General features: G+C 71.0%; 58 protein-coding genes (1 of these 58 running past the window's edge). 34 read left to right on the forward strand and 24 right to left on the reverse strand.

All coding sequences use genetic code 11. The features are described 5' to 3' along the window. The first annotated feature begins 356 nt into the window (after positions 1–356). Positions 357–1,649, forward strand: coding sequence for a thymidine phosphorylase (locus R4I43_RS11765; RefSeq protein ID WP_324265627.1), 1,293 nt, complete (start codon positions 357–359; stop codon positions 1,647–1,649). 4 nt (positions 1,650–1,653) lie between these two features. On the opposite strand, the gene R4I43_RS11770 is transcribed toward R4I43_RS11765, so the two are convergent. Then, positions 1,654–2,895, reverse strand: a complete 1,242-nt coding sequence (locus R4I43_RS11770) for a coiled-coil domain-containing protein (protein ID WP_324265628.1) — start codon at positions 2,893–2,895, stop codon at positions 1,654–1,656. Between the two features lie 345 nt (positions 2,896–3,240). On the opposite strand from R4I43_RS11770, the gene R4I43_RS11775 reads away from it, so the two are divergent. The 3 genes from R4I43_RS11775 to R4I43_RS11785 all read left to right on the forward strand — a co-directional run bounded on the left by R4I43_RS11775 (position 3,241) and on the right by R4I43_RS11785 (position 5,886). After that, complete coding sequence (locus tag R4I43_RS11775; RefSeq protein ID WP_324265629.1) at positions 3,241–4,329, forward strand: adenosine deaminase; 1,089 nt, start codon at positions 3,241–3,243, stop codon at positions 4,327–4,329. A gap of 127 nt (positions 4,330–4,456) precedes the next feature. After that, a complete protein-coding gene (locus tag R4I43_RS11780; protein WP_324265630.1) occupies positions 4,457–5,221 on the forward strand; it encodes an IclR family transcriptional regulator in 765 nt (254 codons plus the stop codon). A gap of 122 nt (positions 5,222–5,343) precedes the next feature. Continuing rightward, positions 5,344–5,886, forward strand: coding sequence for an RNA polymerase sigma factor (locus R4I43_RS11785; protein ID WP_324265631.1), 543 nt, complete (start codon positions 5,344–5,346; stop codon positions 5,884–5,886). Here the strand turns inward: R4I43_RS11785 and R4I43_RS11790 are convergent, their stop codons facing one another. Next, the gene (locus R4I43_RS11790) at positions 5,887–7,113 is read right to left on the reverse strand and encodes a primosomal protein (RefSeq protein ID WP_324265632.1); all 1,227 of its coding nucleotides are present in this window, start codon (positions 7,111–7,113) and stop codon (positions 5,887–5,889) included. A 258-nt stretch (positions 7,114–7,371) separates the two neighbouring features. On the opposite strand from R4I43_RS11790, the gene R4I43_RS11795 reads away from it, so the two are divergent. From R4I43_RS11795 to R4I43_RS11805, 3 genes are all read left to right on the forward strand, one after another. Then, positions 7,372–7,953 carry an SMI1/KNR4 family protein gene (locus R4I43_RS11795; RefSeq protein WP_324265633.1) on the forward strand — a complete coding sequence of 194 codons (582 nt, stop codon included), beginning with the start codon at positions 7,372–7,374 and terminating at the stop codon, positions 7,951–7,953. An 83-nt stretch (positions 7,954–8,036) separates the two neighbouring features. Then, complete coding sequence (locus R4I43_RS11800; protein WP_324265634.1) at positions 8,037–8,390, forward strand: PadR family transcriptional regulator; 354 nt, start codon at positions 8,037–8,039, stop codon at positions 8,388–8,390. Beyond that, positions 8,387–9,007 (forward strand): HAAS signaling domain-containing protein, encoded by a 621-nt coding sequence (locus tag R4I43_RS11805; RefSeq protein WP_324265635.1) that lies wholly within the window; start codon positions 8,387–8,389, stop codon positions 9,005–9,007. The genes R4I43_RS11800 and R4I43_RS11805 overlap by 4 nt, the downstream gene beginning before the upstream one ends. A 15-nt stretch (positions 9,008–9,022) precedes the next feature. Here the strand turns inward: R4I43_RS11805 and R4I43_RS11810 are convergent, their stop codons facing one another. The 4 genes from R4I43_RS11810 to R4I43_RS11825 all read right to left on the reverse strand — a co-directional run bounded on the left by R4I43_RS11810 (position 9,023) and on the right by R4I43_RS11825 (position 12,760). Next, a complete protein-coding gene (locus R4I43_RS11810; protein ID WP_324265636.1) occupies positions 9,023–9,895 on the reverse strand; it encodes an aldehyde dehydrogenase family protein in 873 nt (290 codons plus the stop codon). Then, entirely contained in the window at positions 9,888–11,324 is a 1,437-nt protein-coding gene (locus tag R4I43_RS11815; protein WP_324265637.1) for an aldehyde dehydrogenase family protein, read from the reverse strand. The genes R4I43_RS11810 and R4I43_RS11815 overlap by 8 nt, the downstream gene beginning before the upstream one ends. Beyond that, a complete protein-coding gene (deoC, locus tag R4I43_RS11820) occupies positions 11,321–12,271 on the reverse strand; it encodes a deoxyribose-phosphate aldolase (protein WP_324265638.1) in 951 nt (316 codons plus the stop codon). The genes R4I43_RS11815 and deoC overlap by 4 nt, the downstream gene beginning before the upstream one ends. A gap of 285 nt (positions 12,272–12,556) precedes the next feature. After that, positions 12,557–12,760, reverse strand: a complete 204-nt coding sequence (locus R4I43_RS11825) for a DUF397 domain-containing protein (RefSeq protein WP_324265639.1) — start codon at positions 12,758–12,760, stop codon at positions 12,557–12,559. A 404-nt stretch (positions 12,761–13,164) separates the two neighbouring features. Between R4I43_RS11825 and upp the strand changes: the two genes are divergently transcribed. Both upp and R4I43_RS11835 read left to right on the forward strand, forming a co-directional pair. Beyond that, positions 13,165–13,788 (forward strand): uracil phosphoribosyltransferase, encoded by a 624-nt coding sequence (gene upp / locus R4I43_RS11830; RefSeq protein WP_324265640.1) that lies wholly within the window; start codon positions 13,165–13,167, stop codon positions 13,786–13,788. Between the two features lie 114 nt (positions 13,789–13,902). After that, positions 13,903–15,072 (forward strand): glycosyltransferase, encoded by a 1,170-nt coding sequence (locus R4I43_RS11835; RefSeq protein ID WP_324265641.1) that lies wholly within the window; start codon positions 13,903–13,905, stop codon positions 15,070–15,072. Between the two features lie 278 nt (positions 15,073–15,350). On the opposite strand, the gene R4I43_RS11840 is transcribed toward R4I43_RS11835, so the two are convergent. From R4I43_RS11840 to R4I43_RS11860, 5 genes are all read right to left on the reverse strand, one after another. Beyond that, positions 15,351–15,686: a hypothetical protein gene (locus tag R4I43_RS11840; protein WP_324265642.1), complete on the reverse strand. Its 336-nt coding sequence runs from the start codon at positions 15,684–15,686 to the stop codon at positions 15,351–15,353. 249 nt (positions 15,687–15,935) lie between these two features. Continuing rightward, positions 15,936–16,388: a flavodoxin family protein gene (locus tag R4I43_RS11845; RefSeq protein ID WP_324265643.1), complete on the reverse strand. Its 453-nt coding sequence runs from the start codon at positions 16,386–16,388 to the stop codon at positions 15,936–15,938. Further along, positions 16,389–18,011, reverse strand: coding sequence for a phospho-sugar mutase (locus R4I43_RS11850; RefSeq protein ID WP_324265644.1), 1,623 nt, complete (start codon positions 18,009–18,011; stop codon positions 16,389–16,391). It lies immediately after the preceding gene. After that, positions 18,008–18,817 carry a purine-nucleoside phosphorylase gene (locus R4I43_RS11855; RefSeq protein WP_324265645.1) on the reverse strand — a complete coding sequence of 270 codons (810 nt, stop codon included), beginning with the start codon at positions 18,815–18,817 and terminating at the stop codon, positions 18,008–18,010. The genes R4I43_RS11850 and R4I43_RS11855 overlap by 4 nt, the downstream gene beginning before the upstream one ends. 169 nt (positions 18,818–18,986) lie before the next feature. Beyond that, the gene (locus tag R4I43_RS11860) at positions 18,987–20,678 is read right to left on the reverse strand and encodes a serine/threonine-protein kinase (protein WP_324265646.1); all 1,692 of its coding nucleotides are present in this window, start codon (positions 20,676–20,678) and stop codon (positions 18,987–18,989) included. 375 nt (positions 20,679–21,053) lie between these two features. Here R4I43_RS11860 and mbhE point away from each other — a divergent pair, with 375 nt between their 5' ends. From mbhE to R4I43_RS11925, 13 genes are all read left to right on the forward strand, one after another. Continuing rightward, the gene (gene mbhE / locus R4I43_RS11865; RefSeq protein ID WP_324265647.1) at positions 21,054–23,381 is read left to right on the forward strand and encodes a hydrogen gas-evolving membrane-bound hydrogenase subunit E; all 2,328 of its coding nucleotides are present in this window, start codon (positions 21,054–21,056) and stop codon (positions 23,379–23,381) included. After that, positions 23,378–23,917 (forward strand): MnhB domain-containing protein, encoded by a 540-nt coding sequence (locus R4I43_RS11870; protein WP_324265648.1) that lies wholly within the window; start codon positions 23,378–23,380, stop codon positions 23,915–23,917. The genes mbhE and R4I43_RS11870 overlap by 4 nt, the downstream gene beginning before the upstream one ends. Beyond that, positions 23,914–24,342: a Na(+)/H(+) antiporter subunit C gene (locus R4I43_RS11875; protein ID WP_324265649.1), complete on the forward strand. Its 429-nt coding sequence runs from the start codon at positions 23,914–23,916 to the stop codon at positions 24,340–24,342. The genes R4I43_RS11870 and R4I43_RS11875 overlap by 4 nt, the downstream gene beginning before the upstream one ends. After that, complete coding sequence (locus R4I43_RS11880) at positions 24,339–25,874, forward strand: Na+/H+ antiporter subunit D (RefSeq protein WP_324265650.1); 1,536 nt, start codon at positions 24,339–24,341, stop codon at positions 25,872–25,874. The genes R4I43_RS11875 and R4I43_RS11880 overlap by 4 nt, the downstream gene beginning before the upstream one ends. Continuing rightward, complete coding sequence (locus R4I43_RS11885) at positions 25,867–26,415, forward strand: Na+/H+ antiporter subunit E (RefSeq protein WP_324265651.1); 549 nt, start codon at positions 25,867–25,869, stop codon at positions 26,413–26,415. The genes R4I43_RS11880 and R4I43_RS11885 overlap by 8 nt, the downstream gene beginning before the upstream one ends. After that, positions 26,412–26,678 carry a monovalent cation/H+ antiporter complex subunit F gene (locus tag R4I43_RS11890; protein ID WP_281458444.1) on the forward strand — a complete coding sequence of 89 codons (267 nt, stop codon included), beginning with the start codon at positions 26,412–26,414 and terminating at the stop codon, positions 26,676–26,678. The genes R4I43_RS11885 and R4I43_RS11890 overlap by 4 nt, the downstream gene beginning before the upstream one ends. Then, a complete protein-coding gene (gene mnhG, locus R4I43_RS11895; RefSeq protein WP_324265652.1) occupies positions 26,675–27,022 on the forward strand; it encodes a monovalent cation/H(+) antiporter subunit G in 348 nt (115 codons plus the stop codon). Before R4I43_RS11890 ends, mnhG begins: the two co-directional genes overlap by 4 nt. A gap of 185 nt (positions 27,023–27,207) precedes the next feature. Continuing rightward, positions 27,208–27,480, forward strand: coding sequence for a hypothetical protein (locus tag R4I43_RS11900; protein WP_324265653.1), 273 nt, complete (start codon positions 27,208–27,210; stop codon positions 27,478–27,480). A gap of 396 nt (positions 27,481–27,876) precedes the next feature. Then, positions 27,877–29,136, forward strand: coding sequence for a M20 family metallopeptidase (locus tag R4I43_RS11905; protein WP_324265654.1), 1,260 nt, complete (start codon positions 27,877–27,879; stop codon positions 29,134–29,136). A 134-nt stretch (positions 29,137–29,270) separates the two neighbouring features. Beyond that, a complete protein-coding gene (locus R4I43_RS11910; protein WP_324265878.1) occupies positions 29,271–30,509 on the forward strand; it encodes a M20 family metallopeptidase in 1,239 nt (412 codons plus the stop codon). Between the two features lie 69 nt (positions 30,510–30,578). Continuing rightward, positions 30,579–31,220 carry a hypothetical protein gene (locus tag R4I43_RS11915; RefSeq protein ID WP_324265655.1) on the forward strand — a complete coding sequence of 214 codons (642 nt, stop codon included), beginning with the start codon at positions 30,579–30,581 and terminating at the stop codon, positions 31,218–31,220. A 112-nt stretch (positions 31,221–31,332) separates the two neighbouring features. Then, positions 31,333–32,013: an HAD family hydrolase gene (locus R4I43_RS11920; protein ID WP_324265656.1), complete on the forward strand. Its 681-nt coding sequence runs from the start codon at positions 31,333–31,335 to the stop codon at positions 32,011–32,013. Further along, the gene (locus R4I43_RS11925) at positions 32,010–33,341 is read left to right on the forward strand and encodes an FGGY-family carbohydrate kinase (protein WP_324265657.1); all 1,332 of its coding nucleotides are present in this window, start codon (positions 32,010–32,012) and stop codon (positions 33,339–33,341) included. The genes R4I43_RS11920 and R4I43_RS11925 overlap by 4 nt, the downstream gene beginning before the upstream one ends. On the opposite strand, the gene R4I43_RS11930 is transcribed toward R4I43_RS11925, so the two are convergent. Beyond that, positions 33,338–33,808 carry a gamma-glutamylcyclotransferase gene (locus R4I43_RS11930; RefSeq protein ID WP_324265658.1) on the reverse strand — a complete coding sequence of 157 codons (471 nt, stop codon included), beginning with the start codon at positions 33,806–33,808 and terminating at the stop codon, positions 33,338–33,340. The two genes, R4I43_RS11925 and R4I43_RS11930, sit on opposite strands and share 4 nt — an antisense overlap. A gap of 311 nt (positions 33,809–34,119) precedes the next feature. Between R4I43_RS11930 and R4I43_RS11935 the strand changes: the two genes are divergently transcribed. Further along, on the forward strand, positions 34,120–35,523 hold the full coding sequence (locus R4I43_RS11935; protein ID WP_324265659.1) for an NAD(P)H-quinone dehydrogenase: 1,404 nt from the start codon (positions 34,120–34,122) through the stop codon (positions 35,521–35,523). A gap of 31 nt (positions 35,524–35,554) precedes the next feature. Further along, positions 35,555–35,944, forward strand: coding sequence for a thiol-disulfide oxidoreductase DCC family protein (locus R4I43_RS11940; protein ID WP_324265660.1), 390 nt, complete (start codon positions 35,555–35,557; stop codon positions 35,942–35,944). A 94-nt stretch (positions 35,945–36,038) separates the two neighbouring features. On the opposite strand, the gene glpK is transcribed toward R4I43_RS11940, so the two are convergent. Both glpK and R4I43_RS11950 read right to left on the reverse strand, forming a co-directional pair. Beyond that, positions 36,039–37,541, reverse strand: coding sequence for a glycerol kinase GlpK (glpK, locus tag R4I43_RS11945; protein ID WP_324265661.1), 1,503 nt, complete (start codon positions 37,539–37,541; stop codon positions 36,039–36,041). A gap of 17 nt (positions 37,542–37,558) precedes the next feature. Beyond that, a complete protein-coding gene (locus R4I43_RS11950; protein ID WP_324265662.1) occupies positions 37,559–38,311 on the reverse strand; it encodes an MIP/aquaporin family protein in 753 nt (250 codons plus the stop codon). A 393-nt stretch (positions 38,312–38,704) separates the two neighbouring features. Between R4I43_RS11950 and R4I43_RS11955 the strand changes: the two genes are divergently transcribed. Both R4I43_RS11955 and glpD read left to right on the forward strand, forming a co-directional pair. After that, positions 38,705–39,532, forward strand: a complete 828-nt coding sequence (locus R4I43_RS11955) for a DeoR/GlpR family DNA-binding transcription regulator (RefSeq protein ID WP_324265663.1) — start codon at positions 38,705–38,707, stop codon at positions 39,530–39,532. 93 nt (positions 39,533–39,625) lie between these two features. Further along, positions 39,626–41,368: a glycerol-3-phosphate dehydrogenase gene (gene glpD / locus R4I43_RS11960; RefSeq protein WP_324265664.1), complete on the forward strand. Its 1,743-nt coding sequence runs from the start codon at positions 39,626–39,628 to the stop codon at positions 41,366–41,368. Positions 41,369–41,652: 284 nt separating this feature from the next. Here glpD and R4I43_RS11965 read toward each other — a convergent pair whose 3' ends face one another. The 8 genes from R4I43_RS11965 to R4I43_RS11995 form a co-directional block, all read right to left on the reverse strand. After that, complete coding sequence (locus tag R4I43_RS11965) at positions 41,653–42,447, reverse strand: ESX secretion-associated protein EspG (RefSeq protein ID WP_324265665.1); 795 nt, start codon at positions 42,445–42,447, stop codon at positions 41,653–41,655. Beyond that, entirely contained in the window at positions 42,444–43,292 is an 849-nt protein-coding gene (locus tag R4I43_RS11970; protein ID WP_324265666.1) for a PPE domain-containing protein, read from the reverse strand. The genes R4I43_RS11965 and R4I43_RS11970 overlap by 4 nt, the downstream gene beginning before the upstream one ends. Positions 43,293–43,295: 3 nt before the next feature. Next, on the reverse strand, positions 43,296–43,646 hold the full coding sequence (locus R4I43_RS11975) for a hypothetical protein (RefSeq protein ID WP_324265667.1): 351 nt from the start codon (positions 43,644–43,646) through the stop codon (positions 43,296–43,298). Positions 43,647–43,769: 123 nt separating this feature from the next. Further along, positions 43,770–44,441: a DUF3558 domain-containing protein gene (locus tag R4I43_RS11980; protein ID WP_324265668.1), complete on the reverse strand. Its 672-nt coding sequence runs from the start codon at positions 44,439–44,441 to the stop codon at positions 43,770–43,772. 44 nt (positions 44,442–44,485) lie between these two features. Further along, the gene (locus R4I43_RS11985; RefSeq protein ID WP_324265669.1) at positions 44,486–44,857 is read right to left on the reverse strand and encodes a DUF1707 SHOCT-like domain-containing protein; all 372 of its coding nucleotides are present in this window, start codon (positions 44,855–44,857) and stop codon (positions 44,486–44,488) included. Between the two features lie 77 nt (positions 44,858–44,934). After that, positions 44,935–46,263 (reverse strand): dicarboxylate/amino acid:cation symporter, encoded by a 1,329-nt coding sequence (locus R4I43_RS11990; protein ID WP_407691231.1) that lies wholly within the window; start codon positions 46,261–46,263, stop codon positions 44,935–44,937. 98 nt (positions 46,264–46,361) lie between these two features. Next, complete coding sequence (locus tag R4I43_RS34300; protein WP_407691237.1) at positions 46,362–46,442, reverse strand: putative leader peptide; 81 nt, start codon at positions 46,440–46,442, stop codon at positions 46,362–46,364. Positions 46,443–46,589: 147 nt separating this feature from the next. Continuing rightward, entirely contained in the window at positions 46,590–47,216 is a 627-nt protein-coding gene (locus R4I43_RS11995) for a Maf family protein (protein ID WP_324265670.1), read from the reverse strand. Positions 47,217–47,266: 50 nt separating this feature from the next. Between R4I43_RS11995 and R4I43_RS12000 the strand changes: the two genes are divergently transcribed. The 3 genes from R4I43_RS12000 to R4I43_RS12010 all read left to right on the forward strand — a co-directional run bounded on the left by R4I43_RS12000 (position 47,267) and on the right by R4I43_RS12010 (position 49,621). Further along, positions 47,267–48,094 (forward strand): biotin--[acetyl-CoA-carboxylase] ligase, encoded by an 828-nt coding sequence (locus tag R4I43_RS12000; protein ID WP_324265671.1) that lies wholly within the window; start codon positions 47,267–47,269, stop codon positions 48,092–48,094. Positions 48,095–48,166: 72 nt separating this feature from the next. Next, the gene (locus R4I43_RS12005; RefSeq protein WP_324265672.1) at positions 48,167–48,673 is read left to right on the forward strand and encodes a PH domain-containing protein; all 507 of its coding nucleotides are present in this window, start codon (positions 48,167–48,169) and stop codon (positions 48,671–48,673) included. Then, a complete protein-coding gene (locus R4I43_RS12010; protein ID WP_324265673.1) occupies positions 48,674–49,621 on the forward strand; it encodes a hydroxymethylglutaryl-CoA lyase in 948 nt (315 codons plus the stop codon). Here R4I43_RS12010 and R4I43_RS12015 read toward each other — a convergent pair. Then, on the reverse strand, positions 49,618–50,067 hold the full coding sequence (locus R4I43_RS12015) for a MaoC family dehydratase (RefSeq protein WP_324265674.1): 450 nt from the start codon (positions 50,065–50,067) through the stop codon (positions 49,618–49,620). The two genes, R4I43_RS12010 and R4I43_RS12015, sit on opposite strands and share 4 nt — an antisense overlap. A gap of 193 nt (positions 50,068–50,260) precedes the next feature. On the opposite strand from R4I43_RS12015, the gene R4I43_RS12020 reads away from it, so the two are divergent. From R4I43_RS12020 to R4I43_RS12040, 5 genes are all read left to right on the forward strand, one after another. Continuing rightward, a complete protein-coding gene (locus tag R4I43_RS12020; RefSeq protein WP_324265675.1) occupies positions 50,261–50,698 on the forward strand; it encodes a YbaB/EbfC family nucleoid-associated protein in 438 nt (145 codons plus the stop codon). A gap of 2 nt (positions 50,699–50,700) precedes the next feature. Beyond that, positions 50,701–51,021, forward strand: a complete 321-nt coding sequence (locus R4I43_RS12025; protein ID WP_324265676.1) for a hypothetical protein — start codon at positions 50,701–50,703, stop codon at positions 51,019–51,021. A 4-nt stretch (positions 51,022–51,025) separates the two neighbouring features. Beyond that, positions 51,026–53,047 carry a glycohydrolase toxin TNT-related protein gene (locus tag R4I43_RS12030; RefSeq protein WP_324265677.1) on the forward strand — a complete coding sequence of 674 codons (2,022 nt, stop codon included), beginning with the start codon at positions 51,026–51,028 and terminating at the stop codon, positions 53,045–53,047. Beyond that, entirely contained in the window at positions 53,044–53,346 is a 303-nt protein-coding gene (locus tag R4I43_RS12035) for a hypothetical protein (protein WP_324265678.1), read from the forward strand. The genes R4I43_RS12030 and R4I43_RS12035 overlap by 4 nt, the downstream gene beginning before the upstream one ends. 129 nt (positions 53,347–53,475) lie before the next feature. Beyond that, positions 53,476–55,263 carry a DUF2339 domain-containing protein gene (locus tag R4I43_RS12040; RefSeq protein WP_324265679.1) on the forward strand — a complete coding sequence of 596 codons (1,788 nt, stop codon included), beginning with the start codon at positions 53,476–53,478 and terminating at the stop codon, positions 55,261–55,263. Positions 55,264–55,341: 78 nt separating this feature from the next. On the opposite strand, the gene hisN is transcribed toward R4I43_RS12040, so the two are convergent. Beyond that, a protein-coding gene (gene hisN / locus R4I43_RS12045; RefSeq protein ID WP_324265680.1) for a histidinol-phosphatase crosses the window boundary here: on the reverse strand, positions 55,342–55,967 show its 3' portion. The gene runs 151 nt beyond the window's last position; only the last 626 of its 777 coding nucleotides appear in the window; its start codon lies beyond the right edge, outside the window; it ends in the stop codon at positions 55,342–55,344.

The raw sequence follows: 55,967 nt of genomic DNA on the forward strand, positions 1-55,967 counted from the left end.
GAGATACAGGGCGAGATCACGAGGAACATCGAGGATGGCACGATAGGTGATCACGTGGGGGCCTTACCTGGTGAAGATCATCTTTGGTCGGAGTTCTTCTACCAGGAGCCCCCACGTCCCACTCCATCAGGCAGGCCCTCTGCCACCTCCACAGATCACGCCACGGCGACACCCACCACGCCTTACTGAGATCACCTCATTGAAATCGCGTCACCCCCAGCGCGGCCAGGTGGGAGGGCCGAGACCAAGACCACCCGATCGAGGGGTATTCGGCCGAATGTGCATTTCTGCGGGTGGGTTGCGCCTCTGTAGTGGTGGGGGGGAGAAGCGAGCAGACGAGTGCTGGAGGTGGCGTCATGTTCTCCGCGGTGGACGTGATTCGGGCGAAGCGCGACGGGCATCGGCTCAGCGACGAGCAGATCGACTGGGTCATCGACGCCTACACCAGGGGCGCGGTGGCGGACGAGCAGATGTCGGCGCTGGCGATGGCCGTGCTGCTGCGAGGCATGACGCCGGAGGAGACCGCTCGCTGGATGGCGGCGATGGTCGCCTCCGGGGACACCCTCGCGCTCAGCGGCCTGTCCAGGCCGACGGTGGACAAGCACTCGACGGGCGGGGTGGGCGACAAGATCACCTTGCCGCTGACACCGCTCGTGGCCGCGTGCGGCGCGGCGGTCCCGCAGCTCTCCGGCCGGGGTTTGGGCCACACCGGCGGCACCCTGGACAAGCTCGAATCGATCCCGGGCTGGCGGGCGAGCCTGAGCGCCGAGGAGATCCGCGACCGGCTGCGCGACGTCGGCGCCGTGATCTGCGCGGCGACCGAGGGCCTGGCCCCGGCGGACCGCAAGCTCTACGCGCTGCGCGACGTCACCGGCACGGTCGAATCCGTGCCCCTGATCGCGAGCTCGATCATGAGCAAGAAGATCGCCGAGGGCGTCCAGTCGCTGGTCCTCGACGTCAAGTGCGGTTCGGGCGCCTTCATGAAAACCCCGGACCAGGCGCGTGAACTCGCCGCGGCGCTGGTGGACATCGGTGCGGCCAACGGGTTGCGGGTCAGCGCGCTGATCACCGACATGTCGGTGCCGCTGGGTCGCGCGGTCGGCAACGCCCTGGAGGTGGCCGAGAGCGTCGAGGTGCTGCGCGGCGGTGGGCCGCCGGACGTCGTGGAGCTGACCGTCGAGCTGGCCCGCGAGATGCTGCACCACGCAGGGGTGCCCGATGTGGACCCGGCCGAGGTGCTGGCCGACGGCCGGGCCCACGAGGTCTGGTGCCGGATGATCGCAGCCCAGGGCGGAGATCCCGAAGCCGAACTCCCGCAGGCGCAGCACGTCGACACCGTCACCGCGCCCGCCTCCGGCACGCTCACCCGCCTCGACGCCTACGCCGTCGGCCTGGCCGCCTGGCGGCTCGGCGCGGGGAGGGCGCGCAAGGAGGACGCCGTCGACCACGCCGCGGGCGTGCTCTGCCTCGCCAAACCGGGCGAGCAGGTCACCGAGGGCCAACCACTGCTGGAGCTGCGCACCGATCGGCCGGAGACCCTGCCCGCGGTGCGCGGAGAACTCGCCGCCGCATGCGAAATCAGCGGTGCCGACGCGAAGTCGACACCGCTGATCCTCGACAAGGTCACCGCGGACCGGTCATCCGGCTGAGGCCTCAGGCGCTCTCGGCCGTGAAGTCCTCGTCGCCGCCTTCCAGGGCCTTGTTGTTCTCGGAGCTTTCGCGCTTGGCGCTCTTCGAGCGGCCTCGGCGCTGCTGGCGGGGCAGCGTCGTGGGCGGCGGCGGGGTCGACTGGGCGTTGCCGCCGAGGATGAGCTCGGCGAAGGTGGCCATCGCCTCGTCCAGCTGACCGGCGTGCCGCTGCTCGCTCTCCTCGTTGGCCTCGCGGACCAGGGCGCCGAGCTTGTCGGCGTCGGGGCGCTGGGACAACGTGCCGGACAGCTGCGAGAGGTTCTGCGACAGCGTGCCGCCCAGTTCGCCGAGACCCGTCTTGACGCCTTCCTCGACGTTGGCCAGCCGGGCGCTGACGCCCTGCTCGACGTTGTCGATGCGGGTGTTGACGCCCTCCTCGACCTGGGTGAGGCGGCCGGAGACCTGGTCCAGCCGGTCGGTCAGCGCCTCGAGGCGCTGCGCCAGGTCGTTGAGCTTGTCGGTCGGGTCCACGGCCGGGCGCTCGGCGAGGTGGTCGAGCTTGGCGTCCAGCTGGTCGCGGGAGCCGGAAACGGCCTCCGCGAGCTCCTTCTGGGACGCGGCCAGTTCCTTCTGGGCCTCGCTGAGGCCCTTCTGGGTGTTGCCTGCGGAGTCGGTGACCGCGCGCTGCAGGGCTTCGCGGGTTCCGTCCAGGTGCTCGTGCACGCCTTCGTCGATCTCGGCGAACCGGCCGCGGAGGCTGGTCTCCAGCGAGTCGATGCGGTCGCGCACCGGGTCGTTGACCGACGCCGGGAGGGCTTCGAGGCGGCTGTCCTGCTTGTCCAGGTGCGCGCCGAGCTCGTCCATGCGCTTGTGGATGTGGCCGAGCTTGTCCTCCAGGCCGTCCATGCGGCCGGAGACGCCGTCCATCCGGCCCGCGACGCCGTCGAGGCGGCCGTCGAGCTGGGCGAAGGGCTTGGCGAGCTTGTCCACCACGGCTTCGACCGCGCCCTTGAGGTCCAGCAGCGCACCGTCGTGCGCTTCCAGCTTCGCCAGTGCCTCGTCGAGTCGTTCGGCGAGCACGCTGACCTCGGTGCGGTCGGGCAGCTCGGACAGGCGCTTGCGCACGGAGCCCAGGGACTCCAGCGGGGAGAGCCGGGCGTGGATTTCGTCGAGTGCGTCGAAAATCTGCTGCTGTTCGCTTTCGCGGATCTCAGCCGCACGCGTGAGCATGTTGCGCATGCGGTCGAACGACATGTTCTCGGTCACGGCTAGGGGCGTCCTTCGTCGAGGGGGGTGAGGACTAGAGAAGCCTAGCCACTCCATTCTCGCGCCCATAGCCGCCCCCCGTTACATTCCGCGACATTGATCCGCCAATTGGGTCTGATCGGCCCCGTTTCGATAGGCCGTTCGCATCAGTGATCGTGAACCGAATGCCCCGAGAAAGGTGTTTGCCTCCATACGGGTGAGTTTTTTCGCGGGCACCGCTGGGCCAATTGGTTGTGAACACCGATCGGAGCAGTGGTGGATGGCGGCTGAACAGTGCTGAAGCCGTTGGGTGATCGGGTGGTGGCACTCTGTGAGGCGCCGGAACGGGGCGGGTAACGTAGGCGCATGTCGACACCGGTGAACCTGGAAAACATCCGGCAGGCGCCGAAGGTGCTACTGCACGACCACCTCGACGGCGGGCTGCGTCCGCAGACCGTCCTCGACCTCGCCCGCGAGGGCGGGTATTCCGCGCTGCCCCACGACAACGCCGATGACCTCGCGCGTTGGTTCGTGACGGCGGCCGACTCGGGATCTCTGGAGCGCTACTTGGAGACCTTCGCGCACACCGTGGGGGTCATGCAGACCAGCGAGGCCCTGTTCCGCGTCGCGGCCGAGGCTGCCGAGGACCTGGCCGACGACGGCGTGGTCTACGCGGAGGTCCGCTACGCGCCCGAGCTGTTCCAGGAGCGCGGCCTGACCCTGGACGAGATCGTGCAGGCGGTGCAGGACGGTTTCCGCGAGGGTGAACGCCGCGCGGAGGCCGCCGGGAAACGAATCCGAATCGGCACGCTGCTGTGCGCGATGCGGCAGAACGCGCGATCCACCGAAATCGCCAACCTCGCCATTCGCTATCGGGATGCGCAGGTCGTCGGCTTCGACATCGCGGGCCCGGAAGCGGGATTCCCGCCCACCCGCAACCTCGACGCCTTCGAATACCTGCGGCAGCAGAACGCGCATTTCACCATTCACGCAGGTGAGGCTTTCGGATTGCCGTCGATTTGGGAGGCGATCCAGCACTGCGGCGCCGAACGGCTCGGGCACGGCGTGCGGATCGTCGACGACATCAAGGTCGACGACGACGGCACGGTCCACCTGGGCAGGCTGGCGTCCTACGTGCGGGACCGGCGGATCCCGCTGGAGATGTGCCCGTCGTCGAACCTGCAGACGGGTGCGGTGTCCGCGCTTGCCGACCACCCGATCGGGCTGCTGGCGAAGCTGCGCTTCCGCGTCACCGTCAACACCGACAACCGGTTGATGAGCCACTGCTCGATGTCCAGCGAGTTCGCCGCGCTGCACGAGACGTTCGGGTACGGCTGGGAGGAGTTCCAGTGGTTCACGGTGAACGCGATGAAGTCGTCGTTCATCGGGTTCGACGAGCGGCTGGAGATCATCAACGAGCGGATCAAGCCGAAATATTCGGAAATGCTGAACTGAACCGGGTGAGGCTGAGGCAGTAGGCTCCGTGGTCTCCGGCGGCGCGGCGAGGTGCCGCCAGCGGACCTCGGGCGCGGAGCCGCTGCGCAGTCCTGGAGGCGCAGGTGAGAAGGGCCTGGAGGCGCAGGTGAACAGGAGCGGCGAACCCACGTTGATCGCATCGGTCCAGCGGGCGCTTCGCCTGCTGGAGGTGGTCGGGCAGCACCCCGGCGGGATCACGGCGAAGTGCCTGGCCCGCAACACGGGTCTGGCGCTGCCGACGACGTACCACCTGTTGCGGACCCTCGTGCACGAGGGATATCTGGCCAAGCTCGACGACGGCGCGTTCATCGTCGGCGACCAGGTGGCCGGTCTGCACGACGCCGCGCAGGCGCAGCAGCTGCGCAGCCGCATCCGCGGTGTGATGACCGAACTCCGCGAAGACCTCAACGCGGCGATCTACCTGGCGCGCTACCACGAGGGCGAGGTCGTGGTCGACGCGATCGTCGACAGCCCGCGCACGCCCCGGGTGGACGCGTGGGTCGACTTCCGGGAGGCCGCGCACGCCACCGCCGTCGGCAAGTGCCTGCTGTCCGGGCTGAGCAAGGACGAGCGCACCGACCACTTCCGCCGCTACCCGCCGGAGGACCTCACCCCGCGCACCATCACCGGTCTGCGCGAGCTGGTGGAACGCCCGACGCCCGCGCTGGTCACCGACACCGAGGAGTACTCGCTGGGCACGGCGTGCTTGGCGGCCCCGGTCGAGGGCTCGGACTCGCCGGCCACGCTCGCCCTCTCGTTCCCGGCCCGCAAGCTCGCCGCGACCGGCGACTACGTCCGCCCGCTGCGCGCCGCCGCCGACGAGATCTCCCGCGTCCTGGCGGTGGCGGGCGAGTACCCGAACTGGAACTGAGCGGTTCCGGGATCACCATCTGAAAAGCCGTGCCTTGTACACCCCTCCGGCGCGGCGGGAGACTTTTCGACAGTCAGTCCAGTGAGGGGTATCCGATGCCAGCGGGCGAGGATCGGACATTGTTGCGCAACGTCCGAGCCGGGTCGATGGTCGCGTTCGCAGAGCTCTACGCCCGGCACCAGGCCGCAGCGCGCTGCTTGGCGATGCAGGTCGCGACTGTCCCGGCCGACGCCGACGACCTGGTTTCCGAGGCGTTCGCCAAGATCCTCGACGTGCTGCGGAGGGGCGGCGGTCCGGATCGGGCGTTCCGCGCCTACCTGCTCACCACGGTCCGCAACCTCGCCGCGGGGGCGAGCGCCAAGGCCCGCCGCACGGTCCTCTCGGCCGACCTGGACGACTTCTGCGAACCGCAGGAGCAGGTTCGGTTCCACGACCCCGGTGCCGAGGAGCTGGAGCTGGCCCGCGTCCGCGAGGCCTTCGCCCGGTTGCCCAAGCGGTGGCGCCAGGTCCTGTGGTCGGTGGAGGTGGAGGACCAGACGCCGTCGGACCTGAGCCGCCGCTACAACATCAGCCGCAACAGCGCGGCGGCCCTGGTCTACCGGGCGCGGAAGGGCCTTCGCCAGGCCTACGTCCAGCGCCTGCCGGCCTTGACCGAGGTCGCTTGATCAGTGGGTGCGGAAGCGGGTTTCCAGGTCCGCGACGAGCTTGCGCCAGGTCTCGACCTCGTCGTCGAACGGCGCGCTCGGCGGCATCCGGTTGGGGGTCGGCCGCAGGATGAACGACACCAGCCAGCCGAGCCGCTCCGAGGACTGCAGCGCCTTCTCCGCGCTGTCGTCGCCCGCCCAGGCCGCCGCGTCCAGCAGCAGTTCCTCGGCGAGGTCCAGCTGCGTGGGGTCCACTTCGGACGGACCTTCGAGCAGGTCGGTGTCCAGGCCGTTGAGCACGTAGGTGTTGTCCGACTCGACCTCGACCTCCAGCTCGCCGCCGGTGGCCGCGTCGCGCAGCTGCTGCCAGGTGGCGACCCGGGCCATGTCGGTGTCCTCCACGGCCTCGTCGTCGGCGAGGAACCGGGCGAGGGCGCGCGGTGAGCTGAACACGTCGATCTTGCCGCCGCTGCCGAGGAAGACCGGGTCGTCGCCGAGGTAGCAGCGCAGCGTGTAGTGCTCCGCGTCGCTGGTGATGATGTGGATCGGGTCGATGCCGATCTCGCCCCAGAAGCCGAGCTCGACCTCTTCGATCTCGTCCACATCGGAGGTCGTGGCGGCGGCGCTCTCGTCGTCGCTGTCGGCCTCCAGCGCCTCGGCCAGTTCGGCCTCGGCGGTGGCCACGACTTCCGCGGGCACCTCGGGGGTGCTCACGACGGAGTCGATGGCGTCGAGCACCTCGTCCCAGCGCTCCACGACGACCTGGCAGAGCTCGTTCCAGCGCTTCTGCCCGTCGCGGCCGTTGAACGCCAGCATGCCCTGGTTGAGCAGCGAGAAGCCGTCCGCGGCGTCGAGGACCTCGTTGACCGGGTCGAGTTCGCACACCTCGGCCAGCGACCGGGCGATCTCGACGATGTCGGCGAGCTCGGCGACGGTCCAGGTGTCCAGCGGCTCGGCCACCAGCTCCGGGACGCCGACCAGGTCGAACTGGTGGTCCTCGTCGGGGCTGAGCTCGACGGCCGACAGCGCGGGCACCACGTGCCACGCCGGGTGGTCGTCGAGGTCGTGTTCCCGTGCGGTGCGCACGAACGCGGCGAGCCGCGCGGGATCGGGGAACCCGTAGAGGTCATCCCCGTACCCGAGGAACGCTTCCCATTCCTCGCCATCTTCGCGCCAGTGCGGTGCCCACAGGGTGACGACGTCTCCCTGCGGCAGCCCGAGCTCGATGGGGACGATGTCCTGTGCCATCTCTCTACCCTCCGGTCACCAGAACCAGACCCCGCGGAAGCCTACGGGTTGGCCGTGGACGGCTTGTGCCCTGGTCCGGTGTCACCGTAGCTGGTTCGATCATTGCAACGGACGACGGAACAGTTCGTAACGATCACCTGTCGCTTCGCGGGCTTCGGGGCAACCGGGTCGGCTGTTCGGCGCAGTGCCTTCACCGCTCGTCGCCGAGGTCCCCTTTGGCGGTACCGCCCAGGTGTGCGACACGCGACCATGATCAGAATGGATGTCACGGAGCTGTGGAGTCAGATCGCGCACTGGCTCACAAGACATGCGCCGGTCACCGCAGCCGCCCTGCGTCCGCCCGTCCGGGAGCTGGATTTCGCCGAGCTGGAGGCCGAGTTCTCCGTCGAACTGCCGGACGAGTTGCGCGCGTTGTGGATCTGCTGCGGCGGCACCGAGGGCGACGTGCTGGCCGACGTCCTGCCGCCGTTCTACACACCGTACGGGGCGGATCGGGCGTTGTCCGCGTGGCGGGACCACCGCAAGAACTGGACGGCGCAGTGGGAGCGGCCGGCGTGCGACTACTACGCGGGTTCGCCGGGGTCGAGCTTCCACCCGTCGTGGATCCCGATCGCGGGTGACGGGTTCGCCGACGAGCTGGTGGTGGACCTGAGGCCGGGGCCGCTGCACGGGTGCGTGCTGGAGTGGGAGCAGGAGCACGCGCAGGTGCTGCGGCCGGAGTGGCAGGGCATCGCGGCGATGCTCGCCGATGTCCACCGAGCCCTGACCAACGGCGTCCCGGCCGGGCACAGCTATCCGACGGTGACCGAGGACGGCCGCCTGGACTGGCAAATCCGCTGATCACGTCCCCATCGGAAATCCGGTGGGGATCTTTTCCGACCTACTAGTTTGTCTCACACACTAGTCGGTGTTACATTCTAGTCATGGCGGAACGGACGACGACGGCCAGGCAGACGCAGTGGCTCCGGGGGGTTCTCGACCTCGCAGTGCTGGCGCTGCTGGCCGAAGGCGGGGAGGGCTACGGCTACACGCTGCTGCAGCGGCTGGCCGAGGCCGGACTGCCGGACATGAAGGCCGGAACGCTCTACCCGCTGCTCAACCGGCTGGCCGCCGACGGCCTGCTGGCGGCGGAGTGGCGCGCGGGTGAAGGCGGGCCGGGTCGGAAGTTCTTCACGCTGACCGACCAGGGGCGCGCCGCGCTGGCCGAGATGGGACCGAAGTGGGTCGAGTTCGCCCGGAACTCGATCGCCGTTGTCGAACGAGGGGTGCAGGCATGATGACGCTGGACAAGAAGTACCACGATGATCTGTACAAGGCGCTGCGGATGCACGAGATATCCGGCGAGCGCGCCGGCGAGGTGCTCGCCGAGGTCGAGGCGCACGTGATCGAAACCGGCGAAAATCCGGTGGAGGCGTTCGGCAAGCCGCGCGAGTACGCCCGGCAGGTCGCCGCGCAGCTCGACCCGGCCACCGGCAAGCCCTCGACCGCGAAGACGGTGGTCACCGGTGTGGTGATCGCGGCGCTGGCCATGTTCGGCCCGAACTTCATCGGCGATGGCCTGTACTACGGAGCGGAAGGTGTGCCGTTCACGGTGCGCGACGTCGTGGCCCAGCCGCTGCTGCTGATCTTCGTCGTGACCGGTGTCCTGCTGGCCTTCCGCGCCTACACGGCCTCCGCGCACAACAAGCTCTTCGCCGGTGGCGCGGTGGCTGCGGCGGTCGCGTTCCTCGCCTCGCAGATCCTCTGCAACAAGTACCTCGACGACGAGACCCCGGTGTTCTCGGCTCCGAGCTGGCTCATCCTGGCCCTCGGCGTCGTCTTCTTCGTCGGTGTCATGACGATGCTCGTCCAGGCCATCCGCCGAGGCCGACTCCGCTACCCCGAGAAGAAGTGACGTTCCGGCCGGAACTCAGGTCCCCACGGGGTGCCAGACGGTCTTGATCTCGGTGAAGGCGCGCAGCCGCTGCAGGTCGGGCTCGCCGGTCCAGTCGGGTTCGCGGCGGACCGGCAGCACCCGCTTGACGGTGTCGGCCGCCGAGCGCGCGAGTTCCCCGCGCAGCTCCGCCGGAGCCCCCGTCGGGTCCAGCGCGTTGACGTCGGCGTGGGAGGCCAGCCACGGGCCGAGCTCAGCGGCCCGGCCGGTCAGCACGTTGACCACCCCGCCGGGAACGTCGGAGGTGGCCAGCGCTTCGGCGAGCGTGATCGCGGGCAGCGGCCGGTCGCCGGAGGCGACGACCACGCAGGTGTTGCCGGCGGCGATCACCGGAGCGATCACGCTGACCAGCCCCAGCAGCGAGGACTCCTGCGGCGCCAGCACGCCCACGACTCCGGTCGGTTCGGGCGTGCTGAACGAGAAGTACGGGCCCGCCACCGGGTTCGACGCGCCGAGCACCATCGCGATCTTGTCGGTCCAGCCCGCGTACCAGACCAGGCGATCCACCGTCATGTCCACAGTGGACAGCGCTGCGTCCCGCGAAACGCCTTCGGCGGCGGAGACCTCGGCGGCGAACTGCTCGCGCCGCCCCTCCATCACCTCGGCGATGCGGAACAGCACCTGCCCCCGGTTGTAGGCGGTGGCACCGGACCAGCCGCCGAACGACTTGCGGGCCGCGGCGACCGCGTCGCGCACGTCCTTGCGGGAGGCGTGCGCGACGTTGGCCTGGAACTCCCCGTCCGCAGCGGTCACGGCGAACACCCGTCCCGATTCGGAGCGCGGGAACGCGCCACCGATGTAGAGCTTGCAGGTCTTGGCGACGGCCAGCCGGCCGGGAACGTCAGACATCGAGGTACGCCTCCAAACCAGCCCGGCCGCCCTCGCGGCCGAACCCGGACTCCTGGTAGCCGCCGAACGGCGCCGTCGGGTCGAACCGGTTGAACGTGTTCGCCCACACCACGCCCGCGCGCAGCTTCTGCGCCGCCCACAGGATCCGCGAGCCCTTCTCCGTCCAGATTCCCGCCGAGAGCCCGTAGGGCGTGTTGTTGGCCTTGGCGATCGCCTCGTCGGGCGTGCGGAAGGTCAGCACCGACAGGACGGGGCCGAAGATCTCCTCGCGCGCGATCCGCATCGACTGCTGCACGTCCGAGAACACCGTCGGAGCGAAGAAGAACCCGCGTTCGGGCAGCTCGCAAGGGCTGCTCCAGCGCTGCGCGCCCTCGGTCTCGCCGCTGGCGGACAGCTCGGTGATCCTGCCGAGCTGCTCGGCCGAGTTGATGGCGCCCACGTCGGTGTTCTTGTCCAGCGGGTCCCCGACGCGCAGCGAGCTCACCCGCGCGCGCAGCTTCTCCAGCAGTTCCCCGGCCACCGTCTCCTGCACCAGCAGGCGGGAACCCGCGCAGCACACGTGGCCCTGGTTGAAGAAGATGCCGTTGACGATGCCCTCGACGGTCTGGTCCAGGGGCGCGTCGTCGAAGACGACGTTCGCGGCCTTGCCGCCCAGCTCCAGCGTCAGCTTCTTGCCGGTGCCGGCCACGGTCCGCTGGATCTGCTTGCCGACCTCGGTCGATCCGGTGAAGGCGACCTTGTCCACGTCGGAGTGCGCCACGAGCGCGGCCCCGACGTCTCCGGCACCCGGCACGATGTTGACCACCCCGGGCGGCAGCCCGGCCTGGCGGCAGATGTCGGCGAACACCAGCGCGCTCAGCGGAGTCGTCTCGGCGGGCTTGAGCACCACGGTGTTCCCGCAGGCCAGCGCGGGTGCGATCTTCCAGGCCAGCATGAGCAGCGGGAAGTTCCACGGGATGACCTGCCCGGCCACGCCCAGCGGTTTCGGGTCGGGCCCGTACCCGGCGTAGCCGAGCTTGTCGGCCCAGCCGGCGTGGTGGAAGAAGTGCGCGGCGGCGGTGGGGATGTCGACGTCGCGGGATTCCTTGATCGGCTTGCCGTTGTCCAGGGTCTCCAGCACGGCCAGTTCGCGACCGCGTTCCTGGATGAGCCGCGCGATCCGGAACAGGTACTTCGCCCGCTCCTTGCCGGGCAGCTTCGACCAAACCCCGTCGTAGGCGCGGCGAGCTGCCGCCACGGCGCGGTCTACGTCACCGGTGTCGGCGGAGGCCACCTCGGCGAGGGTTTCCTCGGTGGCCGGGTTGATGGTCTTGATCGGCTGGCCGCCGCCGTCGACGAACTCGCCGTCGACGAACATCCGGTAGTTCGGCTTGAGGTCGGCGAGCTCGCGCGACTCCGGCGCGGGCGCGTACTCCCAAGGGCTGGTCATCCGTCCACCGCCACGTAATCGGGGCCGCTGTAGTGGCCTTCGAGCTGGGTTCGCCGCTGCATCAGCAGGTCGTTGAGCAGGCTGGACGCGCCGAACCGGAAGAGGTCGGGGGTGAGCCACTCGGGCCCGGCGACTTCGCGCACCGCCACCAGGTAGCGGATCGCGTCCTTGGTGTTGCGGATGCCGCCCGCTGGTTTGACGCCGCGCAGCTCACCGGTGGTGTCCCGCCAGTCCCGCACGGCCTGCAGCATCAGGTGGGTGACCGGCAGCGTCGCGGCGGGGGAGATCTTGCCGGTGGAGGTCTTGATGAAGTCGCCCCCGGCCAGCAGCGCCAGCCACGACGCCCGGCGCACGTTGTCGTAGGTCGCCAGCTCGCCGGTTTCGAGGATGACCTTCAGGTGCGCGTCGCCGCAGGCGGCCTTGACGGCCTTGATCTCGTCGAAGACCTGCCCGTAGCGCCCGGCCAAGAACGCGCCCCGGTCGATGACCATGTCGATCTCGTCGGCCCCGGCGGCCACGGCGTGCTCGACGTCGGCGAGCTTGACCGCCTGCGCGGCTCGCCCGGAGGGGAACGAAGTGGCCACCGAGGCCACGTGGATCCCCGATCCGTCGAGCTCGGCGACGGCGGTGGCGGCCAGGTCGGAGTACACGCACACGGCTGCGACCTGCGGAATCCCGTCCTGTCCGGGATCGGGCCGCAGCGCCTTGGCGCACAACGCCCGGACCTTGCCCTCGGTGTCGGCGCCTTCCAGGGTCGTCAGGTCGACCATCGCGATCGCGGTGTCGATGGCCTGCAGCTTCGAGTCCTTCTTGATGCTCCGGGTGCCCAACCCGGCCGCCCGCTGCTCCAGGCCCACCTGGTCCACGCCGGGAAGTCCGTGCAGGAACCGGCGCAGCGACCGGTCATCCCGCACGGCATCGTCAAGATCGAACGGCGTCCATGCCATACCCAGCAGTCTAGGTCGCCACCAGCGCCGCGCGTTCCCGGTGGAACGATCACGCCAAGCCGCTACGTCCACGCAGTCCCCCGAGAAACCCTCGACTAGCGGTTCTCCCAGAACGCCAGCGGATCCGCAGAACGAAGGCACCGGCCAGTTCGAACCAGACCCCGTCACCGGACCCCGGTACCAGGGGCGACCCGAATGCGGCAGCAATCAGAACCCTGATTACCGCGGTAATCGGGGTTCTGATTACTGCGGTAATCCGGGTGAGGTGACCGAGGCGCTACGGGTTCACGGGTGGTGGTGCTGGTGGCGGAGGCCGGAGAGGAAGTCGTTCCACCGCACGCGGCTGAAGGCGAGGGTGCTGCTCTCGCGGTCCTTGGTGTCGCGCACCCCGACGACTTCGTCGGTGACCGCGACCTCGACGCAGTAGGCGTTGTTCGCGCTGCGGCTCGACTTTCGCCACGTGGCGTCGGCTAAGCGAACAGAATTCATGCATAGAACTGTAGTTGGTGCTTCAACTGCGCGGCATGGACGTCGGGGCCTCCCCCTGCTGTCTCACAGCTGCTTCGCCCATGACGGCTGCCATCTGAAGTGGTTCGTCGCCGGAAATCCGGTTCTGCCCCGACCCGAGGTTTCCGAGCTCTCGCGCTCAGGACTCCCACGGGTTGACGGCGACGTTCCGGGTGGCCACGGTCGGCCCGTGCACAGCAGCTGTTGCGGCGATGAGCGCGTCGCGCTCGGGACGCGGATCCGGGACGTGCAGGAGTGCCGCTCGGCGCGCTACGGGAACGGCAATCGCCGCTGCTCCGGGCGAGTCGGGCCGGACCTGCGATCGGGGACACGTTTGCGCACGTCGGTGGCGCTGGGGTGGTGACCGACCGTTACTGTTGTCGGTCATGGACGTTCGGGTCGTGGACCACCCCCTGGCGAAGTCGCGGTTGTCGACGATGCGCGACGCGCGCACCAACAGCGCCGCGTTCCGGGCCGCGCTGCAGGAGCTCACGCTCATGCTCATCTACGAGGCGACGCGGGACGCCGAGCTGGCCGAGGAGCCGATCCACACGCCGGTCGCCAAGACCACCGGCTACCGGATCGCCAACCCGCCGCTGCTGGTGCCGGTGCTGCGGGCCGGGCTGGGCATGGCCGACCAGGCGCACCGGCTGATCCCGGAGGCGCAGATGGGCTTCGTCGGGCTCGCCCGCGACGAGGAGACCCTGCTGCCCACCCCGTACCTGGAGTCGCTGCCGGCCGACCTGACCGACCGTCCCGTCCTGGTGCTCGACCCGATGCTGGCCACCGGCGGGTCGATGGTGCACACGATCGAGCTGCTGGTCGGGCGCGGCGCCACCGACGTCACCGCCATCTGCACGCTCGCCGCGCCCGAAGGCGTCCGGCGCCTCGAAGAGGCCGGACTGCCGGTGCGCGTGGTGACCACGAGCATCGACGAGCGCCTCAACGAATCGGGCTACATCGTGCCCGGCCTCGGCGACGCGGGAGACCGCGAGTACGGCGCCGTCTGACCCGGGGAACTCCCGTTTGGAAACCGGGGCGGGGTACGGGCGCAACGCGAAGTTAAATACCAATTCGGGCGTTTGATCAGGGCTCGCGTGGCCCCTTCGTGGCACGCTGAGTTGGTGGTTTCACCGCGAAGACACACCAGCCGCTGGTCGTGGGTGCTCGGTGCGGTCACCGCCGGGGTGCTGATCCGCAGCGCGCGCACGATCCGCCAGACGCGCGCGATCGCAGCGTTGCGCGAACCCCGGTCCGGTGCGGTCGCCCCGCCGAAGGTCACCGTGGTCGTCCCCGCCCGTGACGAAGCCGCCGTCCTCGCCGACTGCCTGGACTCGATCGTGTCGCAAACCCACGGCGCCGAGCACGAACGACTGCTGCGGGTGATCGTCGTGGACGACGGCTCCACCGACGGGACCGGCGAGATCGCCCGCGAGTTCGCCCGCCGCGACCCTCGCGTCGTGCCGATCCGGGTGGACTCGCCGCCGCCCGGTTGGGGAGGCAAGGTGCACGCGATGCACGTCGGCGTGGAAGCCGCCGGTCCGCCGGAAGCCGGGGAGTGGTTGCTGTTCCTCGACGCCGACACCGTCGCGGCTCCCGACCTGCTCAGCCGCCTGCTGGCCACCGCGGACGCCATCGAGGCCGACCTCGTGTCCACCCCGGGTGGCCCGCCGCCGCAGCACTCCGCCACCTGGCCGCTGCTGATGCCGCCCGGCCTGCAGCTCATCGGCGAGAACGCCTCGCCCGACGGCCGGGGGCGCAAGGCGTTCGCCATCGGGCACTGCATCCTGGTGCGCCGCTCGCACTACGAGAAGGTCGGGGGCTGGGCGGCGTTCGCCGCGATTCGCAACGAGGACGTCGCGATCGCCACCGCCGTGCGCGACCACGGCGGCACCACCCGCACCGTCGACGGCCTCGACCACCTGCGCACCAGCGGCATGGACCCCTTCAAGCGGGGCTGGGCGTCGTTCCGGAAGAGCTTCGTGGCGGGCACCAAGGGCTCGGCGCCGCTGCTGGCCGCGATCGGCCTCGGCCAGATCGCGATGTCGGTCGCTGCGCCGCTGTCGGTGCTGGTGGGACGCGAGCGCAGGCCCGCGCTGACCGCGCTCGGGCTCATCGGCTGCGCCGCGCAGAGCGCCGCCCACGCCGGGACAGCGAAGTACATGCGCGCGCACCCCGAGCTCGCGCCGCTGGCCCCGATCAGCGGGACCGCGTTCGGCGTGCTCCTGCTCGACGGCGCCGTCCGAGCCCACAGAGGCCGGGAGCAGTGGAAGGGCCGCCGCTCGAGGTTCTAACCATGTATCGGGGTCATCTTGCTTGGCGGTGCGGGTAGGAGAACCTGAGCGGCTCCGTGGACTCCGCGCGCCACTCCTGATGTATGCCGCTTACCCAAGGGGTGGACATCGGCGTCGCGGCGTGCTCGCCACGAAGCCGCTCAGAACCTCCGGCGGTGCCAGCGCCGAGAGTGGTCACCAGGGGAGAAAGTGGCTCCGCCACTTCCATGCACGTCCGCAGGGAAGTGGCCCGGCCGGGGGGAGCCGGCCGGGCCGTCGATCGAGAGGGTTTCAGCGGGTCAGCCGACTGGGCCGCTCCGCAACCTGCGCATGGCGATGGGTGCGCCTGCCAGGTCCTCTTCGTTGCACATCAACTTCAGGTCGTAGTACGGGGCGCCGTCCCGGTCGTCGTAATCGAGATGAACAGCGATCACGTCGATGGGTTCCCCGAGCCAGTTCTGGGCCTCGCGAAGCCACTTGGCGGATCGTTCCAAAGCCGCCGGCAGGTCGTCGTCACGGAACTCGACCGGCCGGTAGGGAACGCCCTGAACCTGGTCGTCCGGACCAGCGGGCTTGGGGAGATCCACGGAGACGCCGGAGTCATCGAGTTCGAGTCGGATCGTTTCCTCACTCACTGTCGCAGGGTAACGCGTTCGGACCGGGAAATGCTGCTGGAGGGCCTGCGGAATCCCGGACGATCACGAACCGGGCATGGTCGCCGATTACGATGAGCGAAGGTGCGGGGCGTCCCGAACATCGCACGTGATGAGGGAAGGCGGGCTCTGTCCGGGGCGCCCCGCCGTCGTCAAGGGGCGCGCCCCGACGACACGATCAGGCTACTCGAAACACCCCGACCAAGATCAACTGGGTGGTCTCGGGACCACCTACGGCATCAGTCCCGCGGCCACCGTCGCGCCCAGCTCCCAGCAGGATTCCAGGTCGGACTTCTCCGGGCCGCCCAGGACGATCGCGGGTTCGGCGGCCTGCTGCCAGCCCAGGCCGGTGGTGATCGAGGTGATCGCGCGCTGGGCGCCTTCGACGCCCTCGTTGCCGTGCACGTAGTAGCCGAACGGTCGCCCGATCGTGGCATCCAGGCACGGGTAGTAGATCGTGTCGAAGAAGTGCTTCAGCGCACCCGAGATGTAGCCGAGGTTGGCCGGCGTGCCCAGCAGGTAGCCGTCGGCCTCCAGCACGTCGGAGGCCGTGGCCCCCAGCGCCGGGCGTCGCACGACCTCGACGTCCTCGATCTCGTCGGTCGTCGCACCCGCGACCACCTGCTCGAACATCGCCTGCATCCCCGGCGAGGGCGTGTGGTGCACGATCAGCAGCTTCGGCATCTACTCCTCCACCAGGGCCGTCACGGCCCGGGTCAGCTCCTCCAGCCGGTCGGCGGCGCGCTGCTTGGCCTGCGCCAGCGGCAGCTCGCCGACCTGCTCGACCACCTGCAGGTAGCACTTGAGCTTCGGTTCGGTTCCCGACGGGCGTATCACCACCCGCAACCCGCCGTCGCCGGTCACCACCAGCGCGTCGGTGTCCGGCAGCAGGTCGCGGACCTCCACGGCCGCGCCCGCCAGTTCGCGCGGCGGTTGCTCGCGCAACCGGCGCATGATGCGGGGGATCACGGCCAGGTCCGTCACCCGCACCGACACCTGCCCGGTCTGGTGCACGCCGTGCTCGGTGGACAGCTCGTCGAGCAGGTCCAGCAGGTGATCGCCCGAGGCCAGCAGGCTCGCGGTCAGGTCGCAGGCCAGCACGGCCGTCGAGATCCCGTCCTTGTCGCGCACCCGCTCCGGATCGACGCTGTGGCCCAGCGCCTCCTCGTAGGCGTAGACCAGGCCGGTTCCCTCGCCGTCGCCCGCGCGCACCAGCCACTTGAACCCGGTGAGCGTCTCCGCGTAGCGGACGCCGAACTCCGCGGCGATCGAGCGCAGCATGCTGGAGGACACGATCGTCGTGGCCACCAGCGGATCCGGCGCCGACTCGTCCAAGGTGGACAGGACGTGCCAGGCGAGCAGGACGCCGGTCTCGTCGCCGCGCAGCATCCGCCACTCCTCGCCGTCGCGCACCCCGAGCGCGCAGCGGTCGGCGTCCGGGTCCAGCGCGATCGCCAGGTCCGCGTTGATGTCCTCGGCCAGCCGCAGCAGCTCGTCGGTGGCGCCCGGCTCCTCCGGGTTCGGGAAGCCCACCGTCGGGAAGTCCGGGTCCGGTTCGGACTGCGAGGTCACGAAGTGGACGTCGTCGAAACCCGCGCGCTGCAAGGCCCTTCGCAGCGTCTTCGCCCCGACTCCGTGCAGCGCGGTGGCCGCCACCCGGACCTCGCGGTCACCGCCGCGCGGCAGCGCCGCCACCCGCGCCAGGTAGTCGTCCTGCGCGGACTCCAGCAGCGTCCAGTTCTGCTTGCGCGACACCGCCTTCGCCGCAGGCGTTTTCGCGATCGCCGCCTCGATCTCGGTGTCGGCCGGACCGACCAGCTGGATCCCGCCACCCAGGTAGAGCTTGTAGCCGTTGTCCTGCGGCGGGTTGTGCGAGGCGGTGATCTGGATGCCCGCCACCGCGTCCAGCGCGCGGGTCGCGTGCGCGACCACCGGTGTCGGCAGCGGCTCCGGCAGCACCCGCACGTCGAACCCCGCGGCCGACAGCACGCCCGCGGCGTCGTTGGCGAAGTCCTCCGAACCGTGCCGCGCGTCCCGGCCCACCACCACGATCCCGCCGCCGAGACCCTGCTGGACCAGCCAGCTCGCGACCCCGGCCGTGGTGCGCACGACCACCGCGCGGTTCATGCCGTTGGCGCCCGCGCGCACCGGAGCCCGCAGCCCGGCGGTGCCGAAGTTCGGCATGCCGGACATCCGGTCGGCCAGCTCGGGCGAGTCGAGAAGCCCCCGCAGCTCGTCCTGAGCCTGGGGATCGACGTCGTCGGCGATCCACTGCTCCGCGGCCGCCCGAACATCCGGCTGGGTCACGCCGCCTCCAGCAACGACCGCAGCAACCGCCCCATCCGCGAAGCCGAAACCCGGCCGGCTTCCAGCACTTCCTCGTGGTTGAGCGGCTGACCGCTCAACCCGGCGGCCAGGTTCGTCACCAGCGACAGGCCGAACACCTCGGCGCCCAGCGACCGCGCGGTGATCGCCTCCAGCACGGTCGACATGCCCACCAGGTCCACGCCCAGGGTGCGCAGCATCCGGATCTCCGCCGGCGTTTCGAAGTGCGGGCCCGGCAGCCCCGCGTAGACGCCCTCCTCCAGCGAGGAGTCGATGCCGCGCGCCAGCTCCCGCAGCCGCGGCGAGTACAGGTCGGTCAGGTCCACGAAGTTCGCGCCCACCAGCGGCGATAGGGCGGTCATGTTGATGTGGTCGCTGATCAGCACCGGCTGCCCGACCTGCATGCCCTCGCGGATGCCGCCGGCCGCGTTGGTGAGCAGCACCGACCGGCAACCGGCCGCCACCGCGGTCCGCACGCCGTGCGCGACCTTCACGATGCCGTGGCCCTCGTACATGTGGGTGCGGCCCAGCACGATCAGCACCCGCTTGTCGCCGACCGGAACGGAACGCACCTTGCCGGTGTGGCCGACGGCGCCCGGCTTGGCGAAGCCCGGCAGCTCGTCCATGCCGATCTCGGTGTCCGGCGTCCCGATCTCGTCGGCGGCGGGCTGCCAGCCGGAACCCAGGACGACGGCCAGGTCGTGGCTGTCGAATCCGGTGAGGTCGGCGAGCTTCGCCGCGGCCTCGTCAGCAATGGCGGACGGGTCGGTGATGTTCGTAGCGGTCACGGCCGGGCAGCTTAGTCTCTCCGCCTTCCCCACGCGTGGTCTCCGCCTGGCCGGTCGTCGTGCCAGCGGACGGTTCTAGCCGTGATCGACCGGGCTGAGAGGACGTTGGGCGCGGGCAATTCTGGCAAAAAACCGCCCACTGGCAACGACCGCTGGTGCCGGGGCGGCCTCAGCTGGTGGGCTTGAAAGTGGGCAGGACTCGGTCGAAGAGGGTCAGGACCGTGTTGACCTGGTCCGATTCGCTGGTCACACGGACGATCCAGAGGTCGTCGCCGGAGCGCTTCAGAGCGGCCTCCGTGGTGCGCGTGATCTGCTTCGCGGGGCCGTTGAGCAGCTGCTGGACGGTGGTGGCGTACCCGACCCTGCGGGTGTCGCCGACCGTGCGGAAGCCGTGGACCCGGACGTTGGCGGCCGGGCCGCCGATGGCCTGCGCGAACTTCGCCTCGTAGCTGTCCAGCGTCTTGCCGTTGGCGAAGTAGTCGCCGTAGCGCTGCACCGCGACCTCGGTGCCGCCGTCGCCGGACACGAACGCCACCACCGAGTTGTTCGCGATGTCGTTGCGCTCGCTCTGGAAGGTCCGCCACCCGGCCGGGGCCATGATCGTGAACTCGCCACCGCTGGGCGCGGCGGTGTGCTTGGCGTTCTGGCTGTAGGAGGTCAGCGCCGGAAGCGACGGGGCCGGGTCCGACGTGGACGGCAGCGGGTTCCGCTCCGGCAGCAACGACTCGCCCGCCAGCAGCCGGGTCACCGCGAACGACCCGAGCAGCGCCGCCGCGAACAGCACCAGCGCCGCCACGACCAGCGCGAACGCGCGCATCGGACGACGCCGCTCCTTCGGCGGGTCGGCCAGCGTGAACGGCGGCGGCCCGGGATCGGAAGCCAGCGGCGCCGAACCGGACAGCTGCGGAGCCGGTGGGGCGGAGGGCTGTTCCTGCGACGTGTGCTGCAGGACCCGTTGCCGCACCCGGACCGTCGGCGCGTCGGGGTCCAGCAGCATCTCGAACGGGCGGGCGCCCGGCTCCGGCAGCAGGTGCTGCAACCGGCGCCGCACCTCCGTCAACGGCATCCGCTGCGCCGGGTCCTTGACCATCAGCGCCCGGATCACGTCGCCCACCACGCCCGGCCGGTGCAGCACCGGGACCGGGCCGCGCACGACCTCGGTGACCGTGGCGAGCGGATCATCACCCACGTCGTAGGGCGGACGGCCCTCCGCCGCGGCGAACAACGTCGCACCCAGGCCCCACAGGTCCGCCGCCGAGGTCACCGCCTCGCCGGCCGCGACCTCCGGGGCGATGTAGGCGGGAGTTCCCAACAGGATTCCGGTGTTGGTGAGGGTGTGCTCGGCGACGTTGCGGGAGATGCCGAAGTCGCTGACCTTCAACCGGCCGTCGTCGCCGATGAGCACGTTGCCCGGCTTGACGTCGCGGTGCACGATCCCGGCGCGGTGCGCGGCGTCCAGCCCGGCCGCCACGCCGTCGGCGATCACCGCCAGCTGGACCTCGGCGAGGGCGCCGTGGTCGTCGATGATCACCGCCAGGCTCTGCGACGGGACCAGCTCCATCACCACGAACGGCTCGTCCTGCTCGCGCGCGACGTCGTAGAGCGTCACCACGTTCGGGTGGGACAGCACCGCGATCGCGCGGGCCTCGCGCAACGCGCGCTCGCGCAGCTCGGCGGCCTCCTCCTCGGGCATGCCCGGAGCGAGCTTGACCTCCTTGACGGCCACCGGGCGGTGCAGCAGCTCATCGGTGGCGTACCACACGGTGCCCATCGCGCCGCCTCCGAGCTTGCGCTCCAGGCGGTACCGGCCGGCGATCAGCCGGCCGATGCCGGCGAGGGTGTCTTGGTTCTCGGTGGGCACGGCCACATTTTCCACCTTCGGTCCGACAGCCGGGCCCGAATGGGCTCAAAGGCCTTCGAAAACCCCACGACGTCGCGTCGGCGACAGGAAGATCGCCCAGGTCGTGAGCTGATGTTACGGCACGTGAACAATCCCACTCGTCAAGTCGCGCAGCACAACCGCTTTAGCTCCGAACATCATTTCGGCACAACGAAAAACCGCCTCCCAGCGGCCCATACGCTCCGCGAGGCGGTGTTGGCGCGAACCCGCTGCGTCCGGATAACTTGTCGATGGTCGGACCTTCCGGACATCCGCGACGCCTGATCGCGTCGTGGTGCGCCGAGGGCGCGGGTGGCGAATGATCGGGCGCAGTCCGGCCGGCAAGACAACAGCGGCGTGGAGGAGGTGCCTTTGTTCGGCTTCGTCATCGCGCACCTGCTGGTGGCCGTGCTCCTCCCGCTGGTGGCCCGCCGCAACACCCGCGCCGCGTTCCTCATCGCCGCGATCCCGCCTGCCGCCGCCGCGATCTGGCTGCTCGCCCGCACCCCGCAGGTGCTCGCCGGCGAGACGATGACCGAGACCGTTCGCTGGGCGCCGCTGATCGACCTGAGCTTCGGCTTCCGCCTCGACGCGCTCGCGCTGGTGATGACGATCCTGGTCTGCGGGCTGGGCGTGCTGGTGCTGGTCTACGCCGACTCCTACTTCGCCCGCGGCCGCGGTGACGCGCGGCGATCCGCCCCGCTGCTGCTGGCCTTCGCCGGGGCCATGCTCGGACTCGTCGTCGCCGACGACCTCACCACCGTCTACGTCTTCTGGGAACTGACCACCGTCTGCTCGTTCCTGCTGGTCGGGCAGGCGGGCATCAGCCGCGAGTCGCGGCGGTCGGCGCTGCAGGCGCTGATGATCACCAGCCTCGGCGGCCTGGTGATGCTGCTCGGCTTCGTCGTCCTCGGCGAGTCGGCGGGCACCTACCGGATCTCCGAGCTCGCCGCCCACCCGCCGTCCGGCACCGCGATCTCGGTGGCCGCCGTGCTGATCCTGGTGGGCGCGTTCACCAAGTCCGCGCAGCTGCCGTTCCACAACTGGCTGCCCGCCGCGATGGTCGCCCCCACGCCGATCAGCGCCTACCTGCACGCCGCCTCGATGGTCAAGGCCGGTGTCTTCCTGGTCGCCCGGCTCGGCCCGGTCTTCGGCGCGCTGCCCGAGTGGCGCTACCCGGCCGTCGTGTTCGGGCTGGCCACCATGCTCTTCGGCGGCTGGCGCGCGCTGCACGAGTACGACCTGAAGAAGCTGCTGGCCTACGGCACCGTCAGCCAGCTCGGCTTCCTGATGGTGCTCTTCGGCGCGGGCAGCCACGACGCCGCGCTGGCCGGGGCCACCATGCTGCTGGCGCACGGTCTGTTCAAGGCCACCCTGTTCCTGGTCGTGGGCATGATCGACCACCAGGCGGGCACCCGCGACATCCGCAAGCTCTCCGGCCTCGGCTCCCGCCAGCCGTGGCTCGCGGCGATCGCCGCGCTGGCCGCCGCGTCGATGGCCGGGCTGCCGCCGATGCTCGGCTTCCTCGGCAAGGAGGCCGCGTTCGGCGCGTTCCTCTACGGCCCGGCCGGGGTCGCGGTCGACGTGTTCCTGGTGATCGGATCCATGCTCACCGTCGCCTACAGCCTGCGCATGTGGTTCGGCGCGTTCTCCGCCAAGCCCGAACTCGCCCCCACCGTCGTCAAGCCCGCCGAGATCCAGGCGCTGATCCCGACGGCGCTGCCCGCGCTGGGCGGACTGCTGCTGGGCATCGGATACCCGCTGGCGAACGAACTCGCCGACGGCTACGCGAAGTCCTACGAGTCCATCGGCGAACCCGCCGAACTCGCGCTGTGGCACGGCTTGAGCTTCCCGCTCGCGCTGTCGGTGCTGGCGGTGGCCGGAGGTCTGGCGCTGCACCGGGTGCGCACCCCGCTGACCGCGTGGCGCAGCCGGATCCCCAAGCCGCTCAACGCCCAGCGCGGCTACGAGCGCATCACCGCGCTGCTGGAACGCGTCGCGGTCGCCGTCACCGCGCGGTTGCAGGTCGGTTCGCTGCCGACCTACCTCGGCATCATCCTGGTCACGGTCGTGGCCATCCCCGGATCGGCGCTGTTCGTCCAGCTCACCATGCCCGACGACCTGCGCGGCTACGACAACCTGATGCAGCTGCCGCTGGGCCTCGGAGTGGTGGTCGCCGCCCTGGCGGTGCTGCGCGCCCACCGCAGGCTCACCGCGGTGCTGCTGGTCGGCGTCATCGGCTACGGCATCGGCGGGCTGTTCATCGTGGACGGTGCCCCGGACCTCGCGCTCGCCCAGTTCCTGGTGGAGACGCTGACCGTGGTGGCCTTCGTGTTCGTGCTGCGCCGGCTTCCCGAGCGCTTCTCGCAAGCCGACTCGTCCAAGACCATCCGGATCCCGAAGGCCATCATCGCCACCGCGGCCGGGCTGTTCGTCGCGCTGGCCGCGATCGGCTTCAGCGCTGCCCGGCAGGCCGCGCCCGAGGCCAGCGACTACTTCATCGCCCACGCCGAGAAGGGGGCCGGGGCCACCAACGTGGTCAACTCGATCATCGTGGACTTCCGCGCCTTCGACACCGTCGGCGAGATCGCGGTGCTCGCGGTGGCCGCGACCGGGGTGGCCAGCCTGATCCTGGCCTCCCGCCACGAGCGCCGGCGCCGCGAGCAGCAGGAGGTGCGCAAGTGAGTCCCACGACGAACCGGTCCTGGACGAACTGGGACGCACCCACCGAGCGCTGGCTGCTGTCCGGTTTCCGCCGCGAGGGCCAGTCGCGCTCGGTGCTGCTGGAGCTGGCCGCGCGCATCGTGTTCCCGACCGTGCTGGTGCTGGCGATCTACCTGCTGTTCGCCGGGCACGACCGCGCCGGCGGCGGGTTCAGCGGCGGCCTGGTGGCCGGGCAGGCGTTCCTGCTGCGCTACCTCGCCGGTGGCCGCATGGACGACAGCTCCATCGTCTCGATGCGCCCGCCGGTGCTGATCGGCTCGGGCCTGACCATCGCCTGCATCTCGGCGTTCCTGCCGCTGCTGTTCGGCGGTCAGCTGCTGGAGACCGCGATCTACAAGTTCACCGTGCCGCTGCTCGGCGAGATCAAGTTCGTCAGCAGCGTCATCCTCGACACCGGCGTGTTCCTGCTGATCGTGGGTGTGGTGCTGGACCTGCTGCGCACCCTCGGCTCCGGGATCGAGGCCGATGCCGATGCCGCGGCGAGGGGGCGGCGATGACCATCAACCTGACCCTCGCCGCCGTCATCGCCGTCCTGTACTCGGTGGGCTTCTACCTGCTCATGCAGCGGTCCCTGATGCGGATCCTGCTGGGCATCGTGGTCCTCGGCCACGGCTCCAACCTGCTGCTGCAGACCGCGGGCGGCCCGCCCGGACGCGCCCCGATGCTCACCACCGCACGTCCCGAGGAGATGACCGATCCGCTGCCGCAGGCGATGGCGCTGACCGCCATCGTGATCACCTTCGCGCTCACCACGTTCCTGCTCGCGCTGGCCTACCGCTCGTGGACGCTGCTCGGTCACGACGAGGTCCGCGACGACGTCGAGGACCGCCGGATCCAGCGCTTGGAGAAGCGCATGGAGTCCGATGAGGACACCGACGAGGAAGCCGAAGGGGACGAACCGGCGAAGGAGGCGGCGCGGTGACGGTACTGGTCGCCCTGCCGGTCCTGCTGCCGCTGGCCGCCGCCGGGCTCTCGCTGGCCCTCGGTCGCTTCGCCGACCTGCAACGACTCCTCGGCCTGCTGGTGCTGGGCGTGATCATCGCCGACGCGGCGGTGCTGCTCTACGTCTCCGACCAGAGTGGTCCCGTCGTGCTGCAGATGGGCGCCTGGCCCGCGCCGTTCGGCATCACGCTGATCGCCGACCGGCTCTCCGCGCTGCTGCTGGTGGTCTCCTCGGTGGTGACGTTCGCGGTGCTGATCTACTCGATCGGGCAGCGCATCACCGACTACGGGCGGGAGCGCTCCAGCACCACGTTCCACCCGATGTACCTGATGCTGTGCGCGGGCGTGTCGCTGGCGTACCTCACCGGCGACCTGTTCAACCTGTTCGTCGCCTTCGAGATCATGCTCAGCTCGTCGTACGTGCTGATCACCCGCCGCACCACCTCCACCCGGGTGCGCGCGGGCATGACCTACACGATCGTCAGCCTCGCCTCGTCGCTGCTGTTCATCACCATGATCGCGCTGGTCTACGCCTCGACGGGCACGGTCAACCTCGCCGACCTGGGCACCAAGGTCGCCGAGCTGCCGCCCGGCCTGCAGATCGCGCTGGCGCTGCTGGTGGTGATCGTGTTCGGCGTGAAGGCCGCGATGGTGCCGCTGCACTTCTGGCTGCCGGACAGCTACCCCACCGCGCCCGCGCCGGTCACCGCCGTGTTCGCCGGGCTGCTGACCAAGGTCGGCATCTACGCGCTGATCCGCACCCAGACGCTGGTGTTCGCGCACGCCGAGACCTGGGACCTGATGCTCGGCATCGCGCTGATCACCATGATCGTCGGCGCGCTCGGCGCCCTGGCGCAGAACGACCTCAACCGGTTGCTGTCGTTCCTGCTGGTCAGCCACATCGGGTACATGCTGTTCGGGCTCGGCGTCTACAACGTCGTCGGCCTGACCGGTGTGATCCTCTACGTCGTCCACCACATCACCGTGCAGGCCACGCTGTTCCTGGTCAGCGGTCTGATCACGCGGCACAGCGGCACGGTGGCGCTGACCCGCATGGGCGGCATGGCCAAGACGACGCCGCTGATCGCCGTGCTGTTCGCGCTGCCCGCGCTGAGCCTGGCCGGGGTGCCGCCGTTCTCCGGTTTCGTCGCCAAGCTCGCGCTGCTGCAGGCCGGTGTCGGCAGCGGCACCGCCACCGGCTACGCCGTCACCGCGGGCGCGGTGCTGACCAGCCTGCTGAGCCTGTACGCGATGGCGCGGGTGTGGACGCGGGCGTTCTGGGGGCAGGTCAAAGCACCCGCGCCGGACCCGGACCCGACCGACGAACTGGTCGTCGGCACCGCCAGCTCCAGTCGTCCGATGCTCGTGGCCACGGGTGTGCTGGTGGCCGCCAGCCTGGTGATCGCGCTGGTCGCAGGCCCCCTGGCGCAGATCTCGGGCCGCGCGGCGGTCGATCTGATGCACGGCGAGACCTACCGGAGCGCGGTGCTGGGAGGTGGTTCCGGTGGGTGAGCGGATGCCCAAGCACCAGCGGCTGCTGCGTCGGCTGCCGCTGGTGGTCTGGCTGACCGCGGTGTGGGTGCTGCTGTGGGGCAGCTTCGACGCCGGAACCCTGTTCTTCGGCCTGGTCGTGGCGTTGCTGGTGTCCTGGCTGTTCCCGCTGCCGATGATCCGCACCGGCATGGTGCTGCGCCCGCTGCCCGCGCTGCGGCTGGCCGCCTACCTGGCCTGGGACCTGGTGATCTCCACGGTCCGGGTGGCCTGGCAGGCGGTGCGCCACCGGCGCGCCACCACGGCGGGCATCGTGGCCACCACGCTGCACACCGACTCCGACCACCTGATCGCGATCGTGGCCAGCGCGGTGTCGCTGGCGCCGGGCAAGTTCGTGCTGCAGATCGACCGCGCCAACCTCACCTGCTACGTCTACGCGCTGGGCCTGCGCCCGGGCGACGAGGAGTCGGTGCGGCGCGAGGTGCGGTTCCTGGAGCGGCTGGTGGTGGAGGCGGTCGGCTCGATCGCGCAACGGGACCTGGTGCGAGGTGATGCGGGATGAGCTGGGTCTTCGCCGTGACGTTCGCGCTGCTGGGCGTGGCGGGCCTGCTGGTGGTGGTCAGGTTGCTGCGCGGCCGGACCACGCTGGACCGGATCGTGTCCGTCGACGTGCTGGTGACGCTGATCGTGGCGGGCAGCTGCGTGGGCATGGGCCTGCAGCAGGACGGCTCGAACATCGCGCTGCTGGCCGCGTTCGCGCTGCTCGCCTTCATCGGGTCGATCAGCACGGCCAAGTTGATCGAGAAGAAGGAGCCGTACCGATGAGCTGGACGGACGTCTTCTCCGCGATCTGCCTGATCGGTGGCGCGCTGTCCTGCCTGTTCGGCGCGATCGGGCTGCTGACCTTCCCGGACGTCACCGCGCGCCTGCAGGCCGCCACCAAGCCGCAGACGCTCGGGCTGATCTTGATCCTGATCGGGACCGGGGTGCAGCTGGACCTGGGGTATGCCACGGGGTTGATCCTCGTCGGACTGTTCCAGATGCTCACCGCTCCCGTGCTCGCCCAACTCGTGGGCCGCGCCGCGTACCGCACCGGGAGCGTCGAGCGGGACACGTTGGTCGTCGACGAGCTCGGCGACCGAATCGATCGTGAGCCGGGGGTTCGCTGAACCGGCGGTTGTCGCCGCAACGTCGATCTAGGACTGTCCTAAGAGGTGGTGGTCGACCTCGTTCGCTCGCGAAGCGTGTTCGATATGATCGACTCCGACCGGAACGGGTGACCCTCGATGGGGTCGCGGAATCAGGACCCGGATGTGTCGGTTCTCCGGCGCGACGCGAAGGATGTGGAGCCATCATGTGGCGGATCGGCCGCCTGCTCGCGGGACTTGCGATCGCGTTATCCCTGCTGTTCACGCCCCTGTCCGCGTCCGAGCCGGCAGAGGCCGCCCCGGTCGCCGCGGTTGCCCAGCAGCCGACGCCGGAGGCGCCCGCGCCGGAGCGCGAGACGCAGGCCGAGCGCAACCAGCGCGTCGCGATGGGCGTCGCCGGAGTGGTGCTGATCGGGCTCGTGCTGCTTTCCCGCAAGGTGCGCAAGAAGCCGGTGCTGTTCTTCGAGAAGAAGAAGTAGGGCATCCAATAAATCAGACCACTAGGTCGGTTTCTGCTAAATTCTTCGCCACCAATTTCCGACATGGACTAGACCTGACGCCGAACCTGTGGGATTTTCACACCTGATCGCGCGTGCGGACTCATTCCGCGCGCTTCCTGGGTGAGTAGCCCACTGAGACGTGGGTCGGCGCCGGGAAGCCCCCCGACCGGTGCCGGCCCACACCCCACATTTCCACCTTCGCCGGAAATGTCCGGCTTGACCAGCGGAATTGCGCGGGTCGCGGATAAATGGGAATTCACCTTTTTCTGCCCAGCTGAAGTCGCACCACCCGTTCGGCGCAGCAGGCCTACCGGTGGGCTCGACGCAGCGCGTTCGCACCGCGCCGCTGATCGAGCTGGTGCACGATGAACGCAAATGCGTACCACCCCGCCCGAAGACCGGATGCCGCCCGAAGGTCGAACCGCGCTGCGCGCTCGCTGCCGTGATGTCGTGCGCCGGAACGCGGCGGCGCTGACCGGGCTGTCCCGCAGCATTCACGCCGAACCGGAGACGGCCTTCGCCGAGCACCGCAGCGCAGCCAAGGTCGCCGCGCTGCTCACCGACCGCGGCTTCACCGTGCGGACCCCGGCCGCCGGTCTGGACACCGCGCTGGTCGGCGAGTACGGCAGCGGGGACCTCGTGGTCGGCATCTGCGCCGAGTACGACGCGCTGCCGCAGGTCGGGCATGCCTGCGGGCACAACGTCATCGCCGCCTCCGCCGTCGGAGCCGCCCTCGCGCTGGCCGACGTCGCCGAGGAGGCGGGCCTGACCGTCCGGCTGCTGGGCACGCCCGCCGAGGAGACCGGCGGCGGCAAGGTGCTCATGCTGGAGGCGGGCGTCTTCGACGACGTCGCCCTGGCGCTGATGGTGCACCCCGGCCCGGAGGACATCTGCCTGCCGAGCTCGCTGGCCATCACCGACCTGGAGGTCCGCTACACCGGCCGCGCCGCGCACGCCGCAGCGGCGCCCGAGCTCGGCCGCAACGCCGCCGACGCGCTCACCGTCGCGCAGGTGGCCATCGGGCTCCTGCGGCAGCACCTGGAGCCGCAGCAGATGGTGCACGGTATCGTCACGGAGGGTGGCGCGGCGCCGAACATCGTGCCCGCGCGCACCGCGGCGGTCTACAACCTGCGCGCTGCCGAAGCGCGCTCCCTGCAGGGCCTGGAGAACCGCATCCGGGACTGCTTCGAAGCGGGCGCGACGGCGACGGGGTGCTCGCACGAGGTCGTGCAGATCTCCCCGATCTACGCGGAGCTCGCCTGCGACCACTGGTTGTCGGAGGAGTACCGTCGCGCGATCACCGATCTCGGGCGTGAACCGCTCGATCGGGGCGCTGAGCGAGGCCGGGTCATCGGCAGCACCGACATGGGCAACGTGACCAGGGCCTTGCCCGCGATCCATCCGATGATCGCGGTGGAATGCGGAGACGCGGTCAACCACCAGGCGGAGTTCGCCGCCGCCTGCGCCACGCCCTCGGCGGACCACGCGGTCCTCGACGGGGCGGTGGCGATGGCCTGGACCGCGCTGGCGGCCGGGCTGGACGGCACGCAGCGCGAACGGCTGCTCGCCGGGGCTCAGGACCGCGCTCGGAAGGGTTCGACCGAACAGTTCTGCACGTCGGGAGGCGTGGCGTGACCGTGGTGGGTTCTCGTGGCCCGGACCCGGGCCAGTCCCCGAACCGTGACGGTTCGGCGGTGGCGGCCGAGGAGTGGGCCGCTGCCCAGGCGACGCTGGTGGCTGACGAGCCGATCGGCGCGACCGAAAGCACGATGGCGGACATGGATTCCCGCTTCGGATCCAGTGTGGATTCCGTCGTGCCCGACCTCGGTGCGGGCCGCGGGCCGTCCTGGCTGGACGCCTGGCTCGGTGCGAACGCGCACCGGGTCATCGCCTGGCGCCGCCACATCCACGCCCACCCGGAGCTCTCCCGCGCCGAGCACCGCACCACCGCGTTCCTCGCCGACCAGCTCGGCCGGGCCGGCCTGACGCCGCGCGTGCTGTCCATCGGAACGGGCCTGACCTGCGACATCGAGGGAACTTCGCCCGGTCCGACGGTCGCGCTGCGCGCCGACATCGACGCGCTCCCGCTGACCGAGGCGACCGGCCTGCCCTACTCCTCCACAGTGGACGGCGTCTCGCACGCCTGCGGTCACGACGCGCACACCACCGTCGCGCTCGGCGCCGCGATGGCCCTGGCCACCGCCCCCGACCTGCCCGGACGCGTGCGGATGATCTTCCAGCCCGCCGAGGAGGTCATGCCCGGCGGTGCGCTGGACGTGCTGGCGGGCGGTTCGCTCGACCAGGTCGACCGGATCTTCGGGCTGCACTGCGACCCGCGCCTGCCCGCGGGCAGCGTCGGCACCCGCGTCGGCCCCATCACCTCCGCCAGCGACCTGCTCGAACTGCGGCTGACCTCGCCCGGCGGGCACACCTCGCGGCCGCACCTGACCGCCGACCTGGTGCACGCCCTGGGCACCGTGATCACCGGCCTGCCCACGCTGCTGTCCCGCCGCGTCGACCCGCGCACCGGAACCGTGCTGACCTGGGGTGCGGTGCACGCCGGGGAGGCGCCCAACGCGATCCCGCAGGACGGCGTGCTCACCGGCACGCTGCGCACCGCCGACCGCGACACCTGGGCGAAGCTGGAACCGCTGATCCACGAGCTGGTGCAGAGCCTGCTCGCGCCGCTGGGCGTCGGGTTCGACCTGCAGCACCGCCGAGGTGTCCCGCCGGTGGTCAACGAGCCGGAGTGCACCGATCTGATGCGCGCCGCGATCACCGCCGCGCTCGGCGAGCGGGCGCAGGCCGACACCCCGCAGTCCTCCGGCGGCGAGGACTTCGGCTGGTACCTGGAGCACGTGCCGGGCTCGTTCGCCCGCCTGGGGGTGCACCCGGGCAGCGGTCGGATCAAGGACCTGCACCAGCCGACGTTCACCCTCGACGAGCGGGCGCTGCTGGTCGGCATCCGCACGATGGTGCACACCGCGCTGCAGGCCCTGCGCAGCTGATCTTCGCCTGATCGAGGTGTATCCGGCGTCGGGTGTATCTCTGGGCGGGGTTCGCGCCTCTGTATGTGCATGAGGACGAACATCGACCGCCCGCAGTTCCTGCCCGCACCCGACTCCCGCACCCCGCTGCCACGGCACGGCGCGCTGCCGCGCGACGAGGCCGAGCTGCTGCTCGGCACGACCGGGCTCGCCGAGGCCCTGGAATCCGGCGAGTGGGTCCAGCTCTGGCGCGGCGTGGTGCTGCCGGCCGAACTGGTGCGCGATCCGATGGCGCGGGCTGCGGCCGCGCTGCTGCGCGCCGGCGACCAGGGGGTGATCTCCGGGCCGACCGCCGTGGCCATGCACGGCTGCGGCCCGGTCGAGGACGCCGTGCACGTGACGGTGCCCTACGACCGCGAGCTGCGTTCGCAGGACGACCTGATCGTGCACCACGCCTGGCTGCGGGAAAGCGAGGTCATCGAGCTCGACGGGCTCCGGGTCCAGGCGCTCGACGTCGCGCTGGCCGACGTGCTGTGCACGGGTCCGCAGCGCTGGGCGCTGGACTGCCTGGAACGCGCCCTGGGTCGGCTCGGTTCCGGAGCCGAGCACTTCCGGGCGCTGGTCGGGGAGCGGCTGGTCCGGCGCCGGGATCGGCGCGGCACCAGGAAGGCCTTCGCGCTGCTGGAGCTCGCGTGGGTGCGCCCGGGCGGGTTCGCGGGAGCGATGCCGTGAGCGATCTGGTAGATTTCACATTCGGGACTGTTAAATACATCGACCTCAATGTTATTTTGAGGCCGCAGGGTGATACTTCGGTCCCGGTGGACCGCGAGCGAAAGGACCGGACGTGCCGGAACCGATCGACCTCGTGCTGCTCGACATCGGCGGACCCGTCTACGACGACTCCGCCTACCGCGACGCGCTGCTGCGCGCCGCCCGCGAGCTCGCGGCCGAGGAGGGGAACGACGTCGGCGAGGACGAGTTCCAGCGCCTCTACGACGAGCGCAGGCAGCTCCAGGGCGGCTCGCTGCGCACCGCCGTCGCTCAGCGCTTCCTCACCGCGCACGACCGGCAGCAGCTCTCCGACCTGGCCGAGCGGTACTGGGAGTACCCGCCGGAGGCCCTCCACGACGACGTGCTGCCCGCCCTGCGCAAGCTCGGCGAGCGCTACCGGATCGCGGTCGTGGCCAACCAGCGCGCCGTCGTCGTCGACGCGCTGCGCCGCGACGGCGTCGCCGAGCACGTCGACATCTGGGCGATCTCGGAGACCGTCGGCGCGGAGAAACCCGACCCGCGGATCTTCCAGCACGCCCTCGACGAGGCCGGGGTGCCACCGTCACGGGCGGTGCACGTCGGCAACCGCCTCGACACCGACGTCCGCGGCGCCCACCGCGTCGGCCTGCGCACAGTGTGGGTGCTGCGCGGCGAAGCGCCACCGGCACCGACGCCGGAGCAGCTCGCCGAGCCCGACATCGCGGTGCGCTCGCTGGCCGAACTGCCCGGAGCGCTGGAGGAGCTCTCGTCATGACCGGCGATCTCGTCGCCGGCGTGGACGTGGCCACGGCCAACGTCCGGGTGCAGGTCCACGACCCGGCGGGTGCCCTGCTGACCGAGGCCTCCCGGCCGCTGCCGGAGCCGGTGCGCTCGTCCGGCGGGCGCTCGGAGCAGAACGCCAGGTCGTGGTGGCCTGCGGTGCGGGACTGCCTGGCCGAGTGCACCGGCGAGCTGGGGGAGCGCCGTCAGGGGATCACCGCGCTGGCGATCTCGGCGACCTCCGGCACGGTCGTCGCCATCGACGGCCGGGGCGATCCGATCGGCCCGGCGCTGATGTACGACGACCGCCGGGACCGGGTCACCTGGCTGGCCGACAACCTGCCGGCGGGCGCCGAGCAGATCTGCCACACGCCCGAGGTGATCGCCCACGAGCTCGCCGGGCACCCGGTCGCCACCGACACCAGCCACGCGCTCAAGAGCGGTTACGACCCGGTCGCGGGCGAGTGGTCGGCTGAGGTCCCGGCCGAGCTGCTGCCGGAGGTCGTGCGCCCCACCGCCGTGCTCGGACGGGTGGGGCGCGAGGCTTCGGCGCTGACCGGGTTGCCGGTGGGCTGCGAGGTCCGCGCGGGCATGACCGACGGGTGCGCCGGGCAGTTGGCCACGGGCGCGGTCGACCCAGGTCGGTTCGTCACGGTGCTGGGCACGACGCTAGTGCTCAAGGGCGTGTCCGAGAAGCTCGTGCGCGACCCGACCGGAGTCGTCTACAGCCACCTGCACCCCGAAGGCAGGTGGCTGCCCGGCGGGGCCGCCAACGTCGGCGGCTCCGCGCTGTCCGATGTGGACCCCGCGGAACTGCCCGAACTGGACTCCGCGGCCCTGGCGCGAGGGCCGGCGAGCGCGCTGAACTTCCCGTTGCGCGGCAAGGGCGAACGCTTCCCGTTCCGCGCGCCGGAAGCGGAGGCGTTCCTGGTCGGTTCGCCGCGGGACCGCGTCGACGAGCACCGGTCCCGGCTGGAGGGAATCGCCTTCTGCGAACGCATGGCGCTGGAACGCCTGGCCGCGCTGGGTGCGGTCGCCGAAGGCCCGATCCGCACGGCGGGCGGCGGCGCGCGCAGCGTCGCCTGGTGCCGGATCCGGGCCGCGGTCCTGGACCGGCCGGTGCTGCGCGTGCGCGGGGCGGGAACGGCGCTGGGTGCCGCGCTGCTGGCCGCAACCGGCTCGATCCACCCGGACCTGAGCACGGCCGCAGCGGAGATGGTGCCCGCGGGCGAACTCGTCGAACCCGACCACGCGGAAATCGCCCGGCTCGGCTCGTCCTACGAGCGGTTCGTGGCGGAAATCCGCCGTCGCGGCTGGTTCTAGAGCTCGCGGGGAGAGCCGGGACCGACGTTGTGGCAGGGGCGCTTCCGCAGCTTCTCGACGTAGTCCTCGGGAGCTCCGGCCGCCTCCGCCGCGTCGGCCATCACGCCGAGGTAGCGAGCTGAGGGGAGTCCGCCCTCGTAGGCGTCGAGGACGTACATCCACGCCAGGACGGGGCCGTCGAGGGTCTGCACCATCAGCCGCAGCTTCTTGTGCATCCCGAGCTCGGCGCCCTCCCAGTTGTCCAGGTTCTTCTCGTCTTCCGGGCTCACGTCGTACAGCACCGTGAAGACCTGCGAACCGGGCTGCTCGACGATGGTCGCGAGGGCGCCTTCCCAGCCGTAGTCCTCGCCGCCGAACGTCAGCCGCCAGTCCAACAGCCAGCCGGTTCCCGCCAGCGGGGAATGCGGGGCGCGCTTCAACATCTGGGCCGGATCCATGTTGGAGCCGTACGCGGCGTACAGAGGCACGCCCCACAGGGTAGCGATCCGATGGCCGGAAAGCGGACCGGACCACAGCACGAATGTGGGTTTCTCGCTCATCCGGTGTCCGGCCGGGCGACCACGAACCGGTGCGGACACCTGCGCACCGGTGACGATCACGGGCAGTGTCCGCCGAGCGGAGTGGTCTTCGCCACGATCACCCATCTCGGGCGGTACCACCCGGTTTGACCGGACTCGTCGCGGCGTACCGTGAGTCCGGCGCCCATCGGTGCAGCCGGTGACCACCGACCATCGGCGGCGGGTGCCCATCGGCCAGATGGACTCAGGAGGAGCGCGAAGTGACCCGCATCGTGATCATGGGAGGCGGCCCGGCGGGCTACGAGGCGGCGTTGGTCGCCGCTTCCAACGGAGCGGATGTCACGCTCGTCGAGCCGGAAGGCCTGGGCGGCGCCTGCGTCCTCTACGACTGCGTGCCCTCGAAGACCTTCATCGCCTCCGCCGGTGCGCGTTCGGCCTTCCGCGACGCCGAGGAGCTGGGCATCCGGACCCCCTCCCGCGAAGCCGACGTCGAGGTGGCCGTGGTGCACGGCCGGGTCAAGGGCCTGGCCCTGGCCCAGTCGGCCGACATCCGGTCCCGGGTCCGCCGCGAAGGCGTCAAGATCATCCCCGGTCGGGCCCGCTTCACCGACCCGACCCCGGGCATGGCGGTGCACCAGATCGGCGTGGACCGCGCGGACGGCACCCACGAGGAGCTCACCGCCGACGTCGTCCTGATCGCCACCGGCGCCACGCCCCGGATCCTCCCGGGCGCCGAGCCCGACGGTGAGCGCATCCTGACCTGGCGCCAGCTCTTCGACCTGCCGGAACTGCCCGAGCACCTGGCCGTCATCGGCTCCGGAGTCACCGGTGTGGAGTTCGCCTCCGCCTACACCGAGATGGGCGTCAAGGTCACCATGATCTCCAGCCGCGACCGGGTGCTGCCGCACGAGGACGCCGACGCCGCCGCGGTGCTCGAAGAGGTGTTCGCCGAGCGCGGCACCGAGGTCGTCAAGCACGCCCGCGCGGAGTCGGTGGAGCGCACCGACAAGGGCGTGGTCATCCACCTCGCCGACGGCCGCAAGGTCGAGGCCAGCCATGCCCTGATGACCGTGGGTTCGGTGCCCAACACCAGCGACATCGGTCTGGAGAAGGTCGGCATCGAGCCGGGCCGGGGCGGCTACGTCGAGGTCGACCGGGTCTCGCGGACCGGCGCGCCGGGCATCTACGCCGCCGGTGACTGCACGGGACTGCTGCTGCTGGCCTCGGTGGCGGGCATGCAGGGCCGGATCGCGATGTGGCACGCGCTGGGCGAGGGCGTCACGCCGATCAAGCTCAAGACCGTCGCCGCGAACGTCTTCACCCACCCCGAGATCGCCACGGTGGGCATCAGCCAGCAGGCCATCGACAGCGGCGAGGTCCCGGCGCGCACCGTGATGATGCCGCTGGCCACCAACCCGCGCGCCAAGATGGAGGGCCTGCGGCGCGGTTTCCTCAAGGTCTTCTGCCGCCCGCAGACCGGTGTGGTCGTCGGTGGTGTGGTGGTCTCGCCGAACGCCAGCGAGCTGATCCTGCCGATCGCGCTGGCGGTGCAGAACCAGGTGACGGTGGACAACCTGGCCAACACCTTCTCGGTCTACCCGTCGCTGTCGGGTTCGCTGACGGAGGCCGGCCGCCTGCTGATGCGGCACGACGACTTGGACTGACGTGCGCCCCTCCGCGGGGGACGATGGCGGTATGACCGAGCTCCCGGTGCTGATCTACGACGGCGACTGCGGGTTCTGCACCCGCAGCGTCCGCCTCGCCGTGCGGTTGCCGGTGCGCATGCGCGTCCGAACCTGGCAGGAAACCGACCTCGCAGCGCTGGGCGCCACCGAGGACCGCGCCCGCCGCGAAGTCCTCTGGGTCGACCGGACGGGTGGGGTCTTCGGTGGCGCGGCAGCGGTCGCCGAACTCCTCAAGTCCTGCCGCGCCCCCTGGCCGGCCCTGGGCTGGATCACCTCGGCCCCGCTCGTGCGCACCCTCGCCGCCCACGCCTACCGCTGGGTCGCCGACAACCGCCACCGCCTGCCCGGTTCGACCCCGGCCTGCCAGCTGCCGCCCGACCAGCGCCCCCACCGCGACTGACGGTGCCTGGAGGCCTTCGGCGAAGACGAACGGCGGTCCGGGCCGCGCTCGTGGAGCGCTGTCCGGACCGCCGTCGGCGTGCGGTGGGCGTTCGTCAGTCGACCCAGTCGAAGGTCTTGGTGACGGCCTTCTGCCAGTTGGCGTACTGCTTCTCGCGGACCTCGTCCGTCATGGCGGGGTCCCACTGCTTGTCCTTGGCCCAGTTGCTGCGGATGTCCTCCTCGCTGCCCCAGAAGCCGACCGCGAGACCGGCCGCGTAGGCGGCGCCGAGCGCGGTGGTCTCGTTGACCTTCGGCCGGATCACCGGGACACCGAGGATGTCGGCCTGGAACTGCATCAGCAGCTCGTTGACGACCATGCCGCCGTCGACCTTCAGCGACTTCAGCGGGACACCGGAGTCGGCGTTCATGGCCTCGATGACCTCGCGGGTCTGGAAGGCCGTGGCCTCCAGCACCGCGCGGGCCAGGTGGCCGCGGTTGACGTAGCGGGTGAGCCCGACGATCGCGCCGCGCGCGTCCGAGCGCCAGTGCGGCGCGAACAGGCCGGAGAACGCCGGCACGAAGTACGCGCCGCCGTTGTCGTCCACGGTGCGGGCGACCTGCTCGATCTCCGGTGCGCTGCCGATCATCCCGAGGTTGTCCCGCAGCCACTGCACCAGCGAACCGGTGACCGCGATCGAGCCCTCCAGGCAGTAGATCGTGTTGTTGTCGCCGATCTTGTAACCGACCGTGGTCAGCAGCCCGTTCTGGCTGATGACTCGCTCGGTGCCGGTGTTGAGCAGGACGAAGTTGCCGGTGCCGTAGGTGTTCTTGGCTTCACCGGGCGACAGGCAGGCCTGGCCGAAGGTGGCCGCCTGCTGGTCGCCGAGGATGCCGGCGATCGGGATCCCGGCGAACACGCCGCGCTCCCGGAACTGCCCGTAGACCTCCGAGGAGGAGCGGATCTCCGGCAGCATCGACATCGGAATGCCGATCTCGGCGCAGATGTCCGGGTCCCACTGCAGGGTCGCCAGGTCCATCAGCAGCGTGCGCGAGGCGTTGGTCGGGTCGGTGACGTGCAGTCCGCCGTCCGTGCCACCGGTGCAGTTCCACAGCACCCAGGTGTCCATGTTGCCGAACAGCAGCTCGCCCTTCTCGGCGCGCTCCCGGATCCCGTCGACGTTGTCCAGCAGCCACTTCACCTTCGGGCCGGAGAAGTAGGTGGCCAGCGGCAGACCGGTCTTCTCCTGGAAGCGGTTCTGCCCCTCCTTCGCACCGAGCTGGCTGACGATCTCGTCGGTGCGGGTGTCCTGCCAGACGATGGCGTTGTAGACCGGCTTGCCGGTGGCCTTCTCCCACACCACCGTGGTCTCGCGCTGGTTGGTGATGCCGCAGGCGGCGATGTCGGAGGAGACGAGATCGGCCTTGGCCAGCGCGCCCGCGCACACCTGCCGGACGTTGTTCCAGATCTCGACCGGGTCGTGCTCGACCCAGCCCGCCTTGGGGAAGATCTGCCGGTGCTCCTTCTGGTTGACCGCGACCACCCTGCCGGAGTGGTCGAAGATCATGCACCGCGTGGAAGTGGTCCCCTGGTCAATGGCGGCGACGTACGAGGCCATTTTCAACCTTCCTTGGTTCAGCTGCTGATGGGCAGGGCGAGGGCAAGCAGAGCCGCGATAGCGCCGCCGATGATCGGTCCCGCGATCGGAACCCACGAGTAGCCCCATTCCGCGGATCCCTTGCCAGGGATCGGCAGGATCGCGTATGCGATGCGGGGGCCCAGGTCACGAGCCGGGTTGATGGCGTAACCGGTCGGCCCACCGAGCGAGTTGCCGATGCCGATCACGACGAACGCGACCGCCGCGTAGCCCAGCGCGGCGTTGCCGAAGTCCGGCACGCCAGGAGCGTCACCAGCGCTGGCGGGCGGGTTCGTGATGACCCAGAAGACCAGTACGAAGGTACCGATGATCTCGGTGATCAGGTTCCACGGAGCGTTCGGCACGGTCGGCCCGGTGCAGAAGATCCCCCGGGTGTTGGCGGGGTCGTCGGTGGTGTCGAACTGCAGCTTGTAGGCGGCCCAGCAGAGCACTGCGCCCAGTGTCGCGCCGATGAGCTGCGCGATGATGTAGACCGGGGCCTGCGCCCAGGTGATGTCACCGTAGATCGCGAGACCGATCGTGACCGCGGGGTTGATGTGCGCCCCGGCCGGTTCGGCGATGCTGGCCCCGGCGAAAACCGCGAAGCCCCAGCCGAAGTTCACCAGCAGCCATCCGCCGCCGACGCCGAGGCTCTTGCTCAGCGTTACGTTCGCGACGACGCCGCAACCCATCAGCGTGAGTATCGCCGTCCCGAGCAGCTCCCAGAGGAATACCTCGCCAAGACTGGTCATTCTTCCGTTCCCCTCGTGATGCCGCCGTTGGCACAGGCGGGTGTTCGCTGTCTGTCCGACATGGAGCGAGTCGGGACGGTACTGCCGCATGGCAACACGTGTCCACGCGTGCCGCCAGTCGTGCGCAGCGCGTTCGTCCGTACGTCCTAATCCGATGTCGCACCCAGTAGCGCGAAGTGCCGAAGGCCCCGGATGCCGCACTCCGGGGGCTGGGGACACCGGTGTCCGGCAAGCGGGGGCCGACAGATCGACCCGGCTACCGGAGGACACTTTAATCACAACTCTGGTGTGAAAAGAAGCGTTGCGAACCGGTCCAGATGGTGTTTTTATCGAGAGGTAAGGTGAGCGTGCGGCGGAGGCCGCAGGCAGCCACCTGGAACGAGGAGCACGCCCATGTCCGGCCGACGACCGTCCGGCAAGCAGCAGGACCGGCGACGCAAGATCACCGAGCTGGTGATGGCGGAGGGCACGCTGCGCATCGACGACCTGGTCGCGACCATCGGCGCCAGCGCCATGACCGTGTACCGGGACCTCGCCGACCTGGAATCCCAAGGCCTCGTGCACCGCAACCGGGGCAACGTCTCGGCCGCGTCGTCGCTGCTCTACGAGGCCGCTTCGGAATACCGGCTGCAGCAGAACCAGGCGGAGAAGGAAGAGCTCGCCCGCGCCGCCGCCGAACTCATCGAACCCGGCCAGGCGCTGGTGCTCGACGACTCCACCACCGGGGTGCACCTGGCGCGGCTGCTGCCCGAACGCGCACCGCTGACCGTGGTCACCAACCACCGCGGCGTCTTCGACGAACTGGCCGCCGCGCCTGGCATCAGCCTCATCTGCATCGGCGGCGACTACCTGCCCTGGGCGGACGCGTTCGTCGGTGGCATGGCGCTGGATTCGCTGCGCAACCTGCGCGTCGACCTGGCGATCATGTCGGTGTCGGCGGTGACCGGCGGCATCGGCTGCTACCCGCAGCAGGAGATGGTGCAGATCAAGAAGGCGATGCTGGCCGCGGCTCAGCGCACGGTGCTCTACGTCGACCACACGAAGTTCCACCGGCGCGCGCTGCACGCGGTCGCGCCCGTCGAGGACTTCGACATCGTCATCGTCGATTCGAGAACACCCGAATCCCAGATCGAAGTGCTGCGCGAGCGCGGCGCGCTCGTCGAACAGGCAACGGCAGCGGGACGCGCTGCGGCAGGCACGGGCAGTGCAGGTCAGGCATGATGACCACCGAGGTGCGCCACCTGCGCGCAGGTCCGGTTCCGCGTCGGCGGTGGGTTCACAACGGTGGGACGCGATTCACAGTAGGAGGACGCAGTGTCCAAGGATAAGACCGAGACCGGAAACCGGCTGAAGGGCGCGTTGGGACCCACCGAGCGGGCCGAGAACTGGAAGCGCCTGGGCTCCGAGGAGTTCGACGTCGTGGTGATCGGCGGCGGCGTCACCGGCGCCGGCGCGGCGCTGGACGCGGCGACCCGGGGACTGCGGGTCGCGCTGGTGGAGGCCCGCGACCTGGCGGCCGGGACGTCCAGCCGCTCCAGCAAGCTGTTCCACGGTGGACTGCGCTACCTCGAGCAGCTCGAGTTCTCGCTGGTGCGCGAGGCCCTGCGGGAACGCGAGCTGATGCTCACCAGGATCGCGCCGCACCTGGTCAAGCCGGTGCCGTTCCTGTACCCGCTGACCCGGCGCTTCTGGGAACGTCCCTACACGGCGGCCGGTCTGCTGATGTACGACACGATGGGCGGGGCCCGCTCGGTGCCGGGGCAGAAGCACCTCAGCCGCGCCGGGGCGCTGCGGATGGTTCCGGCGCTCAAGCGCAGCGCGATGATCGGCGGCATCCGCTACTACGACGCGCAAGCCGACGACGCCCGGCACACCATGACCGTCGCCCGCACCGCCGCCCGCTACGGCTCGGTGGTGATGACCTCGACGCAGGTCACCGGGTTCCTGCGGGAGGCCGACCGGATCGCGGGCGTCAAGGTGCGCGACGTGGAGACCGCCGAGGAGGTCGAGGTCCGGGCGCACGCGGTGATCAACGCGACCGGTGTGTGGACCGACGAGCTGCAGAAGCTCTCCGGTGGTCGCGGTCGGTTCCGCGTCCGCTCCAGCAAGGGCGTGCACATCGTCGTCCCGCGCGACCGGATCGTCGCCGAGACCGGCATGATCCTGCGCACCGAGAAGTCCGTGCTGTTCGTGATCCCGTGGGGCAACCACTGGATCATCGGCACCACCGACACCGACTGGCACCTGGACCTGGCGCACCCGTCGGCGACCAAGGCCGACATCGACTACCTGCTCGAACACGTCAACACGGTGCTGGCCACCCCGCTGACGCACGACGACATCGAGGGCGTCTACGCCGGACTCCGGCCGCTGCTGGCCGGTGAGAGCGAGGAGTCCTCGAAGCTCTCCCGCGAGCACGCGGTCGCGCGGGTCGCGCCCGGCCTGGTGGCGATCGCCGGCGGCAAGTACACGACCTACCGGGTCATGGCGGCTGACGCGGTCGACGCCGTCTCGCCCGACGTCCCGGGCCGGATGGCCTCGTCGATCACCGACCAGGTGCCGCTGATCGGCGCCGACGGCTACCACGCCCTGATCAACCAGGCCGACCAGCTGGCGGGGGCGCACGGCCTGCACCCGTACCGGATCCGGCACCTGCTGGACCGCTACGGCTCGGAGATCCACGCGGTGCTCGCCGCCGCGGAGGACCGTCCGGAGCTGCTCAAGCCGGTCCCGGCCGCGCCGAACTACCTGCAGGCCGAGGTCGTCTACGCGTGCAGCCACGAGGGCGCGATGCACCTCGAGGACGTGCTGACCCGCCGCACCCGGATCTCCATCGAGTACCCGCACCGGGGCGTGGACTGCGCCGACGCCGTGGCGCGGCTGATGGCGGGCGTGCTCGGCTGGGACGAGGACACCATCGCTCGCGAGGTCGCGGTCTACACCCAGCGGGTCGAGGCCGAACGCGCCTCGCAGACCGAACCCAGCGACCAGGCCGCGGACGCGAAGCGCTCGGCGGCCCCGGAAGCGCGGGCCAGCCTGCTCGAACCGGTGGTGTGACCGCGGGAGTCCGCAGAAGGCGAAACGCGCTCGCGACGATGGCCCCCGCTCCGCACCGGACGGGGGCCATCGTCACGACCGCACCCGAGAATTGCAAATTAGCCGCCACAACCACCGCGAAAAGGGGGTCCAGCCCATCCCCGCCCGGCGGCGCCCCCCCCCCACGACCGCACCCGAGAATTCGATTTTCGCGCGAAATTCGACGTCGAACTTCGGGACTCGAACTTCGCGCGAAATTCGAATCTTCCTGCGCGGCACGGGGGCGGGACGGCGGTGGTGCTGGGTCAGCCGGTGACTTCGGTGAGCAGTTCCTCGAGGTGGCCGATCAGGCGGCGGGTGTCGACCGGGGCGATCGTGCTCCACGCCTCCCCGGAAGGGGATGCGGTGCGGGACTGCGTGTAGCGGCCCAGCGCGGTGTCGAAGAACCCGACGACGCGCTCGGCCCGCTCGCGCTTGCCCCACCGATCTCGCGCGGCGGCGCCGAACTGGCCCTGCGCCACCGCGCCCGCGACCATCTCGGCCAGCACTTCGGCGTCGTCGTGGCGAACTCCGCGCCGCTGCAGCGCGCCGGGGAGCTGTTCGACCTTGTCCCCCACGTCGGCCGCCGCCGCGTCGAGCGCCTCGCTCGGCACCGACACCGACCGGCCAGGCCCTGGAGGCAGTTCCGGCAGCGGCGAGATGGCAGCGCGCGGCAGTCCCGCGGCCGAAACCGGGGAGAACGTCAGGTGATCGCGGTCCTTGACGACGAGAACGGCGTGCTCGCCGTCGTTCCCGGCGGCCGCCAGAACCCGCACGCTGCGCTGGAACCAGCTCCGCCCGTCGATCTCGCGGTCGGGCTCAGCGATGACCCGCAGCATCCGCTCCAGCTCCGAGTCGAGTTCTCCAGCGCTGATCAGGCCGCGATTCGACAGCGCGCGCCACGCGGAGGAGACCAGCTCAGCGCGCTCGGTGTGGGTATTGCCCGGCGACGGGACCTTGAGCACCAGCGGAACGCGGTCGAGCCGGAGGTGTTCGGCGAGCACGTCGAACTCCAGCGCCGACAGGCCGATCCGCCGTTCGGTGAGCGGCGAGGTGTTCATCGCCCGGGCTCGCCGCCGATCACCGGGCGCGACCCGGTCTGCGGTTCGTCGAAGAACCCGCCGTCGCCGAGCTTCTCGGTGACCTCGTGCTCGACCCGGTCGTCGTGACCGCGCTTGGCGCGCTTCCCGGTCGCCCTTCCTGCGGCGGATCCGGAGGAACGCGTCGAGCGGCCGGCGGGCTTGGCGCCCGGTGCGGTCGTCCCGCGGTTCGAGGTGCCGCCGGTGGTGGTGCCGGGCGCGACGGTGGGCCCCCAGCTGATCGTCACCTGCGACGAACCGCCGGAGACGTGCGAACCGCGGGAAACCGGGGCGTCCACGACGACCTGCGGCGGCGGGGCGAACGAGGCCAGCGAGGTGGTGTTGGCCTGGGTGGAGGCCTCGTAGGTGCGCATCACGTCGAAAGCGCGCTGCTCGGCGGCGTGCTGCCGCGCCTCCTGCACCTCGTAGTCGGTCTGCCCGCCGAACAGGTGCGTCAGCGCCGACACCGCAGCTCCTGGGTCCTCGCTGGTGACCTGCACCGGCGGTGGCATGTCCCGGCGGGCCTTGCTGATGTGCTCGGCCTGCTGCTCGGCGCGCTCGCGCATCACGGTGCTCGCCTGCTGCGCCAGCACCGCCCACTCACCCAGCGGCCGGAGCCCGGCGTTCGCGCTGTCGGCCGCATCGCCCTGCCACCCGCTCCGGGCGGCGGCGACCGCGGCGGCCAGACCCCCGTCGATCTCGCCGAGCGCCCGGGTCAGCTCGCTCCAGCGGCGCACGCTGTCGGTCGAACCGTGGGCGCCGGGGCCCTCGTTGATCTGCGCGTGCAGCTCGGCGTGCTGGTAGCCCTGCCATCGGTGGTCGCCCATCGATCAGCAACCCCCGCCCAGACCGGCCGCGCTGTCGTGGTCGATCTGCTCGTACTGGCGGCCCGCCTCCTGCAGCGATTCGGCCGCCGCCTGCAACTGGTCCCGGTAGCCGCACAACGCGGTCAGGGCGTCCTCGCCACCGCCGATCGACCGCTCGTTGAACTGCTCGGCGGCGTCGGTGCTGACCGGGTCACCGGCCCACGGGCGGATGCGGAGCTCGGTGATGGCGTGCTCGATCTGCAGCCCGACCGCGTCCAGGGATTCCTGCAGCGAGTTGACCAGGCGCGGGATCGCGGTGGGCTCGACCTGCATCGAGCCACCGGAACCCGCGCCGTAGGGCTCGGTTAACGGCACGTCGTCCCCTCCCACGGGCAGGGGCCATCGATCGGGTGCGGCCCCAGCTGAAACGTCCGCCGGACACTGTATCCGCGATCTGTGACCCTGTGGAGTCCTCCATACGCGGGGAGTGCTGCACCATCAGGGAGTGGACTCCGGCGGGAGCTGCGTCAGGGGCGCGGTGTCCGAGGTCGAGGCCGGCGGGTGGGCGAGGGTGCGCACCGCTTCCTCGGCGACCCGTTGCGCGCCCGCGCAGAGCTGGTCGACCGGGGGCGGCGGCTGTCCGCCGTCGTCGCGGTAGAGCACGTCGAGGTGCTGGCCCTCGGCGACGTCGACCGCGACGTTGCAGGACAGGTCCAGTCCCGGGGTCTTGATCACCAGCGCCGGGAAGCCGTCCACCAGGACCGGGGAGGCCTCGACCTGCGCGGTGTCGTCGGTCCACACCCGCATGCCCTCGGTGGTGATCAGGGCGAGCCGGGCGCCGACCTTGGCGGTGGTGTTGCGGAAGCTGCAGGTGGCAGCGTTGCCGAAACCGGCGTCGGAGTCGGGCAGCGGTTCGCGGTCGAAGCCGAGCTGGTTGCGCTGGTCGGAGGTGAGCAGACCGCACGGGTCGACGCCGTCCAGACCCAGGTCGAACGGCCTCGGCGGTAACGACGGCGGCGCGCTGGTCGTCGGTGCGGGTGGTGGAGGCGGGGGCGGCGCGGTGCCGGCCGTGGGGGCCGACTGCCAGATGCCGCACCCGGTGAGGGTGAGCGCGCCGAGGCCGAGCAACGCGCTGAGACGTCGCGCCCCGGTGAACCGCGAGCTGTGCATGGGCCTCACCGTAACGAAACGTGGTCGCTCGTGACGGTAGGTCTTCACCTGCGTCGCCAGGTGAAGAAGATGATCGCCAGCGCGGGGATGAGCAGGATCAGGCCGATCTGCCGCGCGACCAGCACGAGCGCCAGCAGAGCGACCACCGCGCCGACGGCCATCGCGATCTTGGCGGGCGAGGGCGTGTTGCGCGTGGCGGCCGGGGTCAGCTCGCCGCTGGGCAGCGGCCCGGGCAGGTCGTCGAAGAGCCCGTCGAGCTCGGAACCGAAGCGCGCGGCCGCGGCCTGCCTGCAGCGCTCGTCGTACTCGGCGAGCTCCAGCCGCCCGGCGGAGAAGTGCTCGCCGAGCAGCCGCATGGCCCGTTCTCGCTCGGGGTCACCGATGCGCAGGTCTTTTCCCCGCCGACCGCTGTCCACGTGCCCATCCTACGGACGAAGCATCACCCGTTGGAGTCGCCACGGCCCGGTGCGCTCAGCACCGGGCCGTGAGGAGCTCAGGCGGTCGCCGGCTCGCGGTCGAGCAGCGGCGGGGCGCTGGGGGTGGCCAGCACCTCGTCGTCGAGGACGTTCTCGCTGCGGGCCACCACGACCGGGACGACGATCTGGCCCGCGACGTTGGTGGCGGTGCGCATCATGTCCATGATCGGGTCGACCGCGAAGGCGATCGCGATGCCGGTGGCCACCACCTCGGGCGGGAAGCCCAGCGCGCCCACGGTCAGGGTGAGCATGGTGAACCAGCCGGTCACGCCCGCGGTGGCGATCGAGCCGAACACCGCGACCGCGATGATCGTCAGGTACTGCACCGGGCCGAGGTGGATGCCGAAGAGGTTCGCGATGAACATCGAGCCCACGGCCGGGTAGATCGCCGCGCACCCGTCCATCTTCGTGGTGCTGGCCAGCGGGACCGCGAAGCTGGCGTAGGACGACGGCACGCCGAGGTTCTCGGTCGCCTGCCGGGTCATCGGCAGGCTCGCGCCGGAGGAGCGGGAGACGAACGCGAACTGCAGGACCGTCCAGGTCTTGGCGAAGAAGCGGGCCGGGCTGACCTTGGCCACCAGCGACAGCAGCAGCGGGTACACCGCGAACAGCACCAGCAGGCAGGCCACGTAGGTCGAGCCGATCAGCTTCACCAGCGGCAGGAAGAACTCGTTGCCGTAGCTGGCCACGGCGTTGCCGATCAGGCCGAGGGTGCCCAGCGGGGCGAGCCGGATGATCCAGCCGAGCACGCGCTGGATGACCTCGAAGGCGGCCTTGTTGAAGGCGACGAACGGCGCCGCCTTGTCACCGAGGCTGTAGGTGGCCGCGCCGATGATCAGCGACACGAACACCACCTGCAGCGTCTCGCCCTCGGCGAAGGCGCTGATCAGGTTCTCCGGCACCAGGCCGTTGAGCAGGTCCAGCCAGGAGCCCTGCGTCTTCTGGCCGATGGCCTGCAGCTTCTCCGGATCGGGCTCGATGACCAGGCCGCGTCCCGGCTGGAACAGGCCGCCGACCAGCAGGCCGATCACCACGGCGATCAGCGAGGTGATGGCGAACCACAGCGCGGTCTTGCCGCCCAGCCGCGCGGCGGTGCGGCCGCCGCCGAGCGAGCGGAGGCTGTTGATGCCCACCACGATCGCGGTGAAGATCAGCGGCAGCACGGTGAAGCTGAGCAGCTTGGTGAACGTCGAGCCGATGGTGTCCAGGGTCGTGACCAGCCAGTCGGCGCCGGTCTGCTTGGCGATCCAGCCGAGCAGCGCGCCGAGCACCAGGGAGGCGAGCACGGCGACCGCGAACAGCTTCGGGTTGAAGCGCAAGCGCGACCGCGCAGCGGTAGTGGACACGGAGATCTCCTGAAGTCGTGAAGGATGGGTGCGACGAGGGGCGCGAGCGGGCGCCGGGGGATCGGCCGAGTGGGGTCGTCAGCTCGGGCCGGAGGAGATCAGCGACAAACGCAGCTGGCCTGCCGTCGAAGATCGACGTGCAGGCGGGAAGTCAGGAACCACCGTCGCGGGATGCCCATAGCGACTTCAATTAACCACTCGATCGAGCGATTAAGTCCCGGAGGTGGCCGAAATGTGCCGACGTTCACCCCGATGTCGGCATCGCCCGGGTGCGACGCGGCCCGATCAGGCCGCTCGCTGCCCTGACGTGAGGAGCTGAGCCGGGCTCAGGAGGTGGGGCGGTTCCAGAGGTCGGTGATGGTGAGGCCGAGGTCCGCGAGGAGCTTCCGGGTGAGCGGCAGGCTGATGCCCAGCACGCTGGAGGGATCACCGTCGACGCCCTCGATGAACCAGCCGCCGAAGCCCTCGAGGGTGAAACCGCCCGCCACGTGCAGGGGTTCACCGGTGGCGACGTAGGCGTCGATCTCGGCTTGGGTGGGCGTGCCGAAGCGGACCGCGGTGCCCAGGTGGCCCGCGGTGCGATCGGTGATCTCGCCGTCGCGCACCCGGATGATCGCGTGCCCGGTCAGCAGCTCGGCGCTGGTCCCGGCGTTCTGCGCCCAGCGCTTGGCGGCCACCTCCGGCGTGCCGGGCTTGCCGACGATCTCGCCGTCGGCCTTCAGCAGCATCGAGTCGCACCCGACGACGACCGCGTCGGGCTCGGCGAGTTCGGCCGCGACCGCTTCGGCCTTGGCCTGCGCCAGCGCGGTGACCAGCTCGTGCGGAGCGGGATCGGTCAGCGACGCGGTGACCGCGTCCTCGTCGACACCCGAGACCTGCACCAGCGGTTCGATCCCCGCTGAGCGCAGCACGGACAGGCGGGCGGGCGAGGCGGAAGCGAGCACGAAACGCACGAGGACGATGCTAGAGGCCGTGCTCGCGCCGTTGTGCATAGGCTGAGCGGGTGAGCACCGAGGTTCTGCTTGACGGGGACCGGCTGCGGCGGCGGCTGGTCGACGACGGCCCCTACGCGGCCCTGGACGTGGTCGCGGTGACCGGCTCCACCAACTCCGACCTGTCCGAGGCCGCGGCCAAGGGCGGCGCGGACCGGACCGTGCTCATCGCCGAGGAGCAGAGCGCCGGGCGCGGCCGGTTGCAGCGGCGGTGGGTCTCGCCACGCGGCTCCGGGCTGTTCGTCAGCGTGCTGCTGCGTCCCGGGGTCCCGCCGTCGGCGGTGTCGTGGATGCCGCTGATCGCCGGAGTCGCCCTCGCCGAGACCGTCGAGCGCACCACGAGCGTGCCCGCCGGGCTGAAGTGGCCCAACGACCTCCTGCTCGGCTCCGGCGATGACTGGTTCAAGGGAGCCGGGATCCTCTCCGAGGCGGTCGCCGGATCGGACGGCATCGCGCTGGTGCTGGGCATGGGCGTCAACATCCGGCAGCAGCGCGACGAGCTGCCCGCCGGTGCGGGCGGCCTGCCCGCCACCTCGTTGGCGGCCGAAGGCGCCGAGGTGGACCGCGAGGAGTTCGCGGTGGCCCTGCTCGAATCCCTCGCCGAGGTCGAGGGTCGCTGGCGCGAGGCGGACGGCGACGTGGTGCCCACCGGGCTGCTCGACCGCTACCGCCGGTTGTGCCGAACCCTCGGCCAGCGGGTGCGGGTCGAACTGGGTGATCACGACCTGCGCGGGGTGGCCGAGGACGTCGACTCCGGCGGAAGGCTCGTGGTGCGCGCCGACGACGGGCGGACCAGCGAGGTGTCGGCCGGCGACGTCGTGCACATCCGACCGAGTTGAACGTTCTCCGCGCTCGGGCGCGGCCGGTAACGTGATTCCCAGACCGGCGTCGAGGGCTGAGGAAGGGGAACGGTGGCCTACCCAGACGGCCTGCTGCACGACGACGAGGACGTGGTCGTGCACAAGCACCCGCACTGGAAGATGCTGCTCGGCCCGGTGCTGGTGCTGTTCGTGGTGGTCGGCGGTGCTTCTTACCTGGCGGCGCTGGTGGCGACGACGCCGTGGCGGTTCCCGGTGTGGATCGCGCTCGGCGTGGTGGGCCTGGTGCTGATCGTCTGGCTGACCCTCGCCCCGCTCGCCCGCTGGCGCACCACGCACTTCGTGATCACCACGCACCGGCTGATGGTGCGGGAGGGCGTGTTCACCAGGTCCGGCATCGACATCCCGATGTGGCGGATCAACTCGGTGCGCTCCCGGCGCGGTCTGGTGGACCGCGTCTTCGGCTGCGGAACCTTGGTGGTCGAGTCGGCGTCGGACGAACCGCTGGAATTCGACGACATCCCGCAGGTGGAGCAGGTGCAGACGCTGCTCTACCGAGAGGTGGGCGATGGTGCCGGACACCGGGCGCAGGAGGGCTGAATGGGATCACGTGAACTGGGCTTGCCGATGCGGGTCCCCTCGCCGGAACCGGCGGGCCTGCCCGCCGAGGTGACGATCTGGGAGGTCGGCGCGCGCGACGGCCTGCAGAACGAGAAGGAGATCGTCCCGCTCGAGGTGAAGCTGGAGTTCCTGCGGCGGCTGGCCGATGCCGGTCTCGTGGTGCTGGAGGCGACCAGCTTCGTGCACCCGAAGTGGGTTCCGCAGCTGGCCGACGCCACCGAGCTGCTGGCCGGGCTCGACCAGGCCCCCGGGGTCCGGTACCCGGTGCTGGTGCCCAACGAGCGCGGCCTGGACCGCGCGCTGGACGCGGAGGTGCGCGACATCGCGATCTTCGCCTCGGCGACCGAGACGTTCGCGCAGCGCAACCTCAACAGCGGCCTCGACTCCCAGTTCGCCATGTTCGACCCGGTGGTCTCGCGCGCGGTCGGCGAGGGCATCGCGGTGCGCGGCTACCTGTCGATGTGCTTCGGCGACCCGTGGGAGGGCCCGGTGCCGGTCGAGCAGGTGGTGACCGCGGGCAAGCGCCTGCTGGAGATGGGCTGCTTCCAGCTGTCCCTGGGCGACACCACCGGCGTGGCCACGCCGGGTCACGTGGAGGCCCTGCTGCGCGCGTTCGCCGCCGCCGGGGTCGAGGTCGGCGAGCTGGCGGTGCACTTCCACGACACCTACGGCCAGGCGCTGGCCAACACCAGCACCGCCCTCCGGCACGGCGTGTCCACTGTGGATTCGTCGGCGGGTGGGCTGGGCGGTTGCCCCTACGCCGAGTCCGCGACCGGCAACCTCGCCACCGAAGACCTGGTCTGGATGCTCGAAGGCCTCGGCATCGAGCACGGCGTCGACCTCGACGCCCTGGTCGGCACCAGCCTCTGGATGGCCGAACAACTGGGCAGGCCGAGCCCTTCCGCGGTGGTGAAGGCCCTCGGCTAGTCCTGCTCGCGGGTTCCGAACATTCCCAGGAAGCTGAACCGCAGGACGCGCTCGCCTTCCCGGTCGGCGGTGCCGGTGATCTCCACCAGGCCGAGGTCGGGCTTGCTCCGGGAGCGTCGCTGGCCGGTGACCTCCACGCCGAAGTGCAGCACATCTCCCGGGAAGACCGGCGCCATCCAGGTCAGCTCGTTGCCGCCGGGCGAACCCTGCGAGGTCGAATCGGCCAGCACGTGATCGACGTAGGCGCGCATCCACAGCGACGCGGTGAACCAACCGGACGCGCACAGTCCGCCCAGCACCGAGTTCTTGCCCGCCTCCTCGTCGAGGTGGAACGGCTGCGGGTCGAAGCGGGCGTTGAACGCCAGCATCTCCTCGCGGTCGATCTCGACCTTGCCCAGATCGAAGGTCCGCCCCGGCGTCAGGTCCTCGTACGCGATGGTCGCCATGCCGCCATCCTCGCAGGTGCTGGGCGTGGACGACGTTGAGAGGGTGCTCACAGGCCGCCTCGCCGACCGGCGATTTCCGAGCGCGAGCAGCGTCGGACTGGTGAAAACCGCGCCCTGGCGTGGAACCATCGAGAGGTCGGTGCGTCCCATCCACGAGGGCACCGACCGCCGGCGGCAGGGGAGGGAAGCGGCAGTGCCAACCGACCACAGGACCCAAGTCGACGAGCTGGTCGCCGAGTACCGGCGGAACCGGGAACGCCTGGCCGGGACCCGGCGCGACCTCGCCGCCGTCACCGCCACCGCGAGCAGCGACGACGGGCGGGTGCGGGTCGTCGTCGGTCCGCGCGGTGAGCTGACCGACCTCGTCCTCGCCGACGACGTGCGGATGCGCCCCGCCGAACTCGCCGCCACCATCGTCCGGCTCAGCGTCGAGGCCGCCCGGGCCGCAGCGGAACGCTCCGCCGACGTGCTCGCCGAGGTGCTGCCCGCCGGAACCGACCCCGAGCTGCTGCTCGGCCCACCGCCGGAAGCGGTGCCGCGCAACGAAACGCGGCCCGCCGACGACGAAGTTGAGGACGAGGACTTCTCCGACGCCAGCTGGTTGCAGCAGGGCCCGACGGGACGGACGTGAGCATGGGCGGTTTCCGCAGCGACGTCGAGCAGCTGGCGCACCGCGCCGGCGAGTTCGAGGACCTCGCCGGCCAAGCGCAGCGCATCGCCGACGCCCTGCGGCAGGCGGTGGACGCCGCAGGAGCCTGCTGGGGCGACGACGACTTCGGCACCCGCTTCGCCGAGTCCCACTTGCCGAAGGCCGACGAAGCGCTGGCAGCGGCCGCGAAACTGCCCGGAGAGCTCCGCGAGCTGGGCGAGGAGTTCGCCGCCGCGGCCGACACCACGCGGCAGACCGACGCCGACAACGCCGACCTGCTCCGCCGACTCGCCGGGGAGGTGTGAGCCCGTGGGCATCGAACTCCCCGCTGAACTCCGCGACGTCGCCGCCCGAGCCGGAGCCCGCTGGCCCGCCGCCGACGAAGACCTGATGCGCGAATCCGCCGCGGCCTGGCGCGAAGCCGCGACCTCGCTGGACTCGCTCACCCGCGACGCCGACACCACCGCGCAGGGCGCGCTGCGCTCCTTCGAAGGCGCGGCCGCGCAGGCGGCGGGCCGGGAGTGGGACGCGCTAGCCGCCGGCGACGGCCTGCTGCCCACCACCGCGAAGCAGTGCCTCGACGCCGCCGATCGCCTGGACCGCGCGGCCGAGCAGATCGGCACCGCCAAGGTCGAACTCGTGCGGGAGCTCGTCTCGCTGGCCAAGCAGACCGACGCCGCCGAGCAGGCCGCTGCCGCCGGGCACCCGCAGGCCCTGGCCGGTCTCGACTCGGCGCTCAGCGGCGCGGCGGCCAACGTCGCGCGCGTGCACGAGGACCTGTCCACCGCGCTCGGCACCGGTGCCCGGGAGGCGTCCCAGGGCGCCTCCGGTGCTCTGGCGGAGGTCGGCGCCACCGCAGGCCATACGCTGGACACCGGAACCGGGTCCGCTGAATCCATAGTGGACTCGGCGGGAGTCGGGGATGTCGGTGACGTGGTCGGAGATGCGGAACGTGGTCTGCGGGAAACAACCGGGGGAGCCGAGGGTGCGCAGGACACCCTCCGCGAAGCGGTTCCGGAAGGCGGCATCGGTGCCCCCGCTCCCGCTGCTCTCGGGTGGGGGCAGGAGATGTCCGAGGCGGGAACCGGGCCGATCCCGGTGATCGGCCCCATCGGCGGGCAGCCGGACGACGCGCCCAGCACCGCGCCGCACGCCGTGCACACCGCGTGGGCAGGTTCGCAGCCCGGAACGCAACCACCGCCGCCACCAGCGGGTTTCACCGCGCCACCGCCGCCGCAGCAGCAGCCCGGCGGCTTCGCCGTCGCGCCTGGAGGCCCGGCCGCGCCACCACCGCCGCAGCAGGGCCCGGCGCCGGCGCGCTCGCCGCAACCGCCCGCGCCGCCCAACCGGGGGCCGGTCGCTCACGGACAGGTCGTACCGCCCGCGCCGCAAGGCCAGCACGTCCCGAACCGGCCCCAGGCGCAGGCGCCCCAGAACCAGCCCGGTCCGGCGGCGAACGTGCAGCGCGGGGCGCTGCGCCCGCTGCCGCCGCAGGCCCAGCCCGCACCGGCGGCGCCGGAACCGCAGCAGCGCCCGCTCCGCCACGGGCCGCGCAACGCCGACGTGGTGGCCTTCGTGCTGCACCAGTTCCCCATCGGCTACATGCCGGTGGCCGCCGACCAGGCCAGCAGGCAGCTGCCCGCGCACGAACCGCCGGAAACCCGCGAGGGGCTGAACTTCCCGCCGCAGGATCACCCCCGGTCCGACCTGGTCGACGACACCGACGCGCTGCGCCGCGCCCGGTCGGCCGCGGTCTACGAGGACGCGCGGCGCGACAGCGGGGATCGCGCCGAGCGCGACAGCGTCCCGGCGGAACTGCTCGCCGGGCACGACCCGCTCGGCGAGCTCAGCGAGCTCGACTGGGAACGCCGCTACGCCAACCGGGAAGGCGACCAGCCCGATCACCGCTGGCCGCAGGAGTTCCCGGAAGGCGGGTTCGAGCCGGGCGAGGCCGTGGTGCTGGAACCCGACACCGTCATCGACCTCCTCGGCAGCGGCGACGGGAGGCTCTTCTGCGCTGCGGCAACGCCTTTCGCGCACCGCTCGCTGCCACCGGAGCACGCCGAGCGGGACTACCGGCGCTACCGGCTGCTGCGCCCGCTGCCGGTGTGGCGGTCGGTGGCCGCGCCGTGGTTCGAGCAGCCCGGCGGCGGAATCCGCTACCGCGCCACGTATTCCGCCACCGACCTGGTCGGGCTCGGCTACCTGGTGGAGCTGACCAAGGCCCGAGAGCTGTCCGAGGCCTCCACCCTGCGGCTGGTGCTCACCGGCAGCACCGACGGCGAACAACCCCCGGACGAGCGAGAACGGCAACAGGAGAGCACGCGGTGAACAGCGAATCGGTACTCGGCTGGCTGGTCGCGATGGGAGTCCCGGAAGAACTGATCTCCATCGGCACCGAATCCGAAGACGCCTGGTGCCTGCTGCGCGCAGAATCCGAGTCCGGTCCGGCCTGGGAGGTCTTCTGGCGCGAGCAGGGCAACCGCTACGACTGGGCCAGCTTCAGCAACGAGCAGGTCGCCTGCTTCTACCTGTTCGGCCGGCTCACCTGGACCCAGGCCCTCCGCGGCGTCGTCGGCCCGGTCGACGTCACCAGCACCCCGCCCCGAGGAACCCCGCTCCCCAAGTGATCCCGCGCGCCAGGGGCGAAAACCGCAGGAATCGTCCGAATCCTGCGGTTTTCGCCCCTGCTGAAGCGGTGCGGGCATCTGAGTAGTGCTACTGATGCCGCGGGTGGGCGTGGCGTGGATCATGTCGGCATGTCGCAACCGCACCAGGGAGACACCCTTCAGCTGGTCGCAGGTGAGTTGGCCGCGATCGGGCAGCGCCTGTCGTACCTGGGCAGCGTGCTGCAGACCGAGGCCGCGAACCGGCCGCAGGAGGCGCCCGCGCCACCGGCCGCTCCGGCCCAGCCCGCCGAGCCGGTGCCCGCCCACTCGCCGCAGGTGGCCGAGCCGCGCCGACGGTTCCGGGCGGACCTGGAACCGAGCCGGGTGCTGGCCTGGGTCGGCGGCGGGGTGACCCTGCTCGGCGTGGTGTTCCTGCTGGTCCTCGCGGTCCAGCAGGACTGGTTGGGCCCGGCGGCCCGGGTCGCGGGCGGAGCGCTGCTGGCCGCGCTGCTGATCGCCGCCGGCTGGTGGGTGCACCGCAAGGCCGCCGAGCAGCGCGTGGCCTCGATCGCCCTGGCCACCACCGGTTTCGCCGCGATGTTCCTCGACGTCGTCGCCGCGACCGCGCTCTACGGCTACTTCCCGGTTCCCGCCGGGCTCGGCATCGGCCTGGTCGTCGCGATCGGCGGGCTGCTGCTCTCCGACCGCTGGCAGGCGCAACCGCTGGCGATCGGCGTGGTCCTCGGTTCCGCGATCTGCGCGCCGATGATCACGCAGGGGGCCGACGCCCTGCTGATCGGCTTCGTGGTGCTGCTGCAGGTCGCCGCGGCGCCGGTGCAGGTGCGGCAGGGCTGGGGCGGGCTCGCGCTCGCCGCCGGCGTTCCGTCGGTGCTGGCCGCGCTGGTCGGCGCCTTCTGGGGCTTGGCCTACCCGAACCCGGTGCTGGTGCCCGCGATCCTGGCGGCCGCGGTGCTGGGCATCGTCATCGCCGCCGTCACCGCCGGTTTCCGGCCCGCGGCCGAACGCACCGCGATCGGGCTGCTCGTCGCCGCACCGACGCCGTCGTTCCTGGCCGGGCCGCTGCTGCTGGAACGCGCTGAGGCGACCGCGACCGGCGTCGGCATGGCGTTGCTGCTGGCCGCGATCTGGGCCGTCGGGCGCTACCTGCCCGCCTTCGCCGACTGGTTGCCGAGCCGCTTCCTGGCCGCGGTCGGAGCGATGGCCGTGGTGGCCGCCGGGCAGGCGACGATCACCGCGCTGGACGTGTCGAGCTGGGCGACCGGCCTGCTGTGCGAGGCGCTGCTGCTCACGGTCGCCGGGCATCTGCTGCGGCGCGGCGGGATCCTGCTCGGCGCCGCCTGCTACGCGGTGTTCGGGTTCTTCCTGGCCCTGGGCAACGAGGTCCCGGTCGACGCGTTGCTGTGGTCCGACGACGGCACCGGCGTGGCCGGTCTGGTCGCCGGTCTGCTGATCGCCGTCGTCGCCGTCGCGCTGCCCACCGCCGGTGTGCGCATCGGCAAGATCGCCAGCCTGCCGAAGTCGCTGCCGCTGTGGGCCTCGGCCGCGCTGGCGCTGCTCTACGGCACGGCCAGCGCCACGATGGCGGCCTGCCTGCTGGTCAGCGAATCGCGCGGTGCGTTCCTGACCGGGCACATCCTGATCACCCTGTGCTGGGTGATCTTCGCGATCGCGCTGCTGCTGCGCGGTGTCCGCGTCCGGCACCTGCGCATCGGCGGACTGGTGCTCACCGCCGTGTCGCTGGCGAAGCTGCTGCTGTTCGACCTGGCCACCCTGGACGGTTTCGCCCGCGTCATCGCCTTCCTGTGCGCAGGCCTCATCCTGCTCACCGCGGGAGTCGGCTACGCCCGCCTGCTGAGCCGCCCATCGGCTGAGCGGCCACCTCGGAACGCGTGCGAGCGGCGTAGCCGCGAGGCGTGAAGACCGCCCTCGCAGCTGGCACCGACGTCTGAGGTTCCGCTGCTCGCACCGCCGAGCAAAGCGAGTCGATGCAGGTGGTCAGCGCTCCAGCAGGCGCAGCGCCTCGTCGTGGAGGTGGCCGTTGGTGGACAGGGCGTTGCCGCCGTCGTAGCGGGCCGCGCCGGAGAGGTCGGTGAACCTGCCACCGGCCTCCTCCACCAGGACCTGCGCCGCCGCCACGTCCCACGGGTTGACGATCGGTTCCGCGGCGATGTCGATGGCGCCCTCGGCGACCAGGCAGTGGTGCCAGAAGTCGCCGAACGCCCGGTTCTCCCAGCACGCGTCGATCAACCGCAGGTAGGACTCCCGCGAGTGGTGCTCCACCCACGTGCCCAGGTGCGTGGTCGACACGTAGGCGTCGGCGGTGTCGCGCACCCCGGACACCGAGATCCGCTCCGGCTCGCCCTGCCCGGTCCGGCACCAGGCGCCCTCACCGGAAGCCGCCCACCAGCGCTTGCCGAGGGCCGGTGCGCTGATCACGCCGACGATCGGGCGCTGCCCGTCGACCAGCGCGATCAGCGTGGCCCACGCGGGAACCCCGCGCAGGAAGTTCTTCGTGCCGTCGATCGGGTCCAGCACCCACGCCCTGCCGTCGCCCGTCGTGCCGCCGCGCTCCTCACCGGCGACGACGTCACCGGGCCGGTGCTCGGCGATCACCTCGCGCA

This window comes from Saccharopolyspora mangrovi, from assembly GCF_035320975.1.
In the GTDB taxonomy this organism is placed as follows: Bacteria; Actinomycetota; Actinomycetes; order Mycobacteriales; family Pseudonocardiaceae; genus Saccharopolyspora; species Saccharopolyspora mangrovi.

Coding starts and splice junctions, on each gene's coding strand:
- R4I43_RS11765 (WP_324265627.1), top strand. CDS start 357: ATGTTCTCCGCGGTGGACGTGATTCGGGCGAAGCGCGACGGGCATCGG.
- R4I43_RS11775 (WP_324265629.1), top strand. CDS start 3,241: ATGTCGACACCGGTGAACCTGGAAAACATCCGGCAGGCGCCGAAGGTG.
- R4I43_RS11790 (WP_324265632.1), bottom strand. CDS start 7,113: ATGGCACAGGACATCGTCCCCATCGAGCTCGGGCTGCCGCAGGGAGAC.
- R4I43_RS11795 (WP_324265633.1), top strand. CDS start 7,372: ATGGATGTCACGGAGCTGTGGAGTCAGATCGCGCACTGGCTCACAAGA.
- R4I43_RS11800 (WP_324265634.1), top strand. CDS start 8,037: ATGGCGGAACGGACGACGACGGCCAGGCAGACGCAGTGGCTCCGGGGG.
- R4I43_RS11805 (WP_324265635.1), top strand. CDS start 8,387: ATGATGACGCTGGACAAGAAGTACCACGATGATCTGTACAAGGCGCTG.
- R4I43_RS11810 (WP_324265636.1), bottom strand. CDS start 9,895: ATGTCTGACGTTCCCGGCCGGCTGGCCGTCGCCAAGACCTGCAAGCTC.
- R4I43_RS11815 (WP_324265637.1), bottom strand. CDS start 11,324: ATGACCAGCCCTTGGGAGTACGCGCCCGCGCCGGAGTCGCGCGAGCTC.
- deoC (WP_324265638.1), bottom strand. CDS start 12,271: ATGGCATGGACGCCGTTCGATCTTGACGATGCCGTGCGGGATGACCGG.
- R4I43_RS11825 (WP_324265639.1), bottom strand. CDS start 12,760: ATGAATTCTGTTCGCTTAGCCGACGCCACGTGGCGAAAGTCGAGCCGC.
- upp (WP_324265640.1), top strand. CDS start 13,165: ATGGACGTTCGGGTCGTGGACCACCCCCTGGCGAAGTCGCGGTTGTCG.
- R4I43_RS11845 (WP_324265643.1), bottom strand. CDS start 16,388: ATGCCGAAGCTGCTGATCGTGCACCACACGCCCTCGCCGGGGATGCAG.
- R4I43_RS11875 (WP_324265649.1), top strand. CDS start 23,914: ATGACCATCAACCTGACCCTCGCCGCCGTCATCGCCGTCCTGTACTCG.
- R4I43_RS11890 (WP_281458444.1), top strand. CDS start 26,412: ATGAGCTGGGTCTTCGCCGTGACGTTCGCGCTGCTGGGCGTGGCGGGC.
- mnhG (WP_324265652.1), top strand. CDS start 26,675: ATGAGCTGGACGGACGTCTTCTCCGCGATCTGCCTGATCGGTGGCGCG.
- R4I43_RS11900 (WP_324265653.1), top strand. CDS start 27,208: ATGTGGCGGATCGGCCGCCTGCTCGCGGGACTTGCGATCGCGTTATCC.
- R4I43_RS11905 (WP_324265654.1), top strand. CDS start 27,877: ATGCGTACCACCCCGCCCGAAGACCGGATGCCGCCCGAAGGTCGAACC.
- R4I43_RS11910 (WP_324265878.1), top strand. CDS start 29,271: ATGGCGGACATGGATTCCCGCTTCGGATCCAGTGTGGATTCCGTCGTG.
- R4I43_RS11915 (WP_324265655.1), top strand. CDS start 30,579: ATGAGGACGAACATCGACCGCCCGCAGTTCCTGCCCGCACCCGACTCC.
- R4I43_RS11925 (WP_324265657.1), top strand. CDS start 32,010: ATGACCGGCGATCTCGTCGCCGGCGTGGACGTGGCCACGGCCAACGTC.
- R4I43_RS11940 (WP_324265660.1), top strand. CDS start 35,555: ATGACCGAGCTCCCGGTGCTGATCTACGACGGCGACTGCGGGTTCTGC.
- glpK (WP_324265661.1), bottom strand. CDS start 37,541: ATGGCCTCGTACGTCGCCGCCATTGACCAGGGGACCACTTCCACGCGG.
- R4I43_RS11950 (WP_324265662.1), bottom strand. CDS start 38,311: ATGACCAGTCTTGGCGAGGTATTCCTCTGGGAGCTGCTCGGGACGGCG.
- R4I43_RS11955 (WP_324265663.1), top strand. CDS start 38,705: ATGTCCGGCCGACGACCGTCCGGCAAGCAGCAGGACCGGCGACGCAAG.
- R4I43_RS11965 (WP_324265665.1), bottom strand. CDS start 42,447: ATGAACACCTCGCCGCTCACCGAACGGCGGATCGGCCTGTCGGCGCTG.
- R4I43_RS11970 (WP_324265666.1), bottom strand. CDS start 43,292: ATGGGCGACCACCGATGGCAGGGCTACCAGCACGCCGAGCTGCACGCG.
- R4I43_RS11980 (WP_324265668.1), bottom strand. CDS start 44,441: ATGCACAGCTCGCGGTTCACCGGGGCGCGACGTCTCAGCGCGTTGCTC.
- R4I43_RS34300 (WP_407691237.1), bottom strand. CDS start 46,442: ATGGGCATCCCGCGACGGTGGTTCCTGACTTCCCGCCTGCACGTCGAT.
- R4I43_RS12010 (WP_324265673.1), top strand. CDS start 48,674: ATGGGATCACGTGAACTGGGCTTGCCGATGCGGGTCCCCTCGCCGGAA.
- R4I43_RS12015 (WP_324265674.1), bottom strand. CDS start 50,067: ATGGCGACCATCGCGTACGAGGACCTGACGCCGGGGCGGACCTTCGAT.
- R4I43_RS12025 (WP_324265676.1), top strand. CDS start 50,701: ATGGGCGGTTTCCGCAGCGACGTCGAGCAGCTGGCGCACCGCGCCGGC.
- R4I43_RS12040 (WP_324265679.1), top strand. CDS start 53,476: ATGTCGCAACCGCACCAGGGAGACACCCTTCAGCTGGTCGCAGGTGAG.